This is a genomic window from Candidatus Omnitrophota bacterium (assembly GCA_030650275.1).
Taxonomy (GTDB): Bacteria; Omnitrophota; Gorgyraeia; order Zapsychrales; family Fredricksoniimonadaceae; genus JACPXN01.
Genome location: JAUSEK010000012.1, coordinates 1 through 57671, shown reverse-complemented (window position 1 = coordinate 57671; position 57671 = coordinate 1). Strand labels below are relative to the sequence as shown.

The 57671-nt window shown below is 51.7% G+C and carries 56 protein-coding genes, 2 tRNA genes, 3 rRNA genes and 1 pseudogene (1 of these 62 running past the window's edge); 59 read left to right on the top strand and 3 right to left on the bottom strand.

What is annotated here, in order from left to right; translation table 11 throughout:
• Positions 1-483, top strand: the 3' portion of a protein-coding gene (locus tag Q7K71_03820; protein ID MDO8675228.1) for a ShlB/FhaC/HecB family hemolysin secretion/activation protein. Its footprint begins 1242 nt before the window's first position; 483 of the gene's 1725 nt are visible here — the last part of the coding sequence; its start codon lies off the left edge, out of view; its stop codon occupies positions 481-483.
• Between the two features lie 280 nt (positions 484-763).
• Entirely contained in the window at positions 764-7105 is a 6342-nt protein-coding gene (locus tag Q7K71_03815; protein MDO8675227.1) for a filamentous hemagglutinin N-terminal domain-containing protein, read from the top strand.
• A gap of 9 nt (positions 7106-7114) precedes the next feature.
• Here the strand turns inward: Q7K71_03815 and Q7K71_03810 are convergent, their stop codons facing one another.
• Both Q7K71_03810 and Q7K71_03805 read right to left on the bottom strand, forming a co-directional pair.
• A complete protein-coding gene (locus Q7K71_03810) occupies positions 7115-7531 on the bottom strand; it encodes a hypothetical protein (protein ID MDO8675226.1) in 417 nt (138 codons plus the stop codon).
• Complete coding sequence (locus Q7K71_03805) at positions 7521-8717, bottom strand: CHASE2 domain-containing protein (protein MDO8675225.1); 1197 nt, start codon at positions 8715-8717, stop codon at positions 7521-7523. Before Q7K71_03805 ends, Q7K71_03810 begins: the two co-directional genes overlap by 11 nt.
• Positions 8718-8820: 103 nt before the next feature.
• Here Q7K71_03805 and Q7K71_03800 point away from each other — a divergent pair, with 103 nt between their 5' ends.
• The 38 genes from Q7K71_03800 (at position 8821) to Q7K71_03615 (ending at position 41291) form a co-directional block, all read left to right on the top strand.
• A complete protein-coding gene (locus Q7K71_03800) occupies positions 8821-9054 on the top strand; it encodes a DUF2934 domain-containing protein (GenBank protein ID MDO8675224.1) in 234 nt (77 codons plus the stop codon).
• Positions 9055-9172: 118 nt separating this feature from the next.
• A complete protein-coding gene (locus Q7K71_03795) occupies positions 9173-9388 on the top strand; it encodes a hypothetical protein (protein ID MDO8675223.1) in 216 nt (71 codons plus the stop codon).
• A 7-nt stretch (positions 9389-9395) separates the two neighbouring features.
• Positions 9396-11030 carry a 2,3-bisphosphoglycerate-independent phosphoglycerate mutase gene (gene gpmI / locus Q7K71_03790; protein ID MDO8675222.1) on the top strand — a complete coding sequence of 545 codons (1635 nt, stop codon included), beginning with the start codon at positions 9396-9398 and terminating at the stop codon, positions 11028-11030.
• 8 nt (positions 11031-11038) lie between these two features.
• A complete protein-coding gene (locus tag Q7K71_03785; protein ID MDO8675221.1) occupies positions 11039-11389 on the top strand; it encodes a peptide chain release factor-like protein in 351 nt (116 codons plus the stop codon).
• Positions 11376-11846, top strand: a complete 471-nt coding sequence (moaC, locus tag Q7K71_03780; GenBank protein ID MDO8675220.1) for a cyclic pyranopterin monophosphate synthase MoaC — start codon at positions 11376-11378, stop codon at positions 11844-11846. The genes Q7K71_03785 and moaC overlap by 14 nt, the downstream gene beginning before the upstream one ends.
• The gene (locus tag Q7K71_03775) at positions 11843-12766 is read left to right on the top strand and encodes a TerC family protein (protein MDO8675219.1); all 924 of its coding nucleotides are present in this window, start codon (positions 11843-11845) and stop codon (positions 12764-12766) included. The genes moaC and Q7K71_03775 overlap by 4 nt, the downstream gene beginning before the upstream one ends.
• A gap of 26 nt (positions 12767-12792) precedes the next feature.
• Complete coding sequence (locus Q7K71_03770) at positions 12793-13605, top strand: SDR family oxidoreductase (protein MDO8675218.1); 813 nt, start codon at positions 12793-12795, stop codon at positions 13603-13605.
• Between the two features lie 16 nt (positions 13606-13621).
• Positions 13622-14299, top strand: a complete 678-nt coding sequence (locus Q7K71_03765) for a class I SAM-dependent methyltransferase (GenBank protein ID MDO8675217.1) — start codon at positions 13622-13624, stop codon at positions 14297-14299.
• Positions 14299-16053, top strand: coding sequence for a thiamine pyrophosphate-binding protein (locus Q7K71_03760; GenBank protein ID MDO8675216.1), 1755 nt, complete (start codon positions 14299-14301; stop codon positions 16051-16053). The genes Q7K71_03765 and Q7K71_03760 overlap by 1 nt, the downstream gene beginning before the upstream one ends.
• A 24-nt stretch (positions 16054-16077) precedes the next feature.
• Positions 16078-16785 (top strand): glycosyltransferase family 2 protein, encoded by a 708-nt coding sequence (locus tag Q7K71_03755; protein MDO8675215.1) that lies wholly within the window; start codon positions 16078-16080, stop codon positions 16783-16785.
• Positions 16782-17270: a hypothetical protein gene (locus Q7K71_03750; GenBank protein ID MDO8675214.1), complete on the top strand. Its 489-nt coding sequence runs from the start codon at positions 16782-16784 to the stop codon at positions 17268-17270. The genes Q7K71_03755 and Q7K71_03750 overlap by 4 nt, the downstream gene beginning before the upstream one ends.
• Position 17271: 1 nt before the next feature.
• Complete coding sequence (locus Q7K71_03745; protein ID MDO8675213.1) at positions 17272-17784, top strand: hypothetical protein; 513 nt, start codon at positions 17272-17274, stop codon at positions 17782-17784.
• Positions 17781-19781 (top strand): alpha-glucan family phosphorylase, encoded by a 2001-nt coding sequence (glgP, locus tag Q7K71_03740; protein MDO8675212.1) that lies wholly within the window; start codon positions 17781-17783, stop codon positions 19779-19781. Before Q7K71_03745 ends, glgP begins: the two co-directional genes overlap by 4 nt.
• The gene (locus tag Q7K71_03735) at positions 19778-20593 is read left to right on the top strand and encodes a thymidylate synthase (GenBank protein ID MDO8675211.1); all 816 of its coding nucleotides are present in this window, start codon (positions 19778-19780) and stop codon (positions 20591-20593) included. The genes glgP and Q7K71_03735 overlap by 4 nt, the downstream gene beginning before the upstream one ends.
• 81 nt (positions 20594-20674) lie before the next feature.
• Positions 20675-21199, top strand: coding sequence for a dihydrofolate reductase (locus Q7K71_03730; GenBank protein MDO8675210.1), 525 nt, complete (start codon positions 20675-20677; stop codon positions 21197-21199).
• A gap of 180 nt (positions 21200-21379) precedes the next feature.
• Positions 21380-22573 carry an EAL domain-containing protein gene (locus Q7K71_03725; protein MDO8675209.1) on the top strand — a complete coding sequence of 398 codons (1194 nt, stop codon included), beginning with the start codon at positions 21380-21382 and terminating at the stop codon, positions 22571-22573.
• Positions 22574-22629: 56 nt separating this feature from the next.
• On the top strand, positions 22630-23190 hold the full coding sequence (locus tag Q7K71_03720) for a hypothetical protein (GenBank protein ID MDO8675208.1): 561 nt from the start codon (positions 22630-22632) through the stop codon (positions 23188-23190).
• A gap of 41 nt (positions 23191-23231) precedes the next feature.
• Positions 23232-24203, top strand: coding sequence for an ADP-glyceromanno-heptose 6-epimerase (gene rfaD, locus Q7K71_03715; GenBank protein ID MDO8675207.1), 972 nt, complete (start codon positions 23232-23234; stop codon positions 24201-24203).
• A 9-nt stretch (positions 24204-24212) separates the two neighbouring features.
• Positions 24213-25028 carry a hypothetical protein gene (locus Q7K71_03710; protein ID MDO8675206.1) on the top strand — a complete coding sequence of 272 codons (816 nt, stop codon included), beginning with the start codon at positions 24213-24215 and terminating at the stop codon, positions 25026-25028.
• Positions 25025-25444 (top strand): hypothetical protein, encoded by a 420-nt coding sequence (locus Q7K71_03705; protein ID MDO8675205.1) that lies wholly within the window; start codon positions 25025-25027, stop codon positions 25442-25444. Before Q7K71_03710 ends, Q7K71_03705 begins: the two co-directional genes overlap by 4 nt.
• The gene (locus Q7K71_03700; GenBank protein MDO8675204.1) at positions 25441-25953 is read left to right on the top strand and encodes a PadR family transcriptional regulator; all 513 of its coding nucleotides are present in this window, start codon (positions 25441-25443) and stop codon (positions 25951-25953) included. The genes Q7K71_03705 and Q7K71_03700 overlap by 4 nt, the downstream gene beginning before the upstream one ends.
• A gap of 206 nt (positions 25954-26159) precedes the next feature.
• Positions 26160-27289, top strand: a protein-coding gene (locus Q7K71_03695) for an IS3 family transposase (protein MDO8675203.1) whose coding sequence is annotated in 2 segments (ribosomal slippage) — positions 26160-26406 and positions 26406-27289 — 1131 coding nt in all. Because the reading frame shifts where the segments join, the coding sequence is not laid out codon by codon here.
• 151 nt (positions 27290-27440) lie between these two features.
• Positions 27441-27704 carry a BrnT family toxin gene (locus Q7K71_03690; protein MDO8675202.1) on the top strand — a complete coding sequence of 88 codons (264 nt, stop codon included), beginning with the start codon at positions 27441-27443 and terminating at the stop codon, positions 27702-27704.
• Positions 27694-27921 carry a CopG family transcriptional regulator gene (locus Q7K71_03685; GenBank protein MDO8675201.1) on the top strand — a complete coding sequence of 76 codons (228 nt, stop codon included), beginning with the start codon at positions 27694-27696 and terminating at the stop codon, positions 27919-27921. Before Q7K71_03690 ends, Q7K71_03685 begins: the two co-directional genes overlap by 11 nt.
• A 100-nt stretch (positions 27922-28021) precedes the next feature.
• Positions 28022-29536 carry an AMP-binding protein gene (locus tag Q7K71_03680; protein ID MDO8675200.1) on the top strand — a complete coding sequence of 505 codons (1515 nt, stop codon included), beginning with the start codon at positions 28022-28024 and terminating at the stop codon, positions 29534-29536.
• Positions 29524-30291 (top strand): hypothetical protein, encoded by a 768-nt coding sequence (locus Q7K71_03675; protein ID MDO8675199.1) that lies wholly within the window; start codon positions 29524-29526, stop codon positions 30289-30291. The genes Q7K71_03680 and Q7K71_03675 overlap by 13 nt, the downstream gene beginning before the upstream one ends.
• Positions 30292-30376: 85 nt before the next feature.
• Positions 30377-31342, top strand: coding sequence for a hypothetical protein (locus Q7K71_03670; GenBank protein MDO8675198.1), 966 nt, complete (start codon positions 30377-30379; stop codon positions 31340-31342).
• The gene (locus Q7K71_03665) at positions 31329-31802 is read left to right on the top strand and encodes a hypothetical protein (protein MDO8675197.1); all 474 of its coding nucleotides are present in this window, start codon (positions 31329-31331) and stop codon (positions 31800-31802) included. Before Q7K71_03670 ends, Q7K71_03665 begins: the two co-directional genes overlap by 14 nt.
• The gene (locus Q7K71_03660; GenBank protein ID MDO8675196.1) at positions 31799-32824 is read left to right on the top strand and encodes a class II aldolase/adducin family protein; all 1026 of its coding nucleotides are present in this window, start codon (positions 31799-31801) and stop codon (positions 32822-32824) included. The genes Q7K71_03665 and Q7K71_03660 overlap by 4 nt, the downstream gene beginning before the upstream one ends.
• A 78-nt stretch (positions 32825-32902) precedes the next feature.
• On the top strand, positions 32903-34405 hold the full coding sequence (locus tag Q7K71_03655) for an aldehyde dehydrogenase family protein (protein ID MDO8675195.1): 1503 nt from the start codon (positions 32903-32905) through the stop codon (positions 34403-34405).
• A 50-nt stretch (positions 34406-34455) separates the two neighbouring features.
• Positions 34456-35928: a radical SAM protein gene (locus tag Q7K71_03650; protein ID MDO8675194.1), complete on the top strand. Its 1473-nt coding sequence runs from the start codon at positions 34456-34458 to the stop codon at positions 35926-35928.
• A 4-nt stretch (positions 35929-35932) separates the two neighbouring features.
• A complete protein-coding gene (locus tag Q7K71_03645) occupies positions 35933-36202 on the top strand; it encodes a hypothetical protein (GenBank protein ID MDO8675193.1) in 270 nt (89 codons plus the stop codon).
• A complete protein-coding gene (locus Q7K71_03640; GenBank protein ID MDO8675192.1) occupies positions 36199-37215 on the top strand; it encodes a 2-dehydropantoate 2-reductase in 1017 nt (338 codons plus the stop codon). Before Q7K71_03645 ends, Q7K71_03640 begins: the two co-directional genes overlap by 4 nt.
• Complete coding sequence (locus tag Q7K71_03635; GenBank protein ID MDO8675191.1) at positions 37212-37640, top strand: nuclear transport factor 2 family protein; 429 nt, start codon at positions 37212-37214, stop codon at positions 37638-37640. Before Q7K71_03640 ends, Q7K71_03635 begins: the two co-directional genes overlap by 4 nt.
• Positions 37640-38908 carry a beta-ketoacyl-[acyl-carrier-protein] synthase family protein gene (locus tag Q7K71_03630; protein ID MDO8675190.1) on the top strand — a complete coding sequence of 423 codons (1269 nt, stop codon included), beginning with the start codon at positions 37640-37642 and terminating at the stop codon, positions 38906-38908. Before Q7K71_03635 ends, Q7K71_03630 begins: the two co-directional genes overlap by 1 nt.
• Positions 38908-40140, top strand: coding sequence for a beta-ketoacyl-[acyl-carrier-protein] synthase family protein (locus Q7K71_03625; GenBank protein MDO8675189.1), 1233 nt, complete (start codon positions 38908-38910; stop codon positions 40138-40140). The genes Q7K71_03630 and Q7K71_03625 overlap by 1 nt, the downstream gene beginning before the upstream one ends.
• A gap of 21 nt (positions 40141-40161) precedes the next feature.
• On the top strand, positions 40162-40446 hold the full coding sequence (locus tag Q7K71_03620) for an acyl carrier protein (protein MDO8675188.1): 285 nt from the start codon (positions 40162-40164) through the stop codon (positions 40444-40446).
• A gap of 44 nt (positions 40447-40490) precedes the next feature.
• A complete protein-coding gene (locus tag Q7K71_03615) occupies positions 40491-41291 on the top strand; it encodes a cyclase family protein (GenBank protein ID MDO8675187.1) in 801 nt (266 codons plus the stop codon).
• A 354-nt stretch (positions 41292-41645) separates the two neighbouring features.
• Here the strand turns inward: Q7K71_03615 and Q7K71_03610 are convergent.
• Positions 41646-41719 (bottom strand): annotated as a pseudogene (locus Q7K71_03610).
• A 64-nt stretch (positions 41720-41783) separates the two neighbouring features.
• On the opposite strand from Q7K71_03610, the gene Q7K71_03605 reads away from it, so the two are divergent.
• The 19 genes from Q7K71_03605 to Q7K71_03515 form a co-directional block, all read left to right on the top strand.
• The gene (locus Q7K71_03605) at positions 41784-42233 is read left to right on the top strand and encodes a polyketide cyclase (protein ID MDO8675186.1); all 450 of its coding nucleotides are present in this window, start codon (positions 41784-41786) and stop codon (positions 42231-42233) included.
• Entirely contained in the window at positions 42220-43416 is a 1197-nt protein-coding gene (locus tag Q7K71_03600) for an MFS transporter (protein MDO8675185.1), read from the top strand. The genes Q7K71_03605 and Q7K71_03600 overlap by 14 nt, the downstream gene beginning before the upstream one ends.
• A gap of 20 nt (positions 43417-43436) precedes the next feature.
• Positions 43437-44222 (top strand): SDR family oxidoreductase, encoded by a 786-nt coding sequence (locus Q7K71_03595; GenBank protein MDO8675184.1) that lies wholly within the window; start codon positions 43437-43439, stop codon positions 44220-44222.
• A gap of 193 nt (positions 44223-44415) precedes the next feature.
• Positions 44416-44649 carry a transcriptional coactivator p15/PC4 family protein gene (locus Q7K71_03590; GenBank protein MDO8675183.1) on the top strand — a complete coding sequence of 78 codons (234 nt, stop codon included), beginning with the start codon at positions 44416-44418 and terminating at the stop codon, positions 44647-44649.
• Complete coding sequence (locus Q7K71_03585; protein MDO8675182.1) at positions 44649-45566, top strand: amidohydrolase family protein; 918 nt, start codon at positions 44649-44651, stop codon at positions 45564-45566. Before Q7K71_03590 ends, Q7K71_03585 begins: the two co-directional genes overlap by 1 nt.
• A gap of 167 nt (positions 45567-45733) precedes the next feature.
• Positions 45734-47278, top strand: a 16S ribosomal RNA gene (locus tag Q7K71_03580).
• Positions 47279-47490: 212 nt separating this feature from the next.
• Positions 47491-47567: transfer RNA gene (locus Q7K71_03575), tRNA-Ile, on the top strand.
• 15 nt (positions 47568-47582) lie between these two features.
• Positions 47583-47658 (top strand) — tRNA-Ala (locus Q7K71_03570).
• Between the two features lie 159 nt (positions 47659-47817).
• Positions 47818-50779: ribosomal RNA gene (locus Q7K71_03565) — 23S ribosomal RNA — on the top strand.
• A gap of 54 nt (positions 50780-50833) precedes the next feature.
• Positions 50834-50950, top strand: a 5S ribosomal RNA gene (rrf, locus tag Q7K71_03560).
• Together the 16S, 23S and 5S rRNA genes with 2 tRNA genes alongside form the textbook arrangement of a ribosomal RNA operon.
• A gap of 91 nt (positions 50951-51041) precedes the next feature.
• Entirely contained in the window at positions 51042-51437 is a 396-nt protein-coding gene (locus Q7K71_03555) for a hypothetical protein (protein MDO8675181.1), read from the top strand.
• Between the two features lie 21 nt (positions 51438-51458).
• Positions 51459-53540 (top strand): ATP-dependent DNA helicase RecG, encoded by a 2082-nt coding sequence (gene recG, locus Q7K71_03550; GenBank protein MDO8675180.1) that lies wholly within the window; start codon positions 51459-51461, stop codon positions 53538-53540.
• Positions 53541-53554: 14 nt separating this feature from the next.
• Positions 53555-54109 carry a 16S rRNA (guanine(966)-N(2))-methyltransferase RsmD gene (gene rsmD, locus Q7K71_03545; protein ID MDO8675179.1) on the top strand — a complete coding sequence of 185 codons (555 nt, stop codon included), beginning with the start codon at positions 53555-53557 and terminating at the stop codon, positions 54107-54109.
• A 7-nt stretch (positions 54110-54116) separates the two neighbouring features.
• Positions 54117-54605 (top strand): pantetheine-phosphate adenylyltransferase, encoded by a 489-nt coding sequence (coaD, locus tag Q7K71_03540; GenBank protein ID MDO8675178.1) that lies wholly within the window; start codon positions 54117-54119, stop codon positions 54603-54605.
• Positions 54602-55012 (top strand): DUF177 domain-containing protein, encoded by a 411-nt coding sequence (locus Q7K71_03535; GenBank protein MDO8675177.1) that lies wholly within the window; start codon positions 54602-54604, stop codon positions 55010-55012. The genes coaD and Q7K71_03535 overlap by 4 nt, the downstream gene beginning before the upstream one ends.
• Before the next feature lie 12 nt (positions 55013-55024).
• On the top strand, positions 55025-55216 hold the full coding sequence (rpmF, locus tag Q7K71_03530) for a 50S ribosomal protein L32 (GenBank protein MDO8675176.1): 192 nt from the start codon (positions 55025-55027) through the stop codon (positions 55214-55216).
• A 7-nt stretch (positions 55217-55223) separates the two neighbouring features.
• Complete coding sequence (plsX, locus tag Q7K71_03525; protein ID MDO8675175.1) at positions 55224-56210, top strand: phosphate acyltransferase PlsX; 987 nt, start codon at positions 55224-55226, stop codon at positions 56208-56210.
• Positions 56211-56212: 2 nt separating this feature from the next.
• On the top strand, positions 56213-57193 hold the full coding sequence (locus Q7K71_03520) for a beta-ketoacyl-ACP synthase III (protein MDO8675174.1): 981 nt from the start codon (positions 56213-56215) through the stop codon (positions 57191-57193).
• A partial coding sequence (locus Q7K71_03515; protein MDO8675173.1) for an ACP S-malonyltransferase occupies positions 57187-57671 on the top strand: 485 nt, incomplete at its 3' end. The genes Q7K71_03520 and Q7K71_03515, both read left to right, overlap by 7 nt.

Genomic DNA, 57671 nt, shown 5'->3' with positions numbered 1-57671 from the left:
TATGATCAGGGGTTGAACCGTACGCAAAGAATGCCGGTGGGGGTCCTTTCGATACGTTCGCATGGTCAGGCCGCTTCTCATACCTTGACGTCTTCCGAGCAGCTGCAATTAGGAGGAGCGGATTCCATCCGGGGTTATCCGGAAGGAGATTATCTTGCGGATGAGGGAGGCTTTGTCAATTTAGATTGGTATTTTCCGGCCTATTTTATCCCGGAGGACTGGAAGATGCTCAAATCCGGAAAAACCTTGCGCTCCCAGATAGAACCGGTGATCTTTTTTGATGCCGGCGGCGGCTGGTTGAAGAAAACTCTTCCCGGCGAAAAGCGTGAAAAAACGTTAATAGGGGTTGGTGGAGGGGTGCGGCTGCGTTTGACCGATCATACTTACCTGAGGATGGACTGGGCCCAGGCGGTGGGAAACAAGCCCACCGCGGGTTCTGGAAATTCAACATTGAGCCTGACACTGCAGTGCCAAATATGGTAATAAAAGTTCGTCATTTGGTTTGACAGCCCAAGTATAAGAATATATACTTGAAGTAGGAAAAGGGGATCACTAGAGTTTATGATATTTTCAAAAGAGTCAAGAATTGCACCGGTAAGATTTAAAGGAAACCGTCATCGTGTGGAGCATTCGTCCCCCGCATAAGATCTACCCGCCCACCGCTTCTTTTTATACATTTCCGGAATTAAATCACCCAGTTAAACACAGTTTTAAGTGCCTGTCTTCTATAGGGTTTACGATTCTTTCGTTCGTTTTAGGAGCCATGATATGCGCTCCTGTTTTTGCCCTGCCGCAAGGTCAAAGTGTTGAGGTAGGTACAGCTTCTTTTGACCAGCCGGACGCCAGCACCCTCAATATCACAGCGGACAACAATACCGTCATCAATTTTGACTCCTTTAATATAGGCACCACTGAAACCGTCAACTTCATCCAGCCCTCCGTTTCCGCCACACTGTTAAGCCGTGTCACGGGAAATCAGTCCAGCAACATATCAGGCAAGATTTTTGCCAATGGCGCGTTGTTTTTGGTGAACCCCAATGGGATCACTTTTGGCAGCGCCAGTCAGGTGAATGTTGCTACCCTGGTTGCTTCCACGTTGGCCATTTCCACCAATAATTTCGTTAACCACAATTATGTATTTGAACGTCAGCAAGGCACGGACCCCGCGCAGATTGTTAATCAGGGCGCCATCCTCGCGGATAACATCGCTTTGATCTCCAACAGCATTGATAATTCCGGGATCATCCAGGCCAAGGTGGGCAGTATTGCTTTGGCTTCGGGCAACAAAACTACGGTCAGCTTTGATAACTCTGGTTTGATCCAGGTGGAAGTTTCCATAGCCACCAGTGAAAAGGTTTTAAAACAAGATGGGACCGAGGCCAAAGATGCTATTGCCAATTCCGGCACTATTGAAGCCAGACAGGTGGCTATGACGGTCAATACAGCGCAGGACATCTTTGAAAATGCCGTTAATCAAACCGGTGTGGTCCAATCCGCGTCTTTAGTGCAAGAAAGCGGGACCATTAAGATCGTGGCCAACGATCAGGTCAAGATCGACGGCCCTGTCATAGCCCAAAATTCAAAAGTTGATATTTCCACCACCGCTGACCTTGAGGTCAGTTCAGATATTTCCACCACCAAACAAGATATTAATCTCATGGCGGATTCAGATGGTGATGGCCAGGGAAGTTTTAGCCAGACCAAAGGGACCATTGCCACCACCAAGGATGGTTCGGTGTCTGTGGATGGATCAGGCGTCATGACGCTCAACGGGACCATATCAACCGAATTCGGCACCATCCAGGTGGGGGCTATCCGCCCCCCCAGCTCTATGGAAGGCAATCCCCATTATGTGCACACCCAGGGCGATTTTGAGATCACTGCCAAAGACGGAAATGTTTTGACGACTAAGCGGGGGGACCAGTTGCGTTACAATCCTTCCGGCGCTTTGACCCTGGAGGCCCCCAACGGGGTCATCAAAGACACCACTGGCACACCTTTGGCAGTCGATGATCTCACCCTCATTGCCGGAGGGTTTGTTATTAGTTCCAATGCCGCTACCAATCAACTGTATAAGACCTTGGGGGACCTCGATCTGACCGGCGCCACAGTCCATGATGATTTGATCACCCTTCAAGGGGATGGGGTGGACGTTACTTATCTTCAGAACAGTAATTTGACCCTGAACTCTAACGCGGCGGTGAACACCTTGCCGGGAGTGGTCATCCAGGCCCAGCAGTTAAAGGTCGTTGCCCAGAAGTTTGGTTTCTATCTTCAACCTCTTAATCTTATGGCCAACACCATTTTCATTCAAAAATCCCAGGGCGACATCAATATTTTGGAAGCCACCGGTATCGGTTCAAATGTATTGTTTCGCGGCCCTCCGGACGACACCTCTTTTGGTGCCATTCTCTACAACCGCGATACCGATCTTAGTCTTTCCGCATTAAACGGCAGCATCAGCCTCACAACCAATACAGATTCTCATCCAACCACACTTAACTTGTACGCCGCAGGGGACATCACCATTCGATCTTCAGGTGAACTGACCTTGGGCAATATCGAATCCCAGGGAAGCCTCATCTTAAAACAAGCAGATGCCCCCGTCACCTTTATTCAATATCCGGGTTCCATAGTCAGCGTCCGGGACTCGATTGATATCAACGAAGGGGTTACGTTAAAAGCAGGAGATACGCAATATTTTATAGCCAAGGATTGGGCTAATCAGGGAGGCGTTTTTGAACCGGGAACCTCGACAGTGACCTTCACAGATGCCTCCAGGGTTTCCCTGGTCTCAGGAAATAACACTTTTTACAATTTAACTTCCATTACACCGGGTAAAACGATGGTATTCGAGGCCAATACGCTGACCACCGTTGAAGGCACCTTGACGATCAGGGGAGCAGAAGGTGGTGGATACCCCAATTATCCTAATTATATTACGCTTGAGTCCTCTATTGCCGCCAAGGGCAATGAATTTGGGATGTACATCAATGCCATCAGTGATGGGTTGGGGAATCCTAGTTTGGATTATATCATCGTCAACTACGGCCACGCTTATGGTCCTTTAGTACCCATTCTTGCCGGTCATGAATATATTCGGGCGGAGATCAATATTGGCTGGGATGCTACGTTCACGTGGAATGGAGGCGGTGGAGATGATAATTGGTCAACCGGTGCCAATTGGGGCGGCACCGCGCCTACAGGTGTTAGTACCGACGCGCTTGTTTTTGACGGTACAACACGTCTGACCCCTAATAATGATATTTCCGGCGGCACCTTTGCGTCAATTACCATTCAAGCGACCGGGTTCACTCTGGGCGGTAACGCTTTAACCTTGGCCGGCGGGTCGTCAGCGATCAGCAATACCGTCGGTACCAGCACGATCAACAATAATATTACCTTTAGTACCTCCGCACCGACGATCGCTACCACTGCTTCTACGACATTGACCATCGCCGGCACAATTGACAATGGGGGCCTTTTGATCACCGTGAACAACGCGGGCACACTCAACATGAGCGGCGTCATCTCCGGCACCGGCGGACTGACCATGTCCACCGGCACAGGCACCCTGACGCTCTCCGGGGCCAACACCTTCAGTGGTGCTGTGACCATCAATGCGGGCACGATGTTAGGCACATCTTCAGCCGCCAACGCCTTTGGTACCGGCACGATCACGATAGGGGACAGTGCCGGCGGGAGCGTTGCCGCGACCCTGTTGGTCGGCACCACCGGCCTGACGTATAGCAACGCGATCGTGCTGGCTTCCACTACCACCGGTACTTTGACCATCGGCAATAGCGGCACTGCCATCTCAACGACCTTCAGCGGCGGCGTGACCGGTACGAACAACCTGACGATCAAGAGCAACGCCACCAGCGGTACCATCACTCTGTCCACGACCAGCGTCAATAATACCGGCACCGTGACCAACACTGGCGCCGGCACCGGCACCACGACGATCAGCGCGGCCGTGGGCGCGAATGTCACCGGCATCACTTTAAACAGCACGACCTCGGCCCTGACGGTCAGCGGTGCCATAACGGTCAACGCTGCCGCCACCACGTTGACCAACAGCAGTGGAACTAAGGTGCTCACTGTCTCAGGCGGTGTGACCGGCACGGGCGACGTGGTGACTAAAAACAACAGCTCGACCGCTGCCGGCATTACGGTCTCAACAACCAGCCTCAACAACACCGGCACCGTGACCAACTCGGGTACCGGCACCGGCACCGCGACGATCAGCGCCATCATCGGCACCAACGTGACCAATGTGATTCAAAACACCACCACTTCGGTTTTGAACTTAAGCGGTGCGAACACTTTCACCGGCAGCGGGTTGACCCTCAAGGCCGGCAAGGTGTTTGGCAGCGTCAGCGCGGCCTTTGGTGCCGGCACGGTCACGCTGGGCGATACCAGCGGAACAGCCGCCGTCGAGCTTAGATCGACCGCCGCGTTGACGATTACGAATCCGATCGTGTTGGCCACGAACGCCACCGCCGGTGCGCTGCAGATTTCATGCTCCACATCGTCAACCTACAGCGGGGGTGTGACCGGCACCAACAACCTGACGATTCTCACCCATAGCTTGAGCACAATCACGTTTTCCACCAACAGCATCAACAACATCGGCACCGTGACCCACAACGACTTCTCTACCGCGATAATCAGCGCGGTCATCGGTGCCAATGTAACCAATGTGATTAACGTTGGGAGCTCTGGGACGTTGACCCTCTCCGGTGCCAACCTCTATAGCGGGACTACGACCTTGACGGCAGGGATCTTGAACATCAATAACGCCACTGCGCTCAGCACCGGCACATTTACCATTACAGCCGGTACGATCAACAACACCTCGGGCGGTTCCATCACTTTATCCAACAACAATGCCCAGAACTGGAATGGGAATTTTACATTTACCGGTACCAATGCCTTAAATCTAGGCACAGGGGCAGTGACACTCAGCGCTAGCCGTCAAGTCACTGCCTCTGCCAGCACCTTGACGGTCGGTGGTGCCATCTCGGGTGACACCTTTGCTCTGACCAAGGCCGGAACAGGAACGCTGACTTTATCCGGTGTCAATACCTTTACTGGCGGTACCACTTTAAGTGCCGGTACACTCAATATCAATAATGCCCAGGCCTTAGGCACGGTGGCTGGCACCTTCACTATCACAACCGGCACTATTGATAATACCTCAGGCAGCAGCATCACAACCCTTAACTATCCGCAAAGCTGGAACGGGAACTTTACCTTTACCGGTACTAATGCCTTGAATCTTGGCACCGGTGCCGTGACACTCAGCGCTAGCCGTCAAGTCACTGCCTCTGCCAGCACCTTGACGGTCGGTGGTGCCATCTCGGGTGACACCTTTGCTCTGACCAAGGCAGGCGCAGGAACGCTCTCTCTCAACAATACTGTGACCTTAGGCGGCGACTTGACGATCTCTGCGGGGACCATTACAGCCAACAGCTCTACGATCAAAGTAGGCGGCAACTGGTCTAATTCAGGTACCTTTACTGCGGGTACAGGGACCGTTGAATTCACAGGCGCCGGAACGTCTGTGATCTCCGGGAACACGACCTTCAATAATCTTACCAGCACAGCGGCGGGTAAGACGATCAACTTTGACTCCGCTTCAACTCAAACCATCGGGGGAGCTTTTACGATAACCGGCACTTTAGGGAATAATATCACCTTGGGCCGTTCCGGCGGGTCTGGGACGGATCAGTGGAATTTGACCATCAACGGCACATCTAATGTTTCCTATGTTAATGTGGCTAATTCCAATGCTTCAGGCGGCAGTGCCGTTGATGCTTCCAACAATGTGATGGATAATGGCAATAATACTAATTGGAATTTTAGTAGTAGTGCTAAGGTTGCCACTTGGACCGGTGCTGTCTCAACGGACTGGGACAATCCTTCAAATTGGGATACTGGCAGCGTGCCGACAAGCGCCACGGATGTGGTCATTCCCGACACTGCGACAAAGCCGACATTGTCCAGTAATGTGAGTGTCGGTAATTTGACAATTAATAGCGGTACGACATTATCAATGGGGGGCAAAACGCTGACTGTAGCAGGAAATCTTACGGCAAACTCGTCCGGTACAATACAAGGGACGAATGCCACGCTGACTGTTAGTGGTTACATAGGAACGACAGCCCGTCCTATCAACATAGATATTACAGGCACATTGACCATATCTGCCGGCGGAATGAAAGATATGGTTTCCATCGCCCTTACTGGAAGTGGGTCCGGCCTCTTTCAGGAGCCGATCCCGGGTTTTGTGATTATCAATAATCGTGTTGAGGAAAGCGTGGGCCAGGCAAATATCAGGGCCACGATCAAACAAGGGGAGAGTGTTTCGTTTAGGCCGGCCTTGCCGTCAACTTTTGGCGGCGGCGGAATCAGATTTGCTCCAAGCATGCCAATGATGATCGTTGGTGCGGGTAGAATGCCGATGATCATGCCCGGGGTATCCATGGCTCCGATGATGATGCCCGCGGCGCCAGTAGTTCCGATGATCATGCCTGCGGCACCAGTAGTTCCGATGATCATGCCTAAGGCGCCAATACCGCCGTCGCGTACCCTGCCCCAGACCATCAATAAGCAGGTATTTACCGGGATCCAATCACGGGCATTGCTGCCGGTTCAACCATCATTTGAGGGAATTCGCAGTATCGGGATCTTAGCTCCTGTGATCAAAGCACAGGACTTTAGCGGGATCACCGCTTCGCATCAGGCCGTCAATAAGCAGGTATTCACCGGGGTCCAATCACGGGCATTGCTGCCGGTTCAACCATCATTTGAGGGAATCCGCAGTATCGGGGTCTTAGCTCCTGTTGTCAAAGTACAGGACTTTGGTGGGATCACTGCTTCGCAGACCCTGCCCCAGGCCGTCAATAAGCAAGTATTTACAGGAATTCAATCACGGGCATTGCTGCCGGTGATCTTTGATAAGATGATCTCTAATGTAGAATTTCAAGCGGCGTTCCCGGGAGGGCAGAAAATTGTTCCAACCTATGGATTGGGAGTTCCCACGGGCGCGGATAAATCTTTGATGGAACCGCGGATTGAAGAGGGTGAGGACAAAAAATAAGATCCGGTCTTATTGTATTTCAAAAGTAAGCGATTTTAGATCCTGTTTTCCAAGCGCAAGAGTTATCCGATACGATCCGGAAGGCATGGGCTTGCCTTCAGGCATAGAAAGCGAGACGCTGCCCCTTCCGTTCCTTCTGGGTATGGAAAAAGTATAATCAAGTACGTGGATATTGTCAGTTTCATAATCCCATTTTGCCACAATTGGCGTGTTGATCTCGCTGTCCTGCCATTTGAACCAGCAGAATACCCCGGTTGTGCCTTTAGGAAAGATATTCGTCACTTTGACAGGGACTATATTCTCATCCACCGCGGTTGCTATCTTTATATCGGTTATATGGACCTTGCTGTCCATTTTTGAGCAACCCAATAGCGCAAAGCAAATAATAAATACAGCCCAAATGCGGTTTTTGTTTTTATTGTTCATATGTCCTCCAGTTCAGACAAACCTTCTTGGCCGCGAACGGACAGACCATTGTTAAAACAGCAATAAGAAAATAGTTCCAAAGGTAACCGTGGATCAGCAGCGCGTAAGTCATTGTTAAAATAAGAGATATTTCCAAGGAGATCAGTAAAATCGCTTTTTTGGTTTTGAACAGCACGACCAACAGCCCGGAAATAATTACAGTTAGAAGTATAACACAAAGCTCTATGGGTGCTGGTATATTTTTCAGAAAATCATGTGTATAGAGATCCAAGAAGGCGTTTGCATTGATCGCAATGCCGGGCAGCCAACCAATGGGGGTAGGGTATAGATCGCCAAACAAAGAAGAAAGAGTTCCCAGGATAATAATTTTACCCTTTACTTTATCAGGATCAAAATTTCCCTTGAGCACATTAATAAAAGAGATCCGGTTAAAATCCGCCGCGTGCGCGCGAAAATGAATGGGAAAAGCTTTTGTAGAGGGCTCTACGGGGATCATCCATTTTTCGCCGGCATCGTTTTGAAACGAAACAATGTCCCCGTTGCTGACTAAGGTTGAGAGGTCGATCGATCTTACGGCTTTAAGGATCTGCATCTCCCATGAAAGGATCCCCTTGAGCGGTTCATTTTTATTCACAATGTAGGTGAGGTTCCTGCGTATGACGCCGTTTCTATCTTGAATTTTTGTGACAACACCGGAATAAAACGCCGTGGTTGGACCCGGCAGGTCAGAGAATTCTATCATTCCATCTTCATTGATCAGGCAGGGGAGAATGACCTTTCCTTCATCCACCGCCTGGATAAGGGTGGCATCTTCTTGAGGATCTGTTTTGCCCCAGAACACAAAATCAAACGCAATGGTCTTTGCTTCGGCCTTTTTAAGGTTTTTGATGACTGTCGCGAACGTGGCACGTGAATATGGCCAGCGCTGGGGCATGTTCTTGAGCGTAGCGTTGTCAATGACCACAAGTAGGATATCATTGATCGCTAAAGGAGGAGGCCTTAACTTATATTCTATTTTAAAGAGGGCATCGTAGGATTGTCTATGGATGATGTTTAGAAAAGGCAGAGAGACGAGTAAATAGAAAGAAGCGGTCGCAAAGAGCAGGCTAATAAAAAGGATGGGGGCGGAGCGTTTGATCTTGGATAACATACAAAATAATTCTATAGCAATTAATTCTTTTTGCATTTATTAATTTGCTTTTCCTGCTTTGGGGCTTAAAAATCTATTGACAGTTTTTGTCAGAGGTGATAATAATGACCCCATCACCATTGATGGAAGGAGGTGCAGTATGAGACTTGGCAGAAAAACAAGCAGCAGAAAGGCCGTCAGCAAAGCCATTGCCAAACAGGAATTTGAAACGCAAAAAACAACCCCCGGCGCACAATTGGCTCCCGATCAGATCCAGGACGCCATCCGCCTGAAAGCCTACGAGCTTTATATGCAGCGGGGCTGTCAGAATGGCAATGATTTCCAGGATTGGCTGGCCGCGGAACAGTTGGTTTTGCAGACCCTTTCCAATTAGGCCCTTACGTCAAAATGACGGCATAAAGATCCCTTCAGAAATTCCTGATGGGATTTTTTTGTTTGAGGGAAGTTAAATCCTTGCAAAAAAAGGGGTTAGCGGTTAAAATAACAACGAAATGTTCAAAAATAAATTACCCATTGACCCGAAGAAGCTCTTGCGCAACAAGAGGGTGATCGAAGAGATCGGCCGTCACAAATGGCTGGAAAGCGAGATTGCCGGCTATGACATCGGCTTTGAGGCCGCCGCGGAGGACTGGCTGAAAAACCATGCCGCGGCATGGGTCGCGTATCACATGTCCCACCCAAAAACCGCAGGGAAAAGATCGAAATAGAACCTTTATGTCTTATGAATTAAAAAAATTGTCTGGCTTTTCCGGACGCCCGGGGCCTTTGCTGCTGGTCATCATGGACGGGATCGGCATCGGTAAACACGACGACAGCGATGGTGTTTTTTTGGCAAAAACGCCGTGTTTGGATGAACTGATGCAGTCCAAATTGTACACGCAATTGAAAGCCCACGGCACTGCCGTCGGCATGCCTTCCGATGACGATATGGGCAACAGCGAGGTGGGGCATAATGCCCTGGGCGCTGGCCGCGTTTTTGACCAGGGCGCCAAACTCGTCCAAAAGTCCATTGACAGCGGCGCTGTTTTCCAGACCAAATTGTGGAAAGACCTGGTTGAACGGGTCAAGGGCGAGAACAAGATATTCCATTTGATAGGGCTTTTGTCCGACGGCAACGTGCACGCGCATATTGACCAGTTGTTGGCCATGGTCCGCCGCTGTGCCCAGGACGGCGTCAAACGCCTGCGGATCCACGCGCTTTTAGACGGGCGCGATGTTTATGAGAAAAGCGCTTTGACCTATATTGAAAAGGCCGAGGCCGTTCTCAAAGAGGTCAATAATACTTCCAAGGGCTATGATTATCGCATCGCTTCCGGCGGGGGGCGCATGGTCACCACCATGGACCGCTACAATGCCGATTGGGCGATCGTTGAGCGCGGCTGGAAAGCGCATGTGTTGGGCAAAGGCCGGCGTTTCGCTTCCGCGGCCGAGGCCGTGCAGACCTGCTATAACGAAGACCCGGCCATCACCGACCAGTATCTGGATCCTTTCGTCATTGAGGACGACGGCTCTCCGGTCGGGACCATTGAGGACGGCGATTCGGTCGTATTTTTTAACTTCCGCGGGGACAGGGCCATTGAACTGTCCATGGCGTTCGAGCAAAAGGATTTCAATAAGTTTGACCGTGTGCGCGTGCCGGACGTGCTTTTTGCCGGCATGATGCAATATGATGGGGACCTGCATATCCCGAAGAATTTTCTCGTTGATCCGCCGCAGATCGAAGGCCCCGTCGGCGTTTATATGTGCGCCAACGGCATCACCTCATTCGCCCTTTCCGAAACGCAAAAATACGGCCACGTGACCTATTTCTGGAACGGCAATAAAAGCGGTTATGTGGATAACAAGCTTGAAACCTACGTTGAGATCCTTTCGGACAAGGTCCGTTTTGACCAGGCGCCGAAGATGAAAGCGGCCCAGATCACTGAAAAGACCATTGAATTGCTCCGGTCCGGTCAATACAGGTTCGGCCGCATCAATTTTCCAAACGGCGACATGGTCGGCCATACGGGTGTGCCCCAGGCCATCATCATCGCCGTTGAGGCGGTGGACCAGGGGTTGGCCGAACTTTTGGCTGTTATTAAGGAATTGAACGGTATTGCCGTGGTTTTGGCGGACCACGGCAACGCGGATGAGATGTTCATTGTCAAGGACGGCAAAAAACAGGTGAGCACAGCGCATTCGCTCAACCCCGTGCCATGCGCCATCGTGGATGCCCAATATAACGGCGAATATGAAATGGCGCAATTATCTCAACAGGGATTGGCCAATGTCGCCGCCACCTTATTGAATTTACTGGGGTATGAGGCCCCCGGAGATTATGCCCCGTCCCTGATCAAATTCACGCGTTAAGAGGGAACATGGTCCGCAAGGAAGATGTTGTTGAAACGTTTGTCCGTTCTTCCGGGCCCGGCGGGCAGAACGTCAACAAGGTCGCCACCTGTGTGCAGTTATGGCACCGGCCGACGGGGATCAGGGTCAAATGCCAGAAATACCGTTTCCAGCATCTCAACCGGCAGGAGGCCTGGGGCTTGCTGGCGCGTGCCGTTGAAAAAAAATTTGAGCAGGAATATCAGCAGTTAAGGCAGGCCCGGGCGAAAAAACGCCGTCAGGACCGTCAGCGTTCGCGGGCGGCCAAGGAGCGCATGCTGGAAGAAAAAAAGAAGCACGCGCAAAAAAAACAACAGCGGAAAAAAAATGCCTTTGAATAAAAGATCGCGCGCGGGAATGGTGGACATCAGTTCCAAAGATGTTACGGTCCGCCGGGCTGTGGCACAAGGCGTTATAACTTTATCACCCGCCGCGTTCAAGGCCCTGATCACCGGCCGGTCGCCCAAAGGCGATGTTTTAGAGACAGCAAGGATCGCCGGCATCATGGCCGCGAAATCCACACCGGCCCTCATTCCTTTGTGCCATCCGCTGGTCCTGGAAAAAATCAAAGTCGAATGTCTGCCTCAAAAGAGCAAACACGCGGTCCTTGTGACAGCCGAGGTTTTGTGTTCGGGAAAAACCGGGGTTGAAATGGAAGCTCTGGCTGCGGTGTCCGTTGCCTGCCTGACCATTTATGACATGATGAAATGGGCGGGGCAGGACATGGTCATTTCCGGGATCCGTTTGATGCATAAAAGCGGCGGTAAAAGCGGTAACTTTGACCGGGGTAAAACATGACAACATCGTCGCCCGTGCTTTGGGTTGTTTTTAACGTTTTTGTGGTCCTTTTGCTGGTCTTCGATGCCTGCGTTCTAAGTCCACGGGACAGGGAGATCAAGATCCGCAAGGCCATGGCCTTGACCGGGGTCTGGGTCCTGCTGGCCGTTTTTTTTAACATCGGCATTTATTTCTGGCTGGGCTCCCAAAGGGCGTTGGAATTTTTGACCGGGTATGTGATCGAACAGTCCTTAAGCGTTGATAATCTGTTCGTTTTTCTGCTCATTTTTTCCTATTTTAAAGTGCCGCCGGCCTATCAGCACCGGGTGCTTCTGTGGGGGATCATCGGGGCGCAGGTCATGCGCGCTGTTTTTATTCTTGCCGGTATCGCGCTTTTAAAACAATTCCACTGGCTGATGTATGTCTTTGGCGGTTTTCTGGCTTTTTCCGGATTTAAATTGTTTTTTGAAAAAGAAAAAGAGGTGGACCCCGAAAAGAGTTTTGTCCTGCGCCTGTTCCGCCGTTTTTTCCCGGTGACAAAGGGTTATATCGGCGGGGCCTTCGGGACAGTGATCAACGGCGTCTGGCATGCGACACCTTTGCTGGTTGTCCTGATCGCCATCGAGACCGCGGACATTATTTTTGCCATTGATTCCATCCCGGCCATTCTGGCGGTCACCAAGGACCCGTTCATCGCGTATTCGTCCAATATCTTTGCCATTCTGGGCTTAAGGGCCATGTATTTCGCGCTCGCCGGGGTCATGGGGCTCTTTCATCATTTGCATTACGGTCTGGGCGTGATCCTGATCTTTGTCGGCATCAAAATGCTGATCGGACATTTTGTGGAGATCCCCATCGTCCTGGCCCTTGGTTTTATCGCGGTCACTATTTTTATTTCCATCATAACTTCTTTGCTGTTCCCCGCGGGCCTCAAAAAATGAATACCGGGAATTATGCGGACACACGTATGAAGAAAATCGTTGTTATTTTATCTATTAGCAGTGATATCGGCGCGCATTTGGCCAGGAAATATTTGCGTCGTGGTTTTACGGTCGTTGGTACTTATCGGACCAAAATTCACGTCCAGGACCTCCAAGGTTTGCCTGATTGCCTTTTGTTCAAATGCGACCTTGGCAAGCGCGCGGATCTGGATCGTTTTGTCAGGCAGATCAGGAGCAAGAAGTTGAAGTGGGATATTTTGATATCCTGCGTCGGCTATCCTTTGCCGGTGATACCGTTCTTTGATTGTGATTTTGACGAGTGGAAGGGTTCCGTTGGCGTTAATGCCATTGAACAGTTACGCGCCTTGCACATGCTGCACCCTTATCGCAACCGCAGGAAAGCGGACGTGATTTTTTTTGCCGGCGGCGGCATGAACGGGAGTGTTGTTAATTTTTCGGCCTATACGATCTCCAAGATCATGCTGGCTAAAATGTGTGAATTCCTGGATGCGGAGAACAAAGACCTTAACGTGTTCATCATCGGTCCGGGGTGGACAAGGACAAAGATCCACAAGACCATCTTATCCGACAAGCGCACCGCCAAAGCCAAGGTCCTGGAAACGCGGGATTTTTTGAAGAACAAGAACGGGACATCTCTGGATGACATTTATGAATGCGTTGACTGGCTGTGCGAACAGGGCAAGCCCGTCGCCGGCGGCCGTAATTTTTCCGTGGTTTACGACCCGTGGCGTGAGGGCAAGAGAGAGAAATTAAAGAAAGCGCTCAAAACCGATCCGGATATGTATAAGTTAAGACGTAATAAAAACAGTTTTGGCTAGTCAATGGAAAGGCGTTATGGTTAAGAAATTGACACAACAGCAGGCGTATCGGATAGGCACGGACCATCAATTCATTGATCCCGTTGCATTAGGCCCGTGGACGTCCTACAGTTTATTGAACGACCCCAAGCACATGGGATTCGTGCTGGCCCGTTACAAATTTTGCGCCAAAATGCTGGATGGGATGGACCGTGTGATCGAGGTTGGCTGTGGGGACGCCTTCGGGACGCCCATCGTTGCCCAGCATGTCAAAAAAGTTACGGCCATAGAGCCGGATGCCAGGCACATTGCCGGCAATAAAAAACGTCTGGCCAAGATCAAGAACATCGATTTTCGTCAAGGCACCATCCAGGACCTCAAATTGCCCAGGGCCTCTTTTTGCGGGGCATACTCCATCGATGTGATCGAGCATCTGGATCGTCACTTGAACGGTCCTTTTGTCGCCGGTCAGGCGGGCATCCTTAAAAAAGACGGGGTCTGTATCATCGGCACGCCCAATGTCACGGCCAATGAATACGCTTCCCAGCGCAGCCGCGTTCAGCACATCAATTTGCACAGCCAGGGATCGCTCAGGACATTGATGGAAAAATATTTCAAGCGTGTTTTTATGTTCGGCATGAACGATGAGGTCCTGCATACCGGATACCCGGCGATGTGCCATTATATTTTTGGCATGGGCGTTGGATCAAAATAATGAAATTATCGGATTTCATCGCGCAGTTCTTATACGGGCAGGGGATCAAACACGTGTTCGTGGTCTCGGGTGGGGCCATCATCCATTCTGTTGATTCCGTGGCGCGCCATCCCGAGATGTCCTATGTTTGCGTGGCCCATGAACAGGCCGCCGGTGCTGCCGCGGACGCGTATTCGCGCATAGGCCCTGCTTTGGGCACAGCCATGGTCACCTCGGGCCCCGGCGCCACCAATCTCACCACCAGCATCTGCAACGCGTATTTTGATTCTATCCCCGTCTTGTTCATCTGCGGGCAGGTCACGACCCCGCGCCTGCGGCCCAACGAAAATTTACGCCAGAAAGGGTTTCAGGAAACGGACATTGTTTCTTTGTTCAAGTCCATCACCAAATACGTTGCGCGTGTCATGGACCCGTATGACATTCAATATGAATTGCAAAAAGCCGTTTATCTCGCCAAAGAAGGCAGGCCGGGGCCCGTGGCCCTGGACATTCCCGACGATCTGCAGAGGATGGACATTGACGTCAGCCGTTTGAAGACGTTCATCCCCGTAGGGACGCAACCCAAGGACATCAAGAAGCAGACGGGAACATTATCATCCTGGATCACGTCTGCCAAACGGCCTGTTCTCATTTACGGGGCAGGCATCCGCATCGCCGGTGCCATGGACGCGGCTTTGGACTTCGCGCGGCGTTCCCATATCCCTGTGCTTTTGACCTGGGGCGGCAAAGACCTGATGGCGTTTGACGATCCTTTGAACATGGGGGGTTTGGGTGTTGTGGGCCCAAGGGCCGGCAATTTTGCGGCGCAGAACGCGGACTTGATCATTGCCGTCGGCACCCGTTTGTCGCAAATGATCACCGGCGGTAAAACGACTTTATTCGCGCCCAGGGCCAAGAAAGTCATGGTGGATATTGATCCCAACGAGTTGAACAAATTTACCAAGAATGATTTTTCTCTGGATATGGATGTTGAGGCAGACCTTAACCATTTCTTTGAGCATATGCGCGTCCACGCTCCTGACCGGGACCACTTTAAAGAATGGAGGGAGCAGATCAAGGCGTGGGCAAAAAAATATCCGGTTTGTCCGGTTGATAAATATGAACGGACAAAGCATGTTGACGGCCATGTTTTTGTGAAGGCCGTTTCCAAGGCCGCGCTTGACAATGACGTGTTCATCACCGATACCGGGGCCAATATTTCCTGGACCCTGCAGGCTATTGAGATGAAGCAGGGCCAGCGTATGTTCTCCGCGTGGAACCATACGCCGATGGGTTACGCATTGTCGGCGAGCATCGGGGCCGCGTTCGCCTGCCCCGGCCGGATTTTATGCCTCACCGGCGACGGGGGATTGATGATGAACATCGAGGAATTGGCCACCATCCGGCGGTATCGCTTGAACGTTAAAGTGTTCATTTTCAATAACGGAGGCCACGCCATCCAAAAACAGACCATTGATACGTGGCTGAATTCCAATTATGCCGCGGTCAATGAAGCCACAGGTTTGAGTTTCCCGGATTTCGTCAAGACCGCCGAGGCCTTCGGCTTGCCGGCTTTCCGTATCCGTGATCACGGCGAGTTGGACAAAACCATGGCCCGGGTGCTCGCCGTTCAGGGGCCTGTGGTGTGCGACGTGATGATAGACCCTGACCAGACCATTGAGCCCATGCTCAAATTCGGTTCCGGTCTTGAGGACCTGAACCCTAAATTGCCTTTCGATGAAATAGCAAAAATCATGACGGTATCCAATAGCTGAAACAGATCTAATGAATCAGGATATATGAGCAGTGTGACCATCATCATTCCCGCTTACAAAGAGGAAGGCAATATTGAAGCCGCCATTGACAGCGCGGTGGCCGCGGCCCAGGGCGCGGGCACGGATTATGAGATCATCGTCGTGGACGACGGCAGTCCGGACCGGACCGGAGAGTTCGCGCGTTTGAGGGCTGAAAGCAATCCCGGCATACGGGTGGCCCTCAACGCGACCAATGAGGGGTTCGGTTATTCGTTCGCCCGCGGGGTCAAGATGGCGTCCAAGGACTATGTGACTGTTTTTCCGGGCGACAATGACATGGCCATGAGTTCTCTCAAGGACCTGATCGCTTCCCGCGGGTCCTCGGACCTGGTCATTTCGTATATGCAAAAGACCAAGCACCGTTCTCTGTTCCGCCGGGCGGTGTCACGATCGTTCGTCGGGATGATGAACATGCTTTTTGGCCTGCGTTTGCAGTATTACAACGGCGCGTTCATCTGCAAGACACAGTTGCTGCGGTCCATCCCCATCAAGTCCACCGGCCTGGCGGCTCTGGCCGAATGCCTGGTGCGGCTTTTGAAGAAAGGGACCCCCTACCGGACGGTTTATTTTGAACATGCCGGACGCCGGCATGAGCAGTCCAAGGCCTTTCGTTTCAAGAGCATCAGGGCCGTGGCTAAAACCATCGGTATCCTGATCAAAGATATTTATTTCCCGCCCCGGGACTCCGCATGAACCATCTCATGATCGTTTTCATTTTTCTTGTTTTGTCCGTCGTCATTCATATTGGCTATTGCCGGAAAGCATCTTTGGCCGGCCTGCAGGCCAAGGCCTTTATCCTGACCGCTTTGGCCAACGGGACCATTATGATCATTTGCTTTTTATTCCTGACGCCTTCCGATAGGGGACTGCCGTTCACAGCCGTCTTTTTATATGTTCTGGCGATCCCCGTGTATTTGATATTTTACGTGAGCACCCTGCTGATGAGCCCGTCAAAAAATATCCTTCGCGTTGTCCAGGAAGACCGGGGGGCGACGTATGAAATGATCCTGCAGGCGCTGGAGAGGGAGAATTTTATTTCTTTGCGTTTGGGTGAGTTACAGGACAGCGGCTGTGTCGGGCGTTCGGGAGAAAAATTCGTCCTGACCCCGTCGGGCCGGAACATCGCGCGGGTCTTAAAAATATATCAGAAGGTTTTGGGGCAGGGCCCCGGGGGATAGCATGTCCGGTTTGGATCAGATCATCGTCGCGTGCGGCATGGGCGCGTTCATTGTTTTTGTCCTGGCGCACGTCATGGTCCTGCGCTGTATGCCGGCTGCGGGCATTTTGGATGCTGTTCAAAAGCTCTTTTATTTCGGGATTTTGGTCCTGACGGCGGCTGTTTCATTTTTGCCCGGGTTGAGTGTGACGGATAAATTCCTGGTTTTTATTTTTTCTTTGTGCGTGTACGGTCTGGCAGGTTTTGTTTATGTGCTTTGTATTTTCGGCCCTTACGCCACGTCCATACGCCTGCGCCTGATCAGCGAATTGGAGGCGCCGCAAGGCAAAACCATGGCCGAGATCAGCCGGACATACGACAGCAAGGCCATTTTGGATCTGCGGCTCAAACGGCTTTTGGCATCAGGGGACATCCGTTTCGACGGGGGCAGGTATCACATCGCCAAGGCCCACAATGCTTTTTTTATCATTGACGCCGGCGCCAGGGCGCTGCATGCTATAATGAAAAAATCATGAATTACGACGAATTCATTTCCGCCATAGAAGATTTTTCCCATTACGCCAAAGACATCACGCCGGAGTCCTATTTTGGTTTTCCCCTGCAGCCGATCCTGGACGCGGAAAAGAAATTGGCCGAAGAGGGACACAGGTCCGTGGCGTATTTTTCCATGGAATATGGCCTGGCACCCAGCATTTACAATTCCTTTCGCTTGAGCGGCCCCATGAGCGCAAAGAACCAGTTCTTTAAGCACGAGGTTTTCTCCAATTACTGGCTGTCCGATTACGTTTTTAAGATCGATATCAACAAGATGCTCGATATCCCCATTTACAGCGGGGGTTTGGGTGTTCTCGCCGGGGACACGGTCAAAACCATGGCGGATCTGGGCGTTGTGTCCGTGGCTTTCGGGATCTTATGGAACAAGGGGTATTTCAAACAGAATTTCTGGTATAAACACGGCCAGGTACCCGAGGAACTTTCCTGGGACCCGTGCACCTATCCGGGGCTGATCCCTTTAAAACACCGCGTGATCATGTCCACCAAGAACGGGGATCTTCATTTGCGGCTGTGGAAATATTATGTGTTCAGTTACGACAAAAAGCATGTCTGTCCGCTGGTCCTGCTGGATTCCAATGTTCCCCAGAACAGCGAGCATTTCCGTAAACTCACCGACCAGCTTTATCGCAGCGATCACGTGTCATGGCGTATTTTCCAGCGCTCCATCCTGGGCATCGGCGGCATGAAAGCCGTCGGGAAGCTGGATCTGAAGATCGGCTGTTATCATCTCAATGAAGGCCACGCGGCGTTCGCCATTCTCGAGAAATACATCGGGCTCACAGACAAGAACCGCATGGATGAAGAAAAAAAGAAGTTCGTTTTCACCTGCCATACGCCGGTGGCGGCGGGGCACGACCGTTTCGGCATCCGCGATATTGAAGAGATCTTTCCCGACGAATACGTGCAGGCCGCCAAAAAATTCGGCAAGGAAGGGCCGGATTCCCAGGACATCAGCCTGACCCATATCTGCCTGGACAATTGCCGTCAGGTCAATGCCGTGGCGCAAAAACACGGGGAGATCATGCGCCTGCAGTTTCCCGCGTACGCGAAACGCATTGATGCCATCACCAACGGCGTGCACATCCACACCTGGGTTTCGGAATCTTTTGCCGCGCTCTTTGACCGCTATCCCCATGTTTTCGGCGACTGGAGACGGGAGCCGAAGAACCTGGAACACGTGTCAAAATTGATGCGCGACGACCATTTCCGTAAAGATATCTTTGAAGCGCATCAGGCCAATAAGCGCAACTTCCTTGCCGTGGTCAAGCCGTGGAAATTGGACGAAAACGTCCTGACCATCGGCTGGGCGCGGCGCATCACAGGGTATAAACGGCCTTCATTATTGTTCCATCGCATTGATGAGGTCCTGGATCTGGCGCGCAAGATAGGCCCCATCCAGATCGTGCTGGCCGGCAAAGCGCACCCCAATGACAATATCGGCGCCGCCCACATCCAGGATATTTTAAGCCATATCGACAAGCTCAACGCGCAGTATGACCTGATCAAGGTCTTGATCCTAGAGAATTACGATACGTATTTCGGAAAATTGTTGAGCAATTCCGTGGATGTGTGGCTCAATAATCCTCTGCCGCCCTTCGAGGCCTCCGGCACCAGCGGCATGAAAGCCATTCTCAACGGGGTGGTCCAACTGTCCACCCTCGACGGGTGGGTGGTGGAGGCGGCCAGGGACAATATCGGATGGATCTTCGGATATGAACATCACGGCCGTGAGATCGGCAGCGAATCCAATCTTCGTCTCGACGAGGACTCGGCAGCCCTGTGCCGGGTATTGAAAGAGGTCATGACGCTGTATTACCAGACCAACCGCAAGGGAAGCGTGGATGCGCGCAGTCCCTGGGTTGACAAGATGATCCATTGCGTGCGCCGGGGGGCTTTTTTCAATACCCAGCGCATGGTGGAAGAATACCGTTTGAAGATGTGGGAGAAGAAGGGATGAGGCAATATTTGGACCTGGTGCGCCATATCCTGGAGCACGGCGAGAAAAAAGAAGACCGCACCGGCACCGGGACGATCTCTGTTTTCGGCTACCAGACGAAATATGACCTGCGCCACGGTTTCCCTATTTTAACCACCAAGAAAGTCCTTTTTGATGCCGTGGTCCATGAATTGTTGTGGTTCTTGCGCGGGGCCACCAACATCAACGATGATCTCAAAGCCCATACACCTATTTGGAACGCCTGGGCTGATGCCGACGGGGAGTTAGGGCCTATTTACGGGTATCAGTGGCGCAAATGGGAAAGATTCGTATGGGATGAAAAGGCAAAGGCCTATCGCAAAGAGCATGTGGACCAGATCCGCCAGGCCCTGGACCTCATCAAGACAGATCCGGGCTCCCGGCGCATCATTGTCAGCACCTGGAATGTCGCTGATATCGGGCGCATGGCTTTGCCGCCCTGCCACGCTTTGATCCAGTTTTACGTTGCCAATGGACGTCTGGATTGCCAAATGTATCAGCGCTCGGCGGATGTGGCTTTGGGTGTGCCGTTCAATATCGCCAGTTACGCGCTTCTGATGAGCATGGCCGCTGCCGAATGCGGCCTTACCCCGGGGATCTTCGTCCACACCCTGGGGGACGCTCATATTTATCTCAACCACATCGACGGGCTCAAGATCCAGCTGGAACGCGCGCCCGGGCCATTACCCCGTCTGGAATTGGCAAAGAAAAATGTCCTGGACTACCGCTTTGAAGACATTAAATTGATCGGCTATCAGCCGGCCGCCTTCATCAAATTTCCTATTGCAGTATGATATGGACAGGTGCTTCGACGGGCTCAGCATCCTTCGAAGCATCCTGAGCGAAGTCGAAGGACTCACCACAAAATGGCCAAAATGTTTTCCATTATTGTTGCCATGGATGATCGCAGGGGGATCGGCAAGAACGGTGCCCTGCCGTGGCATCTTCCCGAGGACTTAAAACATTTTAAGGACATGACGACCAGGACCTCTGGCCCGTCTCAAAAAAATGCCGTCATTATGGGACGCAAAACCTGGGAATCTCTACCCGAGAAATTCAGGCCTTTGCCTAACCGTTTGAATGTGGTCTTGAGCCGGAGTGCCGGTTTTAAAGCGCAGGGGGCCTTGGTCGAACCGACCCTTGAAAGAGCGATGGAGGTGTTAGAGAAAGATCCTAAAATAGAAAATATTTTTGTGATTGGCGGCGCTCAAATTTATACATACGCCCTTCATCATCCTCTATGCCAACGTTTGTTTGTAACGTTTGTTGCGGGTGATCTTGCTTGTGACGTTTTCTTCCCATCCATTCCAAACCGCTTTAAAGAAGTCCGCCGCACCCCTGTTTCCTCCGGATCCGGCCCATCGTATTGTTTTGCCGAATTTTCTGTTTTAGGTCAATAATCCCGCTGTTTTTCTGGTTTTTGGGAAAGCATTTTCTTAAAAAGACGTTTTTTTATCTAACCGCTTATTCCCCTTAAGGATAAAAAGATAGGCCAGACGAAAGAATCTAATGATTTCGCTTTACAGCCATCGATTCCTTCCGGCGTTAGACTATACTTTAAGTAAAGATTAAAGCCCGCTTTGCACCTCGAAAGGAAAACCCTGGCGATGGACAGCGGTACGCTCAACAATCAAAGGATTTTGGTCGTCGATGATGAACCCGCGATCTCCCAGCTTCTTTTATTGCTTCTGGGCACACACGGGTATAAGGCCACGGCCGTTAAAAACGGCCGTGAGGCCCTGGAAAAAGTCAATGGCGATGTGGACCTCATCCTTCTTGATCTTCTCTTACCGGACCAACAGGGCTTTAAGGTCTGCCGGCTTTTAAAAAGCAATGCCCGGACCCAAAATATCCCCATCATCATTATCAGCGCCAATACCCAGAGCCGTGACAAGATCGAAAGTTTTCATCTCGGAGTGGATGATTATCTGGCCAAGCCCTTTGAGCCCGAAGAATTGTTCGCCCGCATTGAAGCCGTGCTGAGGCGCAGCAATCATACAGTCGACCACGAGCACTCACAGCAGCAGTACGCGGTGATGCATGAATTGCGGCAGATCATCAAGCATGAACGGATCATTCCGTATTTCCAGCCCATTTATTTCTTAAAACCCATGCGTTTGTTCGGCCTTGAGGTCTTGAGCCGTCCCCAGACCAAGGGGATTTTATCCAACCCGGAGGAGATGTTCAAAGCCGCCTTGCGTTTCGGCCTGTATTATCAGTTGGAAATGGTGGTCTGGAGAAAGGCATTGGCGATCGCGACACGGCTCTTTGATCAGGAGCATTTGTTCTTGAATTGCGACCCCTATCTGGTTGAAAGCGACAAGTTCGTTGTGGTCAAAGACATGTTCAGCGACTGGGGAATGCCCAGTCAGAAAGTATTTTTGGAGATCACGGAACGTTCCGCCATCAGCCAATACAAGATATTTTTTGACCGCCTTTTGGATTACCGCCGGGAAGGGTTCAAGATCGCCATTGACGACGTGGGCGGCGGTTTTGCCAGCCTGGAGTCCATCGTTGAAACACGTCCGGAAGTCATCAAACTCGACCGGCACATCGTGTCCGGCCTGGCTTACGACTGCGTGAAAAAAAGCATCGTCAAATTGATCGCTTCTTTTTGCCGGGAAAATAATGTGATCTGCGTTGCGGAAGGCATTGAAGACAAACAGGACCTTGATATGCTCATCGAATTGGGCGTGGACGCCGGTCAGGGTTATTATCTGTGCCGGCCGACCCCGAACGTTGACCTTAAAGCCATGTCCGTCATTACCCATTAACAATAACCGCTTTATGGTTGAGCCCCTGCCCGGTCTATGCTAAGATTTATCCCGTAATGATGTCCATTCTTCCTTTGATGTGCGCGGCCTTCGTATTCGCCTTCAGCGGCTGTTTTTGGCACGCCTCGCCCCGCCTTGGCGGGGGGCAGGCGCAGGTCAAGCCGTCTGAAAAACCCCTCAATGTTGCTATCACTCTTGTTGATGCCGCGGCTCTTAAGTCCGGCGGAAAAATAGCGTTCACCCCTTTAAAGGCCGGGGCCCGGGCATCGGCTGATGAACAATCGGACCGCGTTTCATTGATGATCATCAAGGGTATGGCGGACCGGATCGCGCAAAGCCGGACATCTTTGATCATCGCCGCGCCGGAGGATGAACCGAACCTGGTTTTTCAAGGATATATCGAGGAACTTTTACAAAATAGCCGTTTAAAACGTTTGGTTTTACGCCGGGAGAAAGGACGCCTGGCCATATCAGGGGAGATCTGGCTGTCCTCAACGGGGGCCAAAGTCCTGACGTTTGCCGGTTATGCGCATTTGGGTGATTTTAAGGATGTTTTCCAGGCCGCCGGTGCCTTAGGAGAGGCCTTGGGGGAGAAAATTGCCGCGCAAACAAGGTAGGGGCACGGCGGCAGCCGCGCCCGTACAGGCACAGGGGGAATATGATCGTCGTCACCGGAGCCGCGGGGTTTATCGGCAGCTGCTTAGTCGCGAAGCTCAATGAATTGAAGCGTCAGGACATCATCGCCGTGGACCATTATGACGGCGACGATGATCCTAAAAAGAAGAATTTGGCCGGAAAGAAATATGTGCGTTATTTTGACAAGGCCGAGTTCTTAAAACTCATCCGCCGCGGCCATTTTGATTTCAACGTTGACTGTATTTTTCACATGGGCGCGTGCAGTTCCACCATTTTGCAGGATGCCGCGTATTTTCAGACCAATAATTTTGAATATTCCTGCCATGTTGCCGATTGGGCCGTCAAGTTCAAGGCCCGTTTGATCTATGCTTCGTCCGCCGCGACCTACGGCGACGGCAGTCGGGGCTACAGTGACGATGAAACAAAAATTTCCCGGCTAAAACCGCTGAATCTCTATGGCGGATCCAAACAAAAATTTGATGAGTGGGTCTTGGCCCATGGCTATCAGGACCGCATGGTGGGGGTGAAGTTCTTTAACGTGTTCGGTCCCAATGAATACCACAAGGGGGACATGCAAAGTGTTGTCGCCAAGGCCTATGACAGGGTCGTCTCCGACGGGAAAATGGCGCTTTTTAGATCCTATAACCCCCAGTATAAAGACGGAGAACAGATGCGGGATTTCATTTATGTCAAAGACGCCGTTGACGCGCTTTTGTTCTTTATGGACCATAAGGACGTTAACGGGATCTTTAATCTGGGGATGGGCCATGCCCGCACGTGGAATGATCTGGCCGCCGCGCTTTTTTCCGCCGTGGGCAAACCGGTCCACGTTGAATATAGTGAAATGCCGGAGATCTTAAAGACGCGTTACCAATATTTTACACAAGCTGATATCAGCAAATTGCGCCGGGCCGGGTATGTGAAACCGTTTTTGTCTTTGGAAGATGGTGTCCGTGATTATTGCGGGTATCTTAAAAACAAAAGTATTTTATAAGGAGCGCTTATGATGACTTTTTATATGATCGTCGGGATCATGTTCTTTGCGGGCGCTCTCCTGGGATTTTTGTTCAGTATGCTGCGCAAAGAATCCGTCCAGCCCATATCCATCCAGCCGATCATGCCCTCCGCAATGAAGGATCCGGGACTTCAAAAACATATTGAAGACCTGGAAGAGGAAATGCGTCTCATGTCCGAGAAAGCGGTGACCCAGGCCCAGGAAGCCATGACGAAGATCGATGCCCTGACTAAAGAAAATGAAAAATTAAAGACAGAGACGCAACAGGGGAACAAGGCCAGGATGGCCGAGACCCAGCAGTCTTTGGATCGCTTGCGCGAGGACAATTCTTCGTTACAGAAGCAGTTGGAGGCAGGACAGGCGAAGATCAAAGAACTGCAGGATGAGATCGCCGCTGTACGCAAACACATGGGGGATGAACTGCTGGCGGCCAATGCCCAGATCACCGCGTTGAAAGCCGCCCCGCCATCGGCGGGGCCGGCGTCCGTTGAAGAGACCGAGGCCCTGCACAACGAGATCACCAAACACCGGGCGCAGGCCTCGGGATTTGAACGCATGTGCGATAATTATAAGGTCCAGTTGGAGCAGGCCCTGGGCCGCGTGGCGGCCATGGAGAAGGACCAGATCGAACTGCAGGCGACGAAGAACCGTCTGGAGGAGGTTTTGCGGGAGATGGAAAAACAGAATCAAGAGTTCACCAAACGCGAGAAATTGTCCCAATTTGAATTGGAAAAAACCCGTTCCAAGCTCGTGGCTTTGGAAAAATCCAAACTTCTGCCCGAAGGGCAGCCGGAGGGGCCATGAAACATCGGGAAATGAGGGTTTTTGCCGTCGTTATTTTATCTCTTGCCCTGGCCGGGTGCGCGTCGGTGGCTGAGGTCGGCAAGACCTTCTGGGGCTCTTCCACCCGGGAAATGGAAAAAAGGCGCGTGGACGCCATCACCAGGACGTATCCCAAAGGATACTGGGAATGCATGGAGGCCGTGCTGAAGGCCGTTGAAGAGAACCACTATCTGATATTCCAAAAAGACGAGGTGAGGGGCCATGTGGTCGTTATGGGCATCCCCGGCTACATCAATACGACAGAGGTCGGGATCTTTTTCGTTGAGATATCTGACAATGAGGTCCGCATTGAACTTTCCTCTTTGAGCACCAACGCCAAACGCGCCGTTGCCAAGGCCCTGTTCAAGGACCTGGACAAGGCTTTGACCGCTCCATGATCGAACACGAACTTTTATTTTTAGGTCTTTTAGCGTCGGGCCCCAAACACGGCTACGAGATCAAACGCCAGATCGAAGCGGACGTGGCTCCCAATATCGGGATCAAGATCAAATCCATTTATTATCCTCTGCAGAAAATGGAAGAAGAGGGTTTCATTGAAAAACAGACCGGCAGGGAGGGTCGCCGTCCGGAAAAACACGTTTACCGCATCACCGTCAAGGGCAAAAAGAAATTTGACCGGCTCGTTCAGTCCAGTTTTTTATCTTTGGAGCGCCCGTTCTTTCAGATGGACCTGTCTTTGTATTTTCTGCCTTTGGTGGACAAAGACATGGCCAAACGACGCTTGAAGGCCAGGATCACGCTTTTAAGGAAGATCAGCCGCCAACTGGCCCAATTGAGAGAAAAATCCCCCCAAAAGTCGGAATCCATCCGGCTGATCCTTCAACATGATCTTGACCTTGTTGATGCCGAGATCGCTTCCACAGTTAATCTCATCCAGCGTCTGTAATTTTTTGGAAAACGCTTTCCAAAAAACCGCGTCAACCTCTTGTTTTTTGCCAAATATAGTATATATTTTTACTAATGAACCCCCTTTTCCGACAGCTGATCTGCAGTGTGGTCATCGTCAGTTTTACCATTGACCCCACCCCACCAATTAAAGCCATTTGCATGTAGAGTTTCCTAGGGTAAACTAACCCAACAAGGAGGCTTCACATGGCAAAACGCTACACCGAAGAACAGATCATCGCAGTGCTCAAGGATGCCCAAGCTGGGACCAAAACAGGCGAGCTTTGCCGGCAACACGGCATATCGGATGCCACGTTTTACAAGTGGAAGGCCAAGTATTCAGGTCTTGAGGTCTCTGATTTGAGGAAGATGAAGGCGCTTGAGGAAGAGAACAGCAAGCTCAAGCACATTGTGGCCGACTTGTCTTTGGACAACCGGGCCTTGAAGGACGTGCTCTCAAAAAACTTCTAAGGCCCAAAGCCAGGAAGAACGCGGCGTTGCACATGATCGAACGTCACGGTCTCTCCCAGCGGAGGGCCTGCACCCTGGTGTTGGTGTCCCGGACGGTGATGCACTATGACCCTAAGCCAAATGATCTTAATGATAGGATCAGGCAACGGCTCAAAGAACTGGCCGAGAAGCACAGGCGTTACGGACACATCAGGCTTTATGTGCTCATCCGGCGTGAAGGACTGGTCATTAACCATAAAAGAACCGAGAGGATTTACCGTCAGGAGGGCTTATCTTTGAGGATCCGTCGGCGTTGCAAGTTCGCGGCTGTTGTGCGCAGTCCTCTGCCGTCAGCAACCAGACCCAACGAGCGCTGGGCCATGGACTTTATCCAGGATTCACTCTGGAGCGGGCGTAAGTTCAGGACATTGTCCATTGTCGACACATACACCCGGGAATGCATGACCGTTGAATCCGATACATCGTTGCCGGGGTTCAGGGCCGTCAGGATCCTGGAGCGGCTGGTCGATCTTAAAGGCTTCCCAAATTCGATCCGTGTGGATAACGGTCCGGAGTTCATCTCCAAGGTCCTGGATGAATGGGCGTATCGCCATGGGGTCAAACTGGACTTCATCCGTCCGGGCAAGCCAGTTGAGAACGCCTATGTCGAATCGTTCCATGGGCGCTTCCGCGATGAATGTTTAAACGAGAATTACTTTTCGGACATGCAGGAGGCAAAAAACAAGATCGAAGAATGGCGGATCGAGTATAATACCTTCAGGCCGCACAGCTCATTGGATTACAAAACGCCTGAGGAATTCTTGAGGCAATGTGAACAGGAAAACTTAAACCAAAACGCCCCGAAACTCTCGTTGCAGGTGGTTTAATTTAGGGGTGGGGTCAATGGCTCAAGCGTCGTAACAGACTGTTTCTGGATTCCCGCTTTCGCGGGAATGGCAGGAAGGTTTTAAGATTCGCATCAAATTCGCATCAAATTTACCTTGAAATAAGAGTATAGAAATGGTATATTTTCTATATATGGAAGAATTTGAGTTCGATGAGCATAAGAGCGCTCTCAACAAGCAAAAGCACGGGATCAATTTCATTGAAGCGCAGGCCATCTGGGAAGACCCTGATGTATTGGAGATCCCGGCCAGAACAAAGGATGAACCGCGCTATCTGGTCATAGGGCGTAAAGAAGGCGAATGTTATTCTGCCGTCATTACATACAGGGACGCAAAGATCAGGATCATTTCGGTCAGGCGGTCCCGCAAAGAGGAGGTTGAGTTATATGAAAGCTAAAGAGTTCGACAGGATTTTTGACGAAGGCGGGAGCGTGGCCAAATTCCTTAATAAAGGCAAATCCCGCCGTTTAAAGCAGGAACAAAAACGGGTCAATGTGGACTTTCCGGTGTGGATGGTGCATCGATTGGATAAAGAAGCCCAGCGCCTGGGGGTCACCCGGCAGTCTGTCATCAAGGTTTCAGTGGCCGAGCACATTCAGCATCAGCCGGTCTAGTTTTTCAAAGTCCGCCTACCTAAAGTAATTTTTTTATTCCCGCCTATACGTATTTCTTGACTTTTAATCATTATATAGTAAAATTTTACTATTCTATACTATGAATATTACCAATATCTTACAATCTTCAGCAAATCGTTTTGGGACAAAGCCGGCCCTGATCTTTAAGGACCAGCCGGTTTCTTTTAATGACCTTAAGGCCATGGTTTTTCAATTGGCCAAAGGGCTGTCCTGTGCCGGTGTGCGCAAGTCCTCTAAAGTCGCCATTTATCTTCCCAATTGCCCGGAGTATGTTTACGGGTATCTGTCCTTGTTTTATCTGGGGGCCACGGTCGTGCCCCTGGACCATATGCTCAAAACAGAGGAATTGGTCTCCTGTTTGGGGCATTCGGAGACCGAAGTTTTGATCGCTTTATACAGGCCGGATGTGGACATTCAGGTCTTAAAAGCGGCCCTGCCGTTGCTTAAGACCGTTATTGTTGTGGGACAGCCGCTCGGACTGGCGTGGGAACAGCCGTGGGCCTCGCTTTTAGGTAGCGGGAGCACGCCGCCGGCCGAAGTCAAGGAAGGGGACCCGGCGCTGATCATGTACACGTCCGGAACGACCGGCAATCCTAAAGGCATTTTGTTGAATTACCGCCATCTGGACGGGTCGCCGGAAGCGATGAAACATTTCGTGGACTTAAACGAGCGCGACGTGAAATTGTGCGCCCTTCCTTTAAGTCACATCGGCGGTTTCATTTATATCCAGAATTGCATCCTGTTCGGCATCACCCTGGTGTTGATGGACCGTTTCCAGCCGCTGGAATTTTTAAGGAACGTGGCCCGGCACAAGGTCACGTGTTTTCACATTGTCCCGCCTATGTACACGGCCCTGCTGACCTTAAAAAATATTGAACAATTTGACCTTTCATCCCTGCGCTGGGTGGTGGTTTTTGGGGCGCCCTCTTCGCCGGATATTTTGGAACGTTTCCATAAGTATTGCCCCAACGCCAAGCTCCTCAACGGCTGGGGCATGACCGAGACATGCCCGCCCAATACGGTCACGCCTTTGAATGACCCGAAGATCGAAAGCGTCGGCAAGCCGGCGCCGAATTGTGAGATCCGGATCGTGGATGATGAAGATAATATCCTGCACGACGGTGATATCGGCGAGATCGTCATCCGCGGCTGGGTGGTGATGCAGGAATATTACAAAGACCCTGAAAGCACGGCTTTAGCCAAACGCAACGGGTGGTTCCATACCGGCGATCTGGGGCGTTTTGATACGGACGGATTTTTGTATATCGTCGGGCGCAAGAAAGAAATGATCAAGGTGGCCGGGCAGATCGTCTACGCGCCGGAAGTGGAAAGCGCCCTATGCAAGCACGAGGGAATTCTGGAGGCGGCTGTCATAGGAATATCGGATGCCCTCAAAGGCGAAGCGCTCAAGGCCTTTGTGGTGCTTAAAGCCGGTGCCGCATTGACACCGCAGGACGTGCGTCATTTTGCCCGTGAACATTTGGCGAATTTCAAGGTGCCGCAGACCGTTGAAATAAGAGAAGGCCTGCCTAAAAACAGGACAGGAAAGATCGACAAGGAATTGTTAAAACAGGAGATCGTATGCCCATCGTAGAAAAAGAAAGAATGACCCGGGATATTCATTTGGCCGGCAAGGACCTGATGGGAATGGTGCAGTTGTTGCCGATGGATTTCGGCAAATACGCCATTGTGCCGGGCCCCCGCGAGCGCATGGAAAGCGTCATGAAAAAATTGAAAAATCCCGTCAAGAAATTCGCGTTCATGGAATACACCATGTTCACGGGGACTTATGAAGACGTCAAGGTGACCACCATCAACGGCGGCCGTTTTGCCGCGGATACCGCGATCACGACGGAGATCTTATGCAACGGTCAAACGGGCTGTCTGATCCGCATCGGCAGCTGCGGGGCTTTGTCCAGCGCGATCAAGGTCGGCGATCTGATCGTGGCCACGGGTTGCGTGCGCGGGGACGGGGTGTCCCCGTATTATGTGGATGACGCGCTCGTGACCTTGCCGGACGCCGGTCTTAACACCCAGTTGATCGCCGCGGCCAAGGCCTCCGGGCTGGCCGTCCATGAGGGCAAGGTCTGGTCCACCGATGCTATTTTGCGTGAAACGAAAGAACATGTGAACAAGGCCATTGACCGGGACTGCATTGCCGTGGACATGGTCAGTTCCGTATTTTTGACATTGGCCCAATTGTATAAGATCCCGGCCGTGTCCATTCTGGCGGTCAGCGATAATCTGATCACGGGCGAAATGGGTTTCATGAACGCGGATTATTACATGGCCGAAGGCGCGCTCATCAACATTGCGTTGAATCTTATTAAACAAAAAGAGAACAGATAAACTGGCAGCGGGTGGCTTCGGTAGGGGGACCCCCACCGCGCGCAGGAACGAGCACGGTGGGGGAAACCGAAGACAGGACCCGCTCATGGATAATATGTTCGAATCGCCACTATTTTGGCCGGCGCACATCAAGGGCAATACGCTTTATGTCCTTGATGAGACCCTGCTCCCCTTAAAGACCAAGTATATCCCTGTGCGTAATGTTAAGGGGGCGGTTGCTGTGATCCGGGACATGAAAACCCGCGCTTTTGGACAATTTCTGGTTGTTTTGAATACTTTTTTGTTGGAGGCCAAAGGCCAAAAGTCAAAGGTCAAAGATATAGAAGCCATTGCCCTGGCCTTGAACAATTCCCGTCCGACCTTTCCTTTCGCGGAAGTGACGGGCATTGTCACGGGTGTCGCGCGCAAAGCCGCCCATGAGAATGCCGATGTCTGCAAGGCCGTTGTACGCACGGTGGAAGGTTTTCTGGAGAGCATCCGCCATCGCCGTCTTGAGCGTGTGCGCCGGATCGCCGCTCATATGGCCGATGGCGATCCTATTTTGACCCATTGCAATGTCAGCGGAGAGCTGGCCATGGCCGCGTTCCTCGCTTTAAAAGAAGGCAGGCGCGTGAAATTTTACGCGACGGAAACCCGGCCTTACATGCAGGGCGCAAAATTGACGGCATGGGAGCTGCAAAAAGCCGGAGCGCATGTGACCGTGGTCCCGGATAATACCGTCGGCGCTTTGATGGCCGAGGGGCTGGTCAACAAGATCATCATCGGTTCCGACCGTTCGGCGGCCAATGGAGATGTGGCCAATAAAGTGGGCTCTTACCAGATCGCGGTGCTGGCCAAGGAGTTCGGCATTCCGCTGATCGTTTTGACCCAGCCGTCCAAAGGCGTTGCCACAGGCCATGACATGCCCATTGAAATGCGCGATGCCGATGAACTTTTGGTCTTTAACAATAAAAAGGTCTTTGGCCCCAAGGCGCGGGGTTTTTATCCGGGGTTTGACGTTGTGCCCAACACCTATATCACGGAAGCGATCGCCATCCATGCGGGATTATAAAACGGGATCCATTGTTCTTTTACAGGGCGTTTGTGCCGATGGTTTTTTCAAGACCTTTAAACCGGCAAAGACGGCCTCTGTTTTTGTTCTGGAGGGTAGGCCGGACCTTAGCGCGGGCAAAGGCAACAGCGCGGCCCTGGTCAGGAAAGGCATTGTTCCGACGGTGATTTGCGACAATATGGCCGGGTTCCTGTTCTTTAAGGGGTTGGTCAAGCAAGTGGTTTTGGCCTGCCAATTCGCGGATAAAAGCGGGGCTTTGTGCGATATGGGAGGGTTGGTCCTGGCGGTTTTGGCCAAACGCCATAACGTACCGGTTCAATTAGCACCGGCCGAACATAAGGCGCGGTTTTTGGGTAACCCCGAGGATATTTTGTCTTTTGAAGGCAAAAGAACAGCGCCCAAAGGTGTTCATGGTTATGTGCCTTTGGTGGAATGGGTCCCGAAGAAATACCTGATATGAATGAGAAACAAATAAAAGAAGAAATGATCCGGACCGGACGTCTGTTGTGGGACAAGGGGCTGGTGTTTGGTTTTAACGGTAACATTTCCCATCGCCTGGATGCCGATACTGTTTTGATAACAGCCACGGGAACATGTCTGGGACATTTGACGGACAAAGACATTCTCACGATGGACCTTAAGGGCGCGGTTATCGGGAAAGGTAAGGCATCCAGCGAGCGGCTGATGCACACGGCAATCTACAAAGCGATGCCGAAGGTCCAATGCGTTTTGCATACGCATACAACCTACACCAATGGTTTCTTTTTATCCAACGACCGCTTCACGCCTAAAACATTTGAAGCGCAATTTTATCTGGGTGAAGTGAAAGCCATTGCCCAAACAACCCCATCAGTGACTGACCCCGCGCCAGTGGTGGAAGCGTTGAAAATAAACAATATCGTAGTGCTTAAGAACCACGGCGTTGTCGCGGTGGGGGACGATCTATTCAATGCATTTGTGCTTATTCAGGAATTGGAAGAACAAGTAAAAATGGATCTGGTCGACGTTCATTATAAAAAAATGTCATTCCCGAATGCTTTTGTCGGGAATCCAGACACGTCTATTTCTGGACCCCCGACAGAAACATTCGGGGGTGACAAAAATAAAAAATACAAATTATTTTCCAAAGAACAGATCGAAGAGATCGTGCGCCTAGTCAATGCCGACGCGCAGATGCAGGAATTGGGCAACAAGACCGCGATGAACATGGCCCTCGCGGTCATTTTGGATGAGACAGGGCAGGCCCACCGGTTTACATTTGAGAACGGCCGTATCACGCAGGTCGCGCAGGACGCGGACGCGGAATTTGTCATCAACGCGCCGGAAGCGGTGTGGCGGGCGGTGTTCAGCCGGCAAATAGACCCGTTCGTGGCCACGACGCAGAAGAAAATGTTCTTAAAAGGCGATTTCGCGCGCATTTCCAAATGGTACGCGCCTTGCAGCCGTATTTTTCAATTATGGACGAATGTACCGGTGGAATAATGAATTATAGGGACACAATATTTAATTCAACCGTTTGACAAGCATTAGGAATTAAGTATTGTGTCCCCATAATTCCGTATGAATATGATAATAGGATCAAAAATAGAGAAATTTGATTTGTTGCTCGAAGGCAAGGTAGCGCCTTCGTTGAGCGGTCAATATTTTGATTGCGTTAATCCTTCCAACGGCGAGGTGTTCGCGCGCTTGGCGGACGCTGATGCCGTGGACGTTGAGATCGCTGTCAACGCCGCTCGCCTGGCTTTTGACCACGGCCGCTGGCCGCAAATGGCCACGGCCGAACGGGGAAAATTTTTATTGCGCATCGCCCAACTGATCCGGGAGAATGCCAAAGAATTAGCGGACCTGGAATGCTGGTCAACCGGTAAGACCATCAAGCACGCGACCTTCATTGATGTCCCGACCTGCGCGGATACGTTTGAATATTTTGGAAATTTCGAGACCCCGTTAAATAACGAGACCATAGAAATACCGTCCCCTCATCTGTGTCTTGTCAGCCGGGAACCTGTTGGTGTTGTGGCGGCCATTATTCCCTGGAATTATCCTTTGATCACGGCCGCGTGGAAGATCGCTCCGGCTTTACTGGCCGGCAATACCGTTGTTTTAAAACCATCGCCGACCGCCTGTGTTGCGGTCATGGCTTTAGGCAAGATCATCGCCCAGGCCGGATTACCTAAAGGTGTTTTAAATATCATCAGTTCTTCACGTGCCCAGGCCGGCAGCGAGCTGGTTTCCCATTCCCAGGTGGATATGGTGTCTTTTACCGGCTCAACAGAAACCGGAAAAGCGGTGATGGCCCAGGCCGCCAAGAGCATTAAGAAATTGACGCTGGAATTGGGCGGCAAATCTCCCAACATCGTTTTTGCCGATTGCAATATGGAAGCGGCGGTGGGCGGGACTTTGGCTTCCATTTTTATGAATCAGGGACAGATGTGCACGGCCGGGTCGCGGCTTTTGGTGGAGGACAAAATTTATAAGACATTCGTCGGGCAACTGGTGAAACGCGCCCAAACATTAACGATAGGCCCGGCGGACAGTTTTGAGACCGAGTTCGGTCCTTTGGTCAATACTACCCATCGCGACGCTGTTTTGCGTTTGATCGAACAGGGCAAGAAAGAAGGGGCAAAATTGGTGTGCGGCGGTAAAGTTCCGGCGGGGACAAATCCTAAAGGGGCTTATCTTGAACCCACGATCTTTATTGACGTGCGCAACAACATGACCATCGCGCAGGAAGAAATTTTTGGCCCGGTATTGTGCGTGATGCCTTTTACATCCGTTGATGAGGCGGTTCATCTGGCCAATGAAACCAAGTATGGTCTCGCGGCCATGGTGTGGACGCAGGATCTGGCCAAGGCCAATGGTGTGGCCAAACGTTTACGTTGCGGCACGGTCTGGATCAATACCTATGGCGCTTTTGACAATGCCGTGCCGTTCGGCGGGTATAAACAAAGCGGTTTTGGACGGGAATTGGGCAAAGAAGGGCTGTATGAATACACACAGATCAAAACAGTCACCACTGACCAGACGCCGGGAGGCAAGCCGCTGGTCACGTCGTGGTTTTAAATGAACGTAGGGGCGGGGTAACCCCGCCCGTACAATAACAGGAGAACGTTATGAAAGTTCTATTTTTGACACCGCCGTTGAAAGCATGGGATTCACACGGCAACCACAAAGCCGCCAATCAGATGCACGCGCAGCTGGCCGCCTATTTGCGTGAAAGAAATCTAGCCCAGGTGGAAGTGCTCGACTCCCGCGCGCTGGACATGGACTGGGAGGCGATGCTGAAATTCGTTCAAAACAGCAAGCCGGACATTGTTTTTGTCGGGGAATTGCTGCATTCCACCTGCGGTGCCGCGGTCATCTGGTATTTTAATGAGGGGCTTCGCATCATCAAAGAAGCTAGCCCTAAGGTCAGGACCGTGGCCGGGGGGTTATGGTATTCCGGCGATTACGAACGCCAGATGCGCTTGAACCCGACCATTGACTACATCATGATCGGGGAGGCGGAATTGACCATGGAGGACCTGATCAATAATATGGCCGCGGGCGATCCCAGGAATGAACGGGAGATCCCGGGCCTGGTGTCCCGTCAGAAAGACGGGGCCATTGTCGTGGGGCCGCACCGTGATCTGATCCCTGATTTGAACGTCCTGCCCATGCCGGCTTATGATCTGTTCCCCATGGACAAATATGTCGGGCACACCTATTGGAAACCGTTCGCGGAATTGATGACGTCCCGCGGTTGTCCGGGCAAATGTCATTTTTGTTATGAATGGGCGCTTTATGACAGCCGCACCGCCGCCAAAGATTTCACGTCCTGGCGGGGGCTGAAAGGCAAACGCATCGTTGATGAACTGGATATTTTAGAGAAGCAATACGGGATCAACACGGTTGTTTTTCAGGATGACGCGTTCAATACGGACACCGCCGCCATGATCGAATTCTGCGAGGAGAAACTCAAGCGCGGCAACAAGATCGACTGGGTGTGTTTGGGCCGTGCCGACCAATGGGTCTCCCAGCACGAGATCCTGCCGTTGATGAAAAAAGCGGGCTTGTTTTTGGCGTTAACGGGTGTGGAGGTCGAGGACGATATGACCTTGAGCAAGACCGGCAAAGGAGTGACCATCGCGCAGATCAGAAAGACGGTCGATATTTTGCGTGAAAATGATATCGGCAGTGTCGGGACGGTATTGATCGGCCTCAAAGAGGACACGGAAGCGAAGATCAAGGAACGTTTGCGCGTTGCCGATGAGATCGATTCGGACATTTTTGCCCTGGATTATTTGACGCCGGTGCCCAATTCTCCGGACTGGCGTTACGGGATCAAGAAAGGATGGTTCGATCCGGACAAGATCGATCTCAAGGACTGGGATTTCCAGCATCCGGTCATCCCCACCGATCATCTCAGCATCGAGGAGGTCGGCCGTTTGGGGGCCTGGTGCATGCGTGAATATTATTCCAAGCCGGAACGCATCCACCGGATCATGGAAAGCAACTATCATATCAAGGTGAAATTGTGCGTGAAGGATTTCATGAATAACATTTCCAAATGGGAGGCGAACTCGCGCGTGTCCGCGGCGAAGTAAAATAATGGTCAGCGTTCACACGACAATGGCCTGGGAGCCCACGGCCCTGGCTAAATACAACAGGATGCTCAATCTTATTCCCATTTTCCATCGCGGCATCGCGCAGGAAGTGGTGAATAAAAAGGCCGAACAGAACGCGCAGCAGCGCGCCTCGACGCAGGTTGAGGAAAAGGACATTGTGGCCGCTTTCACGACGGAAGTGCCCAAGGCCTTCTATTCGTTGATGATCCGTATCATGGATGAGGTTGGTCTTCATTATAAGGGGCAGGCATGACGATCGCGGTCATCGGTGCCGGCGCCATCGGTTGTGTTGTCGCCGGTTATTTGACCAAGGCAGGGCAGGACGTGCTTTTAGTGGGCCGGCCCGATCAGGTGAAGGCCATCAAGGCCAATGGTCTGACCATCAAGGGCGTGCGGGGAAGTGAGAATATTCGCGTGCGCACCGCCTTGCGTCTGGACAAACCCTATGACCTGGTCATTTTTACCGTCAAGACGCAAGACCTGGAAAAGGCCTTTGAGCAAAATAGTGAATATCTGGGAACAGGCCTTGTTTTGACAAGCCAGAACGGCGTACAGGCGGACCATTTATTGAGCAACCATCTTGACCGCGGCCGGCAAATGTCAAGCATCGTGATGTTCGGCGCTACTTACGTCAAACCCGGCGAGGTGACTTTCAATTTTGAAGGCGATTGGATCATCGGCCGTCCCTTGGCGCCTTTGGACCCGGCCGCGCATAAGGCCGGTGAGGTCCTGGGCAAGGCGTTTAAAGTGGTGATGAGCCCCGACATCATGGGGATGAAGTACCTGAAACTTTTTGTGAATTTCAACAATTGCATCCCGGCGCTGGTCGGCAAGTCCATGCAGGAGACCTTTGCTGATCTGGACCTGTGCCGTTTGAGCATTCTGCTGCTCAAGGAAGGGCTGGACATTGTGCGGCAGGCGAAGATCGAGATGGTTTCCATGCCGGATTTCCCGAAGGAAAGAATTTTAGGTTTGGCCAATATGCCGCTTGAACAAAGTGCTGGGATCATCAACAAAACCCTGACCGGTTTGAGCAAAGAACCGTTGTACGGTTCTATTTTGCAGAGCATCCTGCGCGGCAAGACGAGCGAAATAGAGTTCATTAACGGGGAAGCGGTGCGTTTGGCTAAAGGTCTGCATGGCCATGCGCCGCTCAACGAACGCGTCGTGGATATGGTGCATGAGGTTGAGCGGACGGGAAAATTCTTTAGTGTGGAACATGTGAAGAACGCATTTGGTTTAAAATTAAAAGCGGAGGCCATATGAGTCAATTAGCGTCATGGATCCCAGAGTATTGGGGGGAAAAAGAGCGTGAGGTGTGGGGTTGCGTGGAAACGCATTGGGACCATTTGATCAACAAGCGTGTGGATGAATTTATTAAATACATTCATCCTGACATGATCGGCTATGGCCATGAAAGCCCCATTCCCGTTGACCGTCCGTGGCTGGAGAAATGGGTGGGGTTCTGGACCAAGAATACGAATATCGCCATCTGCGAATTGCGTCCTGTTCAGATGAAACTCCACGGGGACATCGCCATTTTGCAATATTTGATCTTTACGGTTGAGATCAACGCGGAAGGCGGCAAGCGGGTCATCCGCCGCTACACCATGACGTGGAAAAAAGGTAAGGACCGCTGGCAGGTCATTGCCAGCCATAACAATTTGATGGACGAAACGTTGAGGCATTGATGAATAAGAATAAGAAACGCAGGGTGGTTGTCACGGGCGTCGGCATCATCGCGCCCAACGGCATCGGCAATGATGCCTGTTACAGCGCCATGATCAAGGGCGTTTCGGCTGTGCGCCGGGTCACAGAATTTGATGTGTCGCTCTTTAACACCAAGATCGCGGCCCAGGTGCGTGATTTTGACCCCGTGGCTTTGGGTCTTACGTTTGAAGAAGCCATACGCATGGACCGTTATGTCCAATTCGCCATGGTGGCCGGCCGCATGGCCTTGCAGGATTCCCGTTTGGATCTCTTCAAAGTGGACAAAGAGCGCATGGGCGTGTCTTTGGCCAATGCCATTTGCGGCACCAAATACATGGAAGAAGAATTCGCCCTGGTCACGGACAGCGGCAAGAAACCCATCAATCCGCTTATTGTCCGTCCGGACCTATACGATGCCGCGATGTTCAACACGCCTTCGAGTGAACTTTCCGCCAAGTATGGCCTTCAGGGTGTTTGCAATACCATTTCTACGGGTTGTACCGCGGGCACGGACTCCGTCGGGTTTTCTTTTGAGGCCATCAGCGACGGGGACGCGGACATCATGCTCACCGGCGCCAGTGAAGCGCCCGTCACCCCCATCACGTTCGGCGCTTTTGACACTGTCAATGTCCTTTCCGTGCACAATGATGATCCGGCCGGGGCCTCACGGCCGTTCGACAATCAACGCAACGGTTTTGTCATTTCCGAAGGCGCCGGGCTTTTGGTCGTTGAAGAATTGGAGCACGCCCTCAAACGCGGGGCGCGCATTTATTGCGAGATCACCGGTTTCGGCACCACCTGCAATGCTTATCACATGACCGATCTGCCGCCGGAAGGCGATGCCATGGCCGACAGCATTACCTTGGCCCTGGAAGATGCCGGCATCAAACCCGAAACCATTGATTATGTCAACGCCCATGGTTCCTCGACGCGCCAGAACGATGTGTTCGAGACCAGCGCTTATAAGATGGCCTTGGGCCCGTACGCGTATAAAGTTCCCATCAGTTCGGTGAAGTCCATGATCGGCCATCCTTTGGCCGGTGCCAACGGAATAGAGCTGGCTTTGAGTTCCCTGATCTTTGAGCGCAACATTTTGCCGCCGACCATCAATCAGCAGGAACCGGACCCCTTATGTGATCTGTATTACATTCCCAACGAAGCGATACAGAAGAAAGTTAATTGTATTCTTAAGACATCCAGTGGTTTTTCCGGCATTCACTCAGCCATGACCTTGCAAAGGTATTCCTAATGGACCCCATTGCGATCACCGGTTTAGGCGTCATATCCCCGTCAGGGATGGACAAAAAAGTGTTCTGGGCCAATGTGGCCCATGGCAGGAGCGCGGTTGAAAAGATCGAGCGTTTCGACGCCAGCGCTTATCCGTCGCGCATTGCCGGGACTGTCAAAGAATTGGATGCTTATAGCAATGTCTCATCGCGGCTTTTAAAGAAGATAGATCTTTTTTCGCATATGGCTTTGGTGGCTTCTGAAATGTGCCTGAATGACGCGGGCATTAATCTGCCTGACGAGGATTTAAAGCGCGTCGGGATCTTTATGGGCAATGCCTTGGGCGGTTGGCTGTATGCCGAGACCGAGTTGCGCGATATGTATCTGGAAGGCCGGGAAGGGGTGAGTCCTTTCATGGCCTCCGCGTGGTTTCCCGCGGCACCGCAGGGGCAGATATCCATTCATTACGGCATCAAAGGTTTTTCCAAGACCATTGTCGCGGACAGGGCCAGTTCTTTGATGGCCATCGGCTACGCGGCCAGGACCATCATCCGTAACAAATGCGATTTTATTTTGGCCGGGGGCATGGAAGCGCCGGTGACGCCCTACGCGCTTTTGTGCTGCAACACGTCAGGGGTTTTGTCCAAACGCAATGATGACCCGCGCCAAGCGTATCGGCCGTTTGACAAAAACCGCGATGGTTTGGCCATTGCCGAAGGTGCCGGGGTCTTGACGCTGGAACCGCAGTCACGGGCCATCAAGCGTAAAGCCCATGTCTATGCCAATATCATCGGTTATGCGTCCACCACCGATGCTGTCAACCGCATTGATCCGGCGCCGGATGCCAAACAATTGGCCCGTGCCATCAGATCAGCCCTGGACGATGCCGGGCTTTCCCCCAAAGACATTGATTATATTTGCGCTGATGGTGCTGCAACAGTTTTGGGCGACATCACCGAAACAAAAGCCATCAAACAGGCCTTTAACGGTTACGCGAAGAAGGTACCGGTGTCCGCGCCTAAGTCGGTGTTCGGCAATATGCTGGGCGCCTGCGGGGCTTTGGACGTCATCACGACGGTGCTGGCCATGGAACACGGCATGGTGCCGCCGACCATCAATTATCAGACACCGGACCCGGAATGCGACCTGGATTATTGCCCCAACAAAGCGCAGGCAAAAACTATCAAGAATGCTTTGATCATCAACCGCGGACGCGGCGGGATCAACTGCGTTTTAGTCCTGCAGAAACTTTAAAAACATTAAACGGAGAAAAAAATGCAGACCCAGACAGACCTCGAAAGCAAGGTCAAAGCCATCTTCAAAAAGGTTCTGGATATCAAGGACAGCGAGATCATCCCCGGCGCAAAACTGGACGAGTCCTTGGACATTGACTCAACGGAAATGGTGGAGATCTCGGTCGGTATCAAAAAGGAACTGGGCATCGCGCTTAAGGACAATGAATTGAAAAAGACGCATTCGTTCAATGAGATCATCGGCATTCTAAGATCCAAGGCCCAGGCCAGTGGCGGCCATTCCTGCGGCTGTGGGCATGAGCATTAATCCAATTGTCATTCCCGAATGTTTCTGTCGGGAATCCAGGCATTATGAAAATTATAGACCTTAGTTTACCCATAGATGACACACTTGTCGAAACGCACGATGCCAAGATCGACCGCATCACGCATGCGCAGGGTGTTGAACATTTCAACTGGGTGGTGATGAGCAAACAGCCCGGGGGCCAGGAGCGTTTTGACAAAGGCGAGCGTGTTGCTACGGCAGAGGAGATCCCCGGCGGCGAAATGCCGTCTTTGGAAGTGGTGCATTCGTCGGTGCACATGGGCTCTCATGTGGATGCGCCGTTCCATTATGGAAGTATGTGCGAGGGCAAGCCGGCCAAACAGATCATGGACGTGCCGCTGGAGTGGTGTTATGGCCCCGGCGTGGTTTTGGATCTCACCCATTTGAAATTCCCCGATGCCATCACCAAGGACCATGTCATTGCCGCGCTGAAAAAGATCAAATATATTTTAAAGCCAATGGACATTGTGCTCATTTATACGGGTGGGGACAAGTTGTTGGGGACCGACGATTACGTGAACAAATATGTGGGCATGATGCCCGATGCCGTGGAGTATTTGCTGGATGCGGGCATCAAGATGATGGGCATTGACACCATCGGCCTTGACCGCCCGTGTTTTTTGATGTTCAAGGAATTTTTGACCACCAAGGACAAGAGTAAGATCTGGCCCTGCCATTTCCTCGGACGCGAGCGCGAGTATTGTCACATGGAACGTTTGGGTAATTTAGGCACCATCCCGAAACCGTTTGGGTTTACGGTGTCTTGTTTACCTGTTAAAGTAAGGAATGCGGGAGCGGGTTGGAGCAGGGTAGTCGCTATTTTATAGATTAAATTTATCTTGGCTGTAGTTTAAAAAAGACACGATTCATTAAATTAGAACGCCCAACTAGTCTTGACCCTGGGAATGGGGGACAGCCCAACGAGAGAAGGGCAGAAGGGAAGCGCGCCGTGGAGAATCGGGAATCGGTGCCAGCCAAGAATTATCATGCGTCCGGAATGAGGTTAAAAGGGTGGTTGCAAACATAAAAAGAAAGGCCGCGAGTGATCGCGGCCTAATGAAACTGGATAACATACAGCTCTGGCGAAAATCGATTAATTAAAATATATCATTTTTAACTGTTCTTTGCAAGAAAAAAGATGGCCTTAAAAATCGCTCTGGCTCGATCTTTAAGGCCTTTAGTACCCCAGGCGGGATTCGAACCCGCGCCTCAGACATCGCCAGAGCTGCATGCTGATCCATTACACCACCGGGGCACTAATTGATGTAAGTATAATTATTTATTGATTATTAGTCAATATTTATTTAGGGAGGGCAGATATGGGACATACAGTAAATTCAATCATCATCAATGCGCCATACGAGTTGATTTTTGATATTTCCAACAAGATTGAACGCTGGACTGAATTGTTCGGCAAGGAATATGCCAGCGCTGATGTGCTGGAGCACAAGGGCAACGAGATCACCTTTCGCCTGACCGATGAGGATGGCAAGTCATGGGTGTCCAAACGCTGGTTATACAAGGACCTGAAATTCGCCTATGCCCAGCGTTGGGACCCGCTGTTCCCATTTTTGTATATGAAAATTGTGTGGTTCTATACCGAAGTTCAAGGCGGCATTTCCATGAAATGGATCCAGGATTTTGAAATGGACCCCAAATTCACCAAATTCACCGCCGAGCAGATCGAAGGGTTCATCAACAAGCATTCGCAGGATAACCTGCAGATATTCAAGAAAGTGATCGAATCTGAAGCCCATGTCAGTAAGTAGGGGCGATGATCGATCGCCCGTTAGCAGACGTTGGATCTTATTTTTCTTTTGCTGTACCAACGTTCTTGTTTCATTTAACATTTCAGCCCTGACCGCGGTCATTCCGGCGGTCAGCCGCTCTTTGAATGTTCCAATGGGGGATGCGGCGGGCATCATCCCGTTCTATATCATTCCCTATGGCGTATGCGCGCTTTTTTACGCGCCGCTGGCCGTGCGGTTCTCCATCAAAAATTTGATGATCGCGGCTGTTGCGCTGTGCGGTTTCGGCAACTGGATGTGCCTGTGGACGGATTCGCTCAATATGATCCTCTTGGGGCGGGTCATCGCGGGCATCGGTGCCGCGGCCGTCACACCGCTGGCGATCATGACGCTGGGCAAGATATTTGAAAAAGACATCCGCGGCCGGGTCCTGGGGTTGTTTTTCAGTTCGTCGTTCTTTGGCGCCTTGCTGGGGCTGGTCTTAAGCGCTTTTGCCGACTGGCATTGGCTATTCGCGGTCCCGGCGCTGTTGGGCTTTGTACTTGTTTTCGGTTTATGGTTCTGTCCCGAGGAAGGCATGGAGGCCAATACCGGGGTCAAGGTCAATTATGGCGATGCTTTTCGTCTGGCCGGTTTGCGTCGCATCCTGATCTTTATTTTTTTCATGAGTTTGTTCTTTCACGGCGTATGCAAATGGTATGGCGTTTATCTGGATAAGGTCTACAATTACGATCAGTTGACCATCAGTTCTTTGATCATTTTAACGGCCATTGCCTCTGTGGCGGGACAGCTCATCGGCGGGGTGGTCACGGATAAATATGGCCGCGTTAATTCCTGCTATATAGGGATCGCGATCTTAGGATTATCCACCATGGCTTTATACGGCCATTATTCGCTGGCGTTTTTGGCCCTGGTGCTTTCCATGATCTCCGTCGGCTGGACCATTGCCCACAACGGTATATCCACGGTGCTGACGGATCTTTCGGACATGTACCGGCCGGAACTGGCGGCGTTGAATTCTTCGGTGCGGTTTTTCAGCGGCGGCTTAGGGTTTTATTTGAGCGGCAATTTCATCCAGATGAATTTCGGCCTGACGTTTTTCGCGATCGGTTGTTTGATGCTGGCCCAGATCATTTTTGTTCCGAAGATCATTCCTTCAACGCCGTTGCGGCAAAAGTCCATCCCTGATGTATTCGGGGAATGACCATTCAGGAAAGGAAATGTATGGCACATGTTTTGGTTGATCTCAAAGGCAAGACAGCCCTTATCACCGGGGCAAGCCGCGGCATCGGCCGTGCCATTGCCGCGCGTTTGGCCGAGCACGGGGCCAATGTGGTGCTGGCCGCGCGCACGCAGGGGCCTTTGGATGCGGCTGTGCAGGAATTAAAAAGCAAATATCACATCGAGGCCGTCGGCATTCCGACCGACGTGGCCAAACTGGAAGACCTTAAGAATTTGGTGGAAAAGGCCAAGGCACATTTCAAACAAATTGATATTCTCGTCAACGTGGCCGGCGTTTCCAGCCAGCATCCATTCCACCAACAGCCCATTGAGGATTTTGAAATGCTCGCCCATGTCAATTATTTGGGCTATGTGCGCCTGATCCGCCTGGTCATCCCCGACATGGTGGCGCGCAAGAGCGGGCAGATCATCAGCGTGGTTTCCGGTTCGACGCTGGTGGACCCCATCCCGCGCGGATTTTTGGCCTACAGTTCCCTGAAAATGGGTTTGCGTTCGTTCCTCAAAGGCCTGTTCTGGGAAATGCGCGAACACAATATCAAGGTCACTTCATTGTTGCCCGGTGTCGTCGCGTCAGATCTGACCGATCATTTGAAAGACGTGGCCAAGGAACAGCGCGACCGTTTGATGGACCCGGTGGCCGTGGCAGACATGGTCAGCTTTGCATTGTCAGTACCAGCAAACGCATGTCCCCTTGAATTAGCAGTCATTAATCAGTTAACAACATGGACTAAGCCAATAATTGACTATCAACAGACTCAAGCAAAATAAACCTATGCAGTCGAAGGAATAGGGAATATTGCCTGTCCTTTGGAGTTGGCGGTCATCAATCAATTGACGACATGGACCAAACCCATCATTGACTATCAACAGACGCAGGCGAAGTAGGGCGCTGGTCCGGCGAATAAGCCGGACCGCTTAGCGCGCCTGCGAGCCGGTGAGCAGGCCGGTTGAAAGGAACATCATGGACAAAACCGTTTCAGTGTTTCCCAAAAATAAGTTCCAGGAAGTCCGCGTGGGCATCCGTGAGTTCAAGGGCAATGACCTGGTTGATGTGCGCATATGGACCTTGACCCAGGGCTCTGACCAAATGGTCCCGACGGCCAAAGGCGTTTCCATCAACATCCACCTTTTGCCGGAACTCATGAAGGCCCTGCAGGCCGCGGACAAGATCCTCAAAGACAGTAAGATGGTCTGATGGTCATTGACGCGCACAGCCATTATATGCCGCCCGACGTGGCGCAGAAAACAGCGTTCTTCAAGGAGCATTGGTCGGACGCGGACAAACAACTGCGTCTCATGGACGAGTATCATGTGGACCGGGCTTTGCTGGTCTATCCCACCAGCGACGCGCACCTGAACATGGGCGGATGGGAGAAATTGTGTTCCGTATATAATTCTTCCATTGCCGATCTTGTGAAAAAATATTCGGACCGTTTCGTTGGTGCCGGCATTATTCCGGTGGACGCCCCATCAGCCATCGCCCGGGAATTAAAGCGCATGGAAGACCTGGGGCTCAAAGCCATTTCCCTCGCGTCCAGTTATCAGGGGACCTATCTCGACGATGCTCTGTTTGAAGACGTGTACGCGTTCGCCCGCGCCAAACATTTTCCCATCCACGTCCATCCCCAGATCATGGACCCCATCGGCGAACAGCGCGTGCGCGACCCCTTGTTAAGCCCGGTCTTGGAATATGTTTTTGACGTGTCCATGTGCATCGGCAAAATGATGATGTCCGGCGTATTTTTAAGGCATCCCGGCGTGAATTTTATTTTTGCCCACTATGGCGGGGTTTTGCCCATCGTCAAAGAACGTTTTGATTCCACGTATGCGATGCTGCGCAAGCGCAATTTTGTCAAGGATTTGGGCAAAGCGCCGGGAGAGTATTTCAGGAATTTATATTTTGACACCAGCGGCTCCAAGTCGCCGGCCTCTTTATCAGGAGCTTTGGAAGTGACGGATATTGCCCATATCCTTTGGGGCAGTGATTTTCCCGCCAACCAGAACTTTACGGATTCCCTGGGGGTCATCAGCCAAACCCTCCTGTCCTCCCGCGAAAGAGGCATGGTTTTTGGGGGCAATTTGACCCGCCTTCTGGGTTCTTTTTCATCTTAAAACCCTTGCAAAATAAGCCATTTGCGGCTTTATTGAAATAGTCAAACAATTTTCTTGACATCAAGCGTTTATCTGTTAATCTTATAAAACATTTTTTGCAGACGTTCTTTGACAATCGATTGTCCGATTCAATTCAATTAGCCAAAGTTTACAAAAAAGCCAAGTTATTTTTGGAGAGTTTGATCCTGGCTCAGAGTGAACGCTGGCGGCGTGGATTAGGCATGCAAGTCGAGCGATTCCCGCAAGGGAATAGCGGCAAACGGGTGAGGAACACGTAAGTAATCTTCCCCTTAACCGGACATAGCCCTATGAGAATAGGAGTAATATCCGATGAGATCATGAGATTGCATAATTTTATGTTCAAAGACGGGGACCGCAAGGCCTGTCGTTAAGGGATGAGCTTGCGTAGCATCAGCTAGTTGGTAGGGTAATGGCCTACCAAGGCTAAGACGCTTAGCTGGTCTGAGAGGATGGTCAGCCACACTGGGACTGAGACACTGCCCAGACTCCTACGGGAGGCTGCAGTCGAGAATCTTTAGCAATGGGCGAAAGCCTGACTATGCGACGCCGCGTGAGGGATGAAGGTTTTCGGATCGTAAACCTCTTTTGGCAGGAAAGAAACCTTTAGGGTCAATAACCCTGAAGCTGACGGTACCTGCAGAATAAGCCACGGCTAACTCCGTGCCAGCAGCCGCGGTAATACGGAGGTGGCTAGCGTTACTCGGAATTATTGGGTGTAAAGGGCAAGTAGGCGGCCAGGTAAGTGGGGGGTGAAATACTCCGGCTCAATCGGAGAACTGCCTTCCAAACTGCCCGGCTTGAGTGTGACAGAGGAAAATGGAATTCTCGGTGTAAGGGTGAAATCTGTAGATATCGAGAAGAACACCAGATGCGAAGGCGATTTTCTGGGTCATCACTGACGCTAAATTGCGAAAGCTAGGGGAGCAAACAGAATTAGATACTCTGGTAGTCCTAGCCGTAAACGATGAGCACTAGGTGTCGGGTCCTTCGGGATTCGGTGCCGCAGCTAACGCATTAAGTGCTCCACCTGGGGACTACGGTCGCAAGGCTAAAACTCAAAGGAATTGACGGGGGCCCGCACAAGCGGTGGAACATGTGGTTTAATTCGAAGCTACGCGAAAAACCTCACCAGGGCTTGACATGCAGGAAGTAGTGAAATGAAAGTGGAACGACCTGTCAAGTCAGGAGCCTGCACAGGTGCTGCATGGCTGTCGTCAGCTCGTGTCGTGAGATGTTGGGTTAAGTCCCGCAACGAGCGCAACCATTATCCTTTGTTGCAACTCTGATCCGGCTTGCCGGATCAGAGGCACTCTAAGGAGACTGCCTGGGATAACCAGGAGGAAGGTGGAGATGACGTCAAGTCAGTACGGCCTTTATGCCCTGGGCGACACACGTGTTACAATGGGTAAGACAAAGGGTTGCCAACCCGCGAGGGGGAGCTAATCTCAAAAACTTACCCCCAGTTCAGATTGGAGTCTGCAATCCGACTCCATGAAGCCGGAATCGCTAGTAATGGCAGATCAGCACGCTGCCGTGAATACGTTCCCGGGCCTTGTACACACCGCCCGTCAAGCGATGAGAGTCGGGAGTACCCGAAGTCCTATGTAGATAGGCCGAAGGTAAAACCGATGATTGGCGCTAAGTCGTAACAAGGTAGCCGTACGGGAACGTGCGGCTGGATCACCTCCTTTCTATTCTTATGATAGGGTAGAGAAAATGTGGTAAGTCCTTCTTTGAGAGGATGGCAGTTTATTGACAGAATCTCTCTTTGAGAATGACTTGGCTTTTTATATTTGGTAAGAATTATGGGGACTAAGGCTACAAAGGTAGCACCTACCTTCTTATAAAAAGGTAGGTGCTACCTTTGTCTTACGTCCCCATAATTTCTACCACTGACTTTTATGGGCCCGTAGCTCAGTTGGTTAGAGCGCGTCCCTGATAAGGACGAGGTCAGTGGTTCGACTCCCCTCGGGCCCACCATACGATAAGCCCTTCGGGGCCGTAGCTCAGCTGGGAGAGCGCCTGCTTTGCAAGCAGGGGGTCAGGAGTTCGATCCTCCTCGGCTCCACCAGATATTTCTCGGACGATCGGTTGTGAGCATATTTTTCTGCCGGCGGCAACGGCTTCCGGCAGAGTAGCTCTTTGACAATTGTGGAATAAAGGGTAGTGCAATGCCGAGTGTTTTTTCTTGGCCGGGGGTTTCTCGCGCCCTGGTCAAGGACAGTTTTATGATCAAGCTACAAAGGGTTTATAATGGATGACTTGGCAGACACAGGCGATGAAGGACGTGGTAAGCTGCGATAAGCTTCGGGGAGCCGCAAATAGGCTTTGATCCGGAGATCTCCGAATGGGACAACCCAACTGGACTCATATCCAGTTATTTTACGCTGAATCCATAGGCGTAAAAAGCTAAACGAGGCGAATTGAAACATCTAAGTAGCCTCAGGAAAAGAAACCGAATGGGATTCTCTTAGTAGCGGCGAGCGAAGAGAGAACAGGCTAAACCAGCAGGCTTGCCTGCTGGGGTTGCGGGACTTCAATGTGGTATGCAATGAGATAGCAGAGGTGTTTGAAAAAACACGCCATAGAGTGTGAGAGCCACGTATGCGAAATCTCAAAGCGGCCTAGAAGGATCCCAAGTACTGCCGGGCACGGGAAATCTGGCAGGAATCTGGCCCGACCATGGGCTAAGCCTAAATACTCCGTCTGACCGAAAGTGGACAAGTACCGTGAGGGAAAGTTGAAAAGAACCCCGGGAGGGGAGTGAAATAGAACCTGAAATTATAAACCTACAAGCTGTCGAAGGCCTATGTTTGCCGCAAGGCAAAAATGGCTAACGGCGTACCTTTTGCATAATGGACCAACGAGTTATTATGTGTTGCAAGCTTAAGTCCCTTCTGGGACGCAGGCGCAGGGAAACCGAGTCTGAATAGGGCGACCAAGTAGCACATAATAGACCCGAAACCACGTGATCTATCCATGGCCAGGTTGAAGCTTCGTGAAAACGAAGTGGAGGACCGAACCCATTATCGTTGAAAAGATTCGGGATGAGCTGTGGATCGGAGTGAAAGGCTAGTCAAACGTGGCAATTGCTGGTTCTCCCCGAAATAGTTCTAGGACTAGCTTCGAGGAATTACTAAGCGGGGGTAGAGTTACTGAATAGGCTAGGGGCCTTACCAGGCCGCCAAACCTAACCAAACTCCAAATACCGCTTACTGTATCTCGGAAGTCAGAGTGAGAGGGCTAAGCTTCTTGCTCGAGAGGGAAACAGCCCAGACCATCGATTAAGGTCCCTAATATAAGCTAAGTGGTAAAGGAAGTGAGATCACACAGACAGCCAGGATGTTGGCTTAGAGGCAGCCATCATTTAAAGAGTGCGTAACAGCTCACTGGTCGAGTGATCTCGCGCCGAAAATGATCGGGGCTCAAGCTTATAACCGAAGTCATGGCTTCGTTTGTCTTCGGATAAACGAGGGGTAGGGGAGCGTAGTGCTAAGCGTTGAAGGCATACCGAGAGGAATGCTGGAGTAAGCACTAGTGATACTGTTGGTATGAGTAGCGAAAACTACAGCGAGAAACTGTAGCACCGAAAATCTAAGGTTTCCTGGGGAAGGTTAATCCGCCCAGGGTTAGTCGATCCTAAGGTGAGGCCGAAAGGCGTAATCGATGGAGGTCAGGTTAATATTCCTGAACCGACTACGAACGTTATCACCTTGATGTGACGCAGGAGGCTAGGCCATGCGCAGTGTTGGATGTCTGCGTCCAAAGCCGTAGCTCCGTCGCAAGACGGGGTAAGAGCTGACGGGGACCTCAATCGCAAGTGCGAGGGAAGTGGCGAATGCCAGGCTGCCGAGAAAAACCATCAAGGGAGTCTCGTGGTCGATCGTACCGGAATCCGACACAGGTAGATAGGCAGAATATGCCAAGGTGCTCGAGAGAATCCTCCTTAAGGAACTAGGCAAAATCACCCCGTAACTTCGGGAGAAGGGGTGCCAAATGGGTGTAGGACATCACGTCCGAAGCCCGAATGGTCACAGTAAAGAGGCCCGGGTGACTGTTTAGTAAAAACACATCACTCTGCTAACTCGAAAGAGAACGTATAGGGTGTGACACCTGCCCGGTGCTGGAAGGTTAAGGGGAGAGGTCATTTGCCGCAAGGCAGAGAAGCTTCGAACTGAAGCCCCAGTAAACGGCGGCCGTAACTATAACGGTCCTAAGGTAGCGAAATTCCTTGTGGGGTAAGTTCCCACGCGCACGAATGGTGTAACAACTTGGGCGCTGTCTCGAGGAGGAACTCGGCGAAATTGTAGCGGCGGTGAAGATGCCGTCTACCCGCACCAAGACGAAAAGACCCCAGAACCTTTACTGCATTCTGGTATTGGATTTGGATTTTGACTGTGTAGCATAGCTGGGAGGCTTTGAAGCTCCGGCGTTAGCCGGGGTGGAGCCATCAGTGAAATACCAGCCTGTTGATATCTAGATTCTAACTCTGCTCTGTGAAACCAGACAGGAAACAGTGCCAGATGGGCAGTTTGACTGGGGCGGTTCCCTTCTAAAGAATAACGAAGGGGTCCAAAGGTTCCCTCAGGACGGTCGGCAATCGTCTGTAGAGTGCAAAGGCATAAGGGAGCCTGACTGCGAGTCCGACAGGACGAGCAGGCACGAAAGTGGGGCTTAGTGATCCGGTGGTTGAATGTGGGATTGCCATCGCTCAACGAACAATAGGTACTCTGGGGATAACAGGCTGATCGCGCTCGAGAGTTCATATCGACAGCGCGGATTGGCACCTCGATGTCGGCTCATCCTATCCTGGGGCTGTATAAGGTCCCAAGGGTCCGGCTGTTCGCCGGTTAAAAGGGTACGTGAGCTGGGTTTAGAACGTCGTGAGACAGTTCGGTCTCTATCTGGTGTGGGCGCACGATCATTGAAGAGAAGATCTCCTTAGTACGAGAGGACCGGGAGATACGAACCTCTGGTGTTCCAGTTATCCTGCCAAGGGTAATGGCTGGGTAGCCATGTTCGGAAGGGATAAGCGCTGAATGCATATAAGCGCGAAGCCTATCTCAAGATGAATGATCGATCCCCCGCAAGGGGGTGAAGGCACGTTGTAGACTACGACGTTGATAGGCCGTATGTGTAAGGTCCGTAAGGATTTTAGCTAAACGGTACTAATCTGCCAAATGCTTGATCATTTTTAATTTTTACGGTTTTGTGCTTCCCTTTATTCCGCAATTGTCATTTGATCTTCCGGTAACTTTACTGGTGGTGTTACACCCGTTCCCATTCCGAATACGGAAGTTAAGCCCACCGAGGTCGATGGTACTGTGGTCACATGGCCATGGGAGAGTAGAACGTTACCGGTTTCTTTGAGGCCCCGCGGTCGTTGATCGCGGGGCCTTTTATTTTCTTAAGATTCCTTTTGAGTTTCGTTTTAGGGATGCTAAAATAAACTCAATGAATGAGGAGTTCTACAGCATCATTTCGAAGATCTGTACGACGGATCCCCGCTATCACCCCGAGGCCTACGAATTCATCATGGAGGCCCTGCATTACAGCCAGAAAAGGTTCAAAAGAGCCAAGCACGTCACCGGGGCCCAACTCCTGGAGGGCATCAGGGCGCTTTTGCTCAAGAAATTCGGGCCCATGATCCTGACCATCCTTAATTTCTGGGGGGTGAAGACCACGGATGATTTCGGCAATATGGTGTATCATCTGGTGGAGCATAAGATCCTTTCCAAAGACGCCCATGACAATTACGAGAGTTTCAAGAACGCTTATGATTTTGAAGAGGTGTTCCATAAGAATTACCGCAAGCAATTGGCCCGGCGTCTTAAGTCCATGCGTTTTTAGTTCACAAGCCCGCCCCTTTTCATGCCTGAACACTTAAACGATATTTCCGTCCAATACGTCAAAGGCGTTGGGCCGGGCAAGGCCAAACTTTTGGCTGATCTCGGCATCTACAGCGTCGAGGATTTGCTGTACCTTTTTCCTTTTCGTTATGAGGACCGCTCTCAATTCACGCCCATCGCCATGCTTTCAGCCGGCGAAACACAGACCGTTTCAGCCAAGGTTTTGACGGTGGGCAAACGCAATTTTTATTCCCGCCACAAGACCTTTGAGATATCGGTGGGGGACAAAAGCGGGCGTGTTTTCTGCGTGTGGTTCAACCGGCCGTGGCTGGACAAGTATTTCAAGCCGGGGCAGGAGGCGGTTTTTTACGGCAGGGTGGATGTCTTTAAGAAACGCCTGCAGATGATCATGCCGGATTTTGAACTGATCACCCCCGAGGACAGGTCGCTGAACATGGGCCGGATCGTGCCGGTCTATCCTTTGACCAAGGGGATCACCCAGCGTTTCTTGCGCAAGGCCATTGATGCGGCATTGGAAAAGTACGGCGGTCAAATGAGGGACATTGTGCCGGCTGATGTCCGGGTCAGGCAGGGTTTTGGGTGCATGGCCGAGGGCATACGGCAGATCCATTTTCCCGACAGCGCCCGGGAGCAGGAAAAGGCGGGCCGCCGCGCGGCATTCGAAGAATTCTTTCTTTTTCAGGTTTGCGTGCTGTTGAGGCGTTTGAGCATTACGACCAAGGAGGGCGTTGCTCACCGCATTGAAAAGACGTTCATGGAGGATTACGTCCGGTCGTTCCCTTTTACGCTCACCCGGGCCCAGATGAGGGTCGCCTCCGAGATGGCCGAAGACATGGCCAAGCCCCGTCCCATGCTGCGGCTTTTGCAGGGCGATGTCGGCTGCGGCAAAACAGCCGCGGCATTCTTCGGCTGTGCCGCGGCGTTCCACAATGGCGGTCAAAGCGCGTTCATGGCACCGACGGAGATCTTGGCCAGACAGCATTATGTCCATTTTGAGAAGCTCATGGGCCGCGGTGTTTTTAAGGGCATGCGTCCGGCGCTTTTGACCAGTTCCATGTCTAAAAAAGACAGGGAACAGGTGTTGCGTGGCTTGAAAGAGGGGGGCATTGATCTTGTCATCGGCACCCACGCGCTTTTGCAGGACACCGTTGCTTTTAAGAAGCTGACCTTTGTCGTGATCGATGAACAGCATAAATTCGGCGTTGATCAGCGGGCTTTATTGTCAGCCAAAGGGAGCAACCCCGATGTTTTGGTCATGACCGCGACGCCTATTCCAAGGACTTTGTGCCTGACCCTGTATGGGGACCTGGACGTGTCTGTGATCGATGAAATGCCGCCCGGGCGCGGAAAGGTCCAAACCTATCGTTTCACAATGGACAAAGCTCCGGCTGTTTATGAACAGGTGCGTCAACAGGTGAACAAAGGCACGCAGGCCTATATCATTTATCCCATGGTGGAAGAAAGCGAAGCGCTGGACCTCAAAGCGGCCAAGGACATGTTCAGGCATTTCATTCAGTTTGAGTTCAAAGGCCTGCGGCTGGCTTTGGTCCACGGGCAGATGGACAGGAAGGAGGCCCAGGAGACCATGCTCAAGTTCAAGAACCATGAGCTGGACATCCTCGTGGCCACCACCATCCTTGAGGTGGGTATTGACGTGGCCAATGCCAATGTCATGGTCATTGAGCATGCCGAGAGATTTGGTTTAAGCCAATTGCACCAAATGCGCGGACGGATCGGACGCGGGCCGCAGGACGGCGTGTGCATTCTGGTCACCGACTCCAAGACCCCGGAGTCCAAGGCGCGCCTGGATATTTTTATCAAAACCACCGACGGGTTTAAGATCGCCCAACAGGACCTGCAGATCCGCGGGCCGGGGCATTATTTCGGCCGTCATCAGCATGGGGCCGATGAATTGAGGACAACCGGCCCTTTGACCCAAATGGATATTTTGGAAAAAGCCCGCCAGGAAGCGATAGGGCTGACACGTAAGGATCCGCCGTTGAAGAGTCCGGCAAACCGTTTGATCAGGTCAGTCATCAAGAAAAGGTATCCGCATTATTTGGACGCGGTGCTGGCGGGATAAGTGCCGAATTATCTATGAAAATACTTTCCGGGAAATATAAAGGACGCAATTTTTACATGCCCTCCGGCATCAGGCCGACCCAGAATGTTTTAAGGGCCGCGGTGTTTGACATTTTAGGGCATGACTTTAAAGGGCTGACATTTTTGGACCTTTTTTCCGGAAGCGGGGCGGTGGGTCTGGAGGCCATATCCCGGGGGGCCAAGGAAGTGACCATGGTAGAAAAAGACCCCAAAAATGCCGAAATCCTACGCGAAAACTGCCGCATCTTAGGCATTGATCTGGGGGAACAATACCGGATCCTGGAGGCGGATGTCTTTGCTTCAATTAAGAAATTGGCCCAAAAGGACCAAACCTTTGATATCGTCTTTTTTGACCCCCCGTTTGACCGCAACCTCGCCAAAAAAACCTTGAAATGCCCGGGGGTAAATGATATATTACACGCTCACAGTTTTCTCGTCGTACAGCACGATCCGGCCGAGCGCGTGGACGTACCGGAACATATGAAAGTCGTCAGCGAACGCCGGTACGGGGCCTCCCAACTGACTATTTTACAGAAGGTTACGGACTAAGGTACTCATGGCACACGGCAAAACCGCAATATATCCGGGCAGTTTTGACCCCGCGACCAACGGTCATTTGGACGTTATCCACCGGGCCGCGCGTATTTTTGACAAAGTCATCGTTGCGGCGGCGGACAATAGCGGCAAAAAAGCGTTCTTTACCATTGCCGAACGCGTGGCCATGCTCAAGGAAGTGACAGCGGATATCCCCAATGTCCAGGTGGAAGCATTTGACGGCCTGGTCGTTGATTATGCCCGTCGCAAGCAGGTCAATGTCCTCATCCGCGGTTTGCGCATGACCTCTGATTTTGATTATGAGTTCCAGATCGCGTTGACCAACCGGCGCCTGGCCCAGGACATTGAGACGGTGTTTTTGATGCCTTCCGAGCACGTGTCTTTCCTTTCTTCCAGTTTGCTTAAGGAAGTCGCGACCCTCCACGGGGACGTTTCTTCACTGGTCCCCGCGGCGGTCGAACGCAAGTTGAAAGAGCGCCTGAAGCGATGATCAGGGTTTCCATCCGGGACATCACGTTTAAAGGCAAGGAGATCGACCAGGTCGTCCCGAAGGAAGGGATCGGCCTGACCGATGAAGAGATCGACCTGCGTTCGCCGTTGAAGGTCCACGCGCATCTGGCCAAGGTGGACAATGTCATTGTGGCCGAAGCGCGGGTGGAGACGGAATACGGATATACCTGCTCCCGTTGTCTGGAAAATTTTCAACGCCTGGAGGTTAAGGAATACCATTTTAATTTTCCTTTGGAACCCGAAGCTGAATATGTGGACCTAGGGGAGGAGATCCGGCAGGAAATGATCATGAGCAATCCCGCCCGGATCCTGTGCAGGGAGGATTGCAAGGGGATTTGCGCGAAATGCGGGGCAAATCTTAATACCGAAAAATGTAAATGTAAATAAGGGAGAGTTATCATGCCATTACCGAAAAGACAACATTCAAAAAGCCGCGGGCGTAAACGCCGCACCCACTGGAAGGTGACTGTCGCGGCTTTGCGCAAATGTCCGCAATGCCAAAAAGCGGGGCTGCCCCATCGCATATGCCCGTTCTGCGGGTATTATAAAGGCACGCACATTGTCGAAGTGGCTGCCAAAGCCGTAAAATAATAATACTATGAAGATCGTTGTCGATGCCATGGGCGGGGATCATGCCCCTGAAAATGTAGTTGCTGGGGCCGTTGACGCGGTGAACGCCTACCGCGTACCGGTGGTCTTGGTCGGCATTGCCCAACGCGTCGAGGCCGAGCTCAAAAAATACAAATACCCCCAAGGCCTTATTGAGATCGTCCATGCCCCGGAGATCGTGGCCATGGATGATCACGCCATCGCTTCCATCCGCCAGAAGAAAAATTCATCCATTACCGTCGGTGTCGGGCTTTTGAAAAAAGGCGGCTATGACGCTTTTATCAGCGCCGGCAATACCGGTGCCGTGGTGGCCGCTTCCACTGTTGTGCTGGGCATGATCCCTGGTGTAGACCGCCCGGGCATCGGCTGCGTCATCCCCACCCTGAAGAAATTTTCTTTCATGATCGATCTGGGCGCCAACACCGCGGCCAAGCCCGAACATTTATTGCAATATGCCAAAATGGCCAAGGTCTACGCGCGCCTCGTCCTGGAGATCCCTCATCCGAGTGTGGGGCTTTTGAATATCGGCGCGGAGGAAGGCAAGGGCACCGAGTTGGAAAAAGAAGCCCACAAAATACTGGAAGAAAGGGAACCCGATTTTATCGGCAATATTGAGGCCAATGAGATATTCACCGGCAAGGCGCATTGCATTGTCTGCGACGGTTACGTGGGCAACGTGGCTTTGAAGGTTTCCGAGGGCTTGATGGAAAGCGTCGGTATACTGATGAAGCGGGAGATCAAAAAGAATCCCATCGCCATCCTTGGCGCGTTGCTTTTAAAATCCAGTTTGAGCGAAGCCAGAAGATCCATTGATTATTCCGAATACGGCGGCGCCCCTTTATTGGGGGTGGATGGGCTGGTACTCATCAGCCACGGCCGTTCTTCGCCTAAAGCCATCAGGAACGCCATCCGCGCGGCCATCCGCGAAGTGGAACATGATGTTTTGGCAAAGATCAAGGAAGAGGCGGTCAAATGACCATGCCCCATGTCGGCATCCTTGGTTTAGGCGTTTATTTGCCCGCGAGAAAACTCACCAATTTTGACCTGGAAAAAATGGTCGCGACCTCCGATGAGTGGATCCGCACACGCACGGGCATTGTTGAGCGGCGCATCGCCGGCATTAAAGAAAAGACCAGCGACCTTGCCGCTAAAGCCGCGGCGCGGGCACTCAAAGACGCCGGGATCCCGGCGCAAAAAATAGACCTCATCATCGTGGCCACGATCAGCCCGGACAGCAATTTTCCGTCCATGGCATGCAAGGTGCAAAAAACCCTGGGGGCATTCAATGCCACGGCTTTTGACGTTTCCGCGGCCTGCTCGGGGTTTTTATACGCCTTGACCACGGCGAAACAATACATCCGGACAGGCGCGGCAAAAAACGTTTTGGTCATCGCGGCCGAGCGGATCAGCGGGCTGATTGATTGGAAAGACCGTTCCACCTGTATCCTTTTCGGGGACGGGGCCGGCGCCTGCGTTCTGGGCAAGGCGCGTTCCGGTGGCATCATCGCCGATTTTACCCGGTCGTTCGGAAAATACGGTCATTTGATGGAAGTGGTGGCCCAGGAGATGCGCAGTCCGTTCGACCCTCAAAAAGCCACGCACACCCAATTGCCGCATGTGGTCATGCAGGGCCAGGAATTGTTCAAGGTCGCGGTCAATTCCATGGCCGAGGCCGTTGAGCAGGTGCTTAAAAAAGCCAAAATGAAAAAAAGCGACGTGGACTGCGTTGTTCCTCATCAGGCCAATGACCGTATCATTTCAGCGGTGGCCAGGAAATTGGGCATCCCCAAGGAAAAATTTTTCGTTAATATTGATAAATACGGCAATATGTCCGCCGCGTCCATCGCCGTTGCTCTTTACGAGGCCGTCAAGACCAAACGGATCAAAAAAGGCAGTAAGGTGGTTTTGGTGGCTTTTGGCGCGGGACTGGTCAGCGCGGCGAATGTGGTCAAATGGTAAATGTCGCTTTAATTTTTCCCGGGCAGGGCGCCCAAAAAGTCGGCATGGGCAGGGAATTTTATGACACGTCCGCTTTGGCCAAAGCCATTTTTGACGAAGCCGAAAAGATCTGTGCTAATGGTTTATTGAAGGTGATCTTTGAAGGCCCGGAAGAACGGTTGACCCAGACAGCGTATTGCCAAAGCGCTATTTTCACCGCCAGCATCGCGGCCCTAAAGGCCTTTGAAGCTCACCCTAAATTCAAGTCCGTCAAAGTCCGTTATGCCGCCGGTTTAAGTTTGGGGGAGTATTCGGCTTTGGCCGCTTCCGGCGCCATTTCCTTCGCGGATGCTTTGCATTTGGTGCAAAAACGCGGGACCTTGATGGAAGAGGCCGCGAAAGAAACCAAAGGCGCCATGGCCGCGGTCATCGGTTTTGATAAGGATCAACTGGCCGCCATTTGCCGCCAAACCGGGGCAGAGGTGGCTAATTTTAATTC

Excerpts from the sequence above, each read along its gene's own strand:
- Q7K71_03710 (MDO8675206.1), top strand. The coding sequence starts at position 24,213 with ATGATGACTTTTTATATGATCGTCGGGATCATGTTCTTTGCGGGCGCT.
- moaC (MDO8675220.1), top strand. The coding sequence starts at position 11,376 with ATGCCTTTGAATAAAAGATCGCGCGCGGGAATGGTGGACATCAGTTCC.
- plsX (MDO8675175.1), top strand. The coding sequence starts at position 55,224 with ATGAAGATCGTTGTCGATGCCATGGGCGGGGATCATGCCCCTGAAAAT.
- Q7K71_03680 (MDO8675200.1), top strand. The coding sequence starts at position 28,022 with ATGAATATTACCAATATCTTACAATCTTCAGCAAATCGTTTTGGGACA.
- Q7K71_03640 (MDO8675192.1), top strand. The coding sequence starts at position 36,199 with ATGACGATCGCGGTCATCGGTGCCGGCGCCATCGGTTGTGTTGTCGCC.
- Q7K71_03720 (MDO8675208.1), top strand. The coding sequence starts at position 22,630 with ATGATGTCCATTCTTCCTTTGATGTGCGCGGCCTTCGTATTCGCCTTC.
- Q7K71_03765 (MDO8675217.1), top strand. The coding sequence starts at position 13,622 with ATGGTTAAGAAATTGACACAACAGCAGGCGTATCGGATAGGCACGGAC.
- Q7K71_03810 (MDO8675226.1), bottom strand. The coding sequence starts at position 7,531 with ATGAACAATAAAAACAAAAACCGCATTTGGGCTGTATTTATTATTTGC.
- recG (MDO8675180.1), top strand. The coding sequence starts at position 51,459 with ATGCCTGAACACTTAAACGATATTTCCGTCCAATACGTCAAAGGCGTT.
- Q7K71_03700 (MDO8675204.1), top strand. The coding sequence starts at position 25,441 with ATGATCGAACACGAACTTTTATTTTTAGGTCTTTTAGCGTCGGGCCCC.
- Q7K71_03805 (MDO8675225.1), bottom strand. The coding sequence starts at position 8,717 with ATGCAAAAAGAATTAATTGCTATAGAATTATTTTGTATGTTATCCAAG.
- Q7K71_03645 (MDO8675193.1), top strand. The coding sequence starts at position 35,933 with ATGGTCAGCGTTCACACGACAATGGCCTGGGAGCCCACGGCCCTGGCT.
- rsmD (MDO8675179.1), top strand. The coding sequence starts at position 53,555 with ATGAAAATACTTTCCGGGAAATATAAAGGACGCAATTTTTACATGCCC.
- Q7K71_03690 (MDO8675202.1), top strand. The coding sequence starts at position 27,441 with ATGGAAGAATTTGAGTTCGATGAGCATAAGAGCGCTCTCAACAAGCAA.
- Q7K71_03555 (MDO8675181.1), top strand. The coding sequence starts at position 51,042 with ATGAATGAGGAGTTCTACAGCATCATTTCGAAGATCTGTACGACGGAT.
- Q7K71_03650 (MDO8675194.1), top strand. The coding sequence starts at position 34,456 with ATGAAAGTTCTATTTTTGACACCGCCGTTGAAAGCATGGGATTCACAC.
- rpmF (MDO8675176.1), top strand. The coding sequence starts at position 55,025 with ATGCCATTACCGAAAAGACAACATTCAAAAAGCCGCGGGCGTAAACGC.
- Q7K71_03815 (MDO8675227.1), top strand. The coding sequence starts at position 764 with ATGATATGCGCTCCTGTTTTTGCCCTGCCGCAAGGTCAAAGTGTTGAG.
- Q7K71_03785 (MDO8675221.1), top strand. The coding sequence starts at position 11,039 with ATGGTCCGCAAGGAAGATGTTGTTGAAACGTTTGTCCGTTCTTCCGGG.
- Q7K71_03625 (MDO8675189.1), top strand. The coding sequence starts at position 38,908 with ATGGACCCCATTGCGATCACCGGTTTAGGCGTCATATCCCCGTCAGGG.
- Q7K71_03615 (MDO8675187.1), top strand. The coding sequence starts at position 40,491 with ATGAAAATTATAGACCTTAGTTTACCCATAGATGACACACTTGTCGAA.
- Q7K71_03605 (MDO8675186.1), top strand. The coding sequence starts at position 41,784 with ATGGGACATACAGTAAATTCAATCATCATCAATGCGCCATACGAGTTG.
- Q7K71_03630 (MDO8675190.1), top strand. The coding sequence starts at position 37,640 with ATGAATAAGAATAAGAAACGCAGGGTGGTTGTCACGGGCGTCGGCATC.
- Q7K71_03595 (MDO8675184.1), top strand. The coding sequence starts at position 43,437 with ATGGCACATGTTTTGGTTGATCTCAAAGGCAAGACAGCCCTTATCACC.
- Q7K71_03655 (MDO8675195.1), top strand. The coding sequence starts at position 32,903 with ATGAATATGATAATAGGATCAAAAATAGAGAAATTTGATTTGTTGCTC.
- Q7K71_03750 (MDO8675214.1), top strand. The coding sequence starts at position 16,782 with ATGAACCATCTCATGATCGTTTTCATTTTTCTTGTTTTGTCCGTCGTC.
- Q7K71_03755 (MDO8675215.1), top strand. The coding sequence starts at position 16,078 with ATGAGCAGTGTGACCATCATCATTCCCGCTTACAAAGAGGAAGGCAAT.
- Q7K71_03770 (MDO8675218.1), top strand. The coding sequence starts at position 12,793 with ATGAAGAAAATCGTTGTTATTTTATCTATTAGCAGTGATATCGGCGCG.
- Q7K71_03675 (MDO8675199.1), top strand. The coding sequence starts at position 29,524 with ATGCCCATCGTAGAAAAAGAAAGAATGACCCGGGATATTCATTTGGCC.
- Q7K71_03735 (MDO8675211.1), top strand. The coding sequence starts at position 19,778 with ATGAGGCAATATTTGGACCTGGTGCGCCATATCCTGGAGCACGGCGAG.
- Q7K71_03585 (MDO8675182.1), top strand. The coding sequence starts at position 44,649 with ATGGTCATTGACGCGCACAGCCATTATATGCCGCCCGACGTGGCGCAG.
- Q7K71_03535 (MDO8675177.1), top strand. The coding sequence starts at position 54,602 with ATGATCAGGGTTTCCATCCGGGACATCACGTTTAAAGGCAAGGAGATC.
- Q7K71_03775 (MDO8675219.1), top strand. The coding sequence starts at position 11,843 with ATGACAACATCGTCGCCCGTGCTTTGGGTTGTTTTTAACGTTTTTGTG.
- Q7K71_03660 (MDO8675196.1), top strand. The coding sequence starts at position 31,799 with ATGAATGAGAAACAAATAAAAGAAGAAATGATCCGGACCGGACGTCTG.
- Q7K71_03600 (MDO8675185.1), top strand. The coding sequence starts at position 42,220 with ATGTCAGTAAGTAGGGGCGATGATCGATCGCCCGTTAGCAGACGTTGG.
- rfaD (MDO8675207.1), top strand. The coding sequence starts at position 23,232 with ATGATCGTCGTCACCGGAGCCGCGGGGTTTATCGGCAGCTGCTTAGTC.
- Q7K71_03665 (MDO8675197.1), top strand. The coding sequence starts at position 31,329 with ATGCGGGATTATAAAACGGGATCCATTGTTCTTTTACAGGGCGTTTGT.
- Q7K71_03685 (MDO8675201.1), top strand. The coding sequence starts at position 27,694 with ATGAAAGCTAAAGAGTTCGACAGGATTTTTGACGAAGGCGGGAGCGTG.
- glgP (MDO8675212.1), top strand. The coding sequence starts at position 17,781 with ATGAATTACGACGAATTCATTTCCGCCATAGAAGATTTTTCCCATTAC.
- Q7K71_03520 (MDO8675174.1), top strand. The coding sequence starts at position 56,213 with ATGCCCCATGTCGGCATCCTTGGTTTAGGCGTTTATTTGCCCGCGAGA.
- Q7K71_03705 (MDO8675205.1), top strand. The coding sequence starts at position 25,025 with ATGAAACATCGGGAAATGAGGGTTTTTGCCGTCGTTATTTTATCTCTT.
- Q7K71_03800 (MDO8675224.1), top strand. The coding sequence starts at position 8,821 with ATGAGACTTGGCAGAAAAACAAGCAGCAGAAAGGCCGTCAGCAAAGCC.
- Q7K71_03590 (MDO8675183.1), top strand. The coding sequence starts at position 44,416 with ATGGACAAAACCGTTTCAGTGTTTCCCAAAAATAAGTTCCAGGAAGTC.
- Q7K71_03620 (MDO8675188.1), top strand. The coding sequence starts at position 40,162 with ATGCAGACCCAGACAGACCTCGAAAGCAAGGTCAAAGCCATCTTCAAA.
- Q7K71_03635 (MDO8675191.1), top strand. The coding sequence starts at position 37,212 with ATGAGTCAATTAGCGTCATGGATCCCAGAGTATTGGGGGGAAAAAGAG.
- Q7K71_03795 (MDO8675223.1), top strand. The coding sequence starts at position 9,173 with ATGTTCAAAAATAAATTACCCATTGACCCGAAGAAGCTCTTGCGCAAC.
- coaD (MDO8675178.1), top strand. The coding sequence starts at position 54,117 with ATGGCACACGGCAAAACCGCAATATATCCGGGCAGTTTTGACCCCGCG.
- Q7K71_03730 (MDO8675210.1), top strand. The coding sequence starts at position 20,675 with ATGTTTTCCATTATTGTTGCCATGGATGATCGCAGGGGGATCGGCAAG.
- Q7K71_03745 (MDO8675213.1), top strand. The coding sequence starts at position 17,272 with ATGTCCGGTTTGGATCAGATCATCGTCGCGTGCGGCATGGGCGCGTTC.
- Q7K71_03760 (MDO8675216.1), top strand. The coding sequence starts at position 14,299 with ATGAAATTATCGGATTTCATCGCGCAGTTCTTATACGGGCAGGGGATC.
- Q7K71_03670 (MDO8675198.1), top strand. The coding sequence starts at position 30,377 with ATGGATAATATGTTCGAATCGCCACTATTTTGGCCGGCGCACATCAAG.
- gpmI (MDO8675222.1), top strand. The coding sequence starts at position 9,396 with ATGTCTTATGAATTAAAAAAATTGTCTGGCTTTTCCGGACGCCCGGGG.